Raw genomic sequence first — 57671 nt, forward strand, 5'->3', positions numbered from 1 at the left:
ATTTTCTTTATTTGAACTTTTATAGTATTTTCTTGTGAAATTTGTCTTTTTAACTCAAGAATTATTCTTTCAGCCAAATGTTCAATCAATTTCACCGTTTGTTCCATTTCCTTTTGTACAGCATTATAAATCAACTCATAATTTATAGTATTATTCAAGTTATCTTTGTTATATTCATTTGATTTTGTGCTAATATATACATCTACAATAAAAGTAGTTCCTATCTTTTGCTCTTCAGTATAAAAACCATGATATGCAAAAAATTCCATTCCTTCTAATCCAATAGTTTGTTTTTTTTCCATAATTTGCACACAGCAAATGTACATTAAAAATGAGTAATACTTTTATCAATTCTTACAGAAATTTTGATTATTTACAACTAGATGACTTTTTATCTAATGAACAAATCCTAATAAGAAACAGTGTTCAACAATTTGTAAATAAAGAAATACTACCAATTATTGATGATTGCGCTCAGAATAATATGTTTCCAAAGCAACTACTAACATCATTAAGCGAGCATTTCGCATTTGGTGCTATGATACCAAAAAAATATGGTGGTGCAGAATTAGATGCAATAAGTTATGGAATTATAATGCAAGAATTAGAACGTGGTGATTCAGCAATAAGAAGTTGTGCAAGTGTACAAAGCTCATTAGTCATGTATCCAATCTTTCAATTTGGGTCAGAAGAACAAAAAGAAAAATTTCTACCCAAATTAGCCAAAGCAGAACTAATTGGTTGTTTTGGGCTAACAGAACCAAATCATGGAAGCGATCCAGCAAGCATGGAAACAAGATTAATAAAAAATGGCGATAAATATATTCTAAATGGTACAAAAATGTGGATTACAAATGCACCAATTGCTGATATTGCAATTGTTTGGGCTAAGAATGAAAACAATCATGTGGTTGGTTGTATTGTAGAAAAAGGTATGCAAGGATTTTCAACAAATGAAATAAAAAAAAATGGAGTTTAAGAGCATCAATTACTGGAGAATTAATTTTTGATAATATAGAACTAGATGAAAAAAATATACTACCATTGGCAAAAGGATTAAAAGCACCATTAAGTTGTCTATCATCAGCAAGATATGGAATATCTTGGGGTGCATTAGGTGCTACCATGGATTGTATACACACTGCAATTGAATATAGTAAACAAAGAAAACAATTTGGAAAACCATTAGCAAAATTTCAATTAACACAAAAGAAATTAGCAGAATTATATACTGAATTAGTTAAAGCTCAATTATTAGCATTAAGAGTTGGACAATTGTATAACGAAAAAAAAGTTACACCAGCACAAATATCAATGGCAAAAAGAAACAATGTTGAGTTGGCAATTAGAACAGCAAGAGAATGTAGACAAATTTGTGGAGCAATGGGTATTTTAGGTGATTTTCCATTCATGCGCCATGCTATGAATTTAGAAAGTGTAATTACATATGAAGGCACGCATGAAGTGCATTTACTCATTACTGGAATGGACATTACTGGCGAAAATGCTTTTGAATAACTCATTATCATTAACTGTAATTTGGTATAATTTTAGATATTAACATAGTTACAATAAATTAATTGCAATAATTAAAAAAAACTTTAGATTTTTGTTTCGTATAAATATAATGACGAATATGAAGAATTTAATGAACGTATTTATAATTGCATTTTTTTTCATGCAAATTGCGAATATAAATGCTCAAGTTGTACAAAGAAAATCAGATAAAGAATTCACAATAAGTGGAATTGTAATTGACAAAGAAGCTAATGAAGAACAAATCGGTGTAAATATTTATGTAGAATCTGATAAAATGAAAGGCACAATCTCAGATTTTGATGGCACTTTCTCATTAAAAGCAAACGAAGGTGATATAATCATTTTCAAATATGTAGGATATCAAGATTACAGACACACTGTAACCAAAGATGAAGAAAATCTAAAAGTTATATTACAAACAGAAGCATTACAACTAAATACAGTTGTAATTTCAGCATCACGTAGAAAAGAAAAAATATTGGATGCACCAGCATCAATTACAACAATAGATGCAAGTTCCATTCAGAAAAAACAGGAACTGATATGGGCGATCATCTAAAAAATATTTCTGGTGTATACATGCAAAAAACAGGAATAAATAGTGGTACACCATCTATTCGTGGTTTTAGTGGATACTTTACATCTGATGTACTTTCATTAAGTGACTATAGAGTGGCTAAATTACCAAATACAGGTCTTACACAATATCAAATGCTTACAGGTGGCGATGATGATATAGATAGAATTGAAGTACTAAGAGGACCAGCAGCAGCACTTTATGGACCAAATGCTAATAATGGTGTAATACACTTTATCTCAAAATCTCCGATAGATGCTCAAAAGATGAAAGTCTATACAAGCATTGGATTTAGACAAAAAATCAAAGGACAAATTTATATGCAAGGTGATGATACACCAAGATACGATGAAGACGATTTGTTTAAAAGAGGTATGTACACTGTTGGATTATTTATTGCAGATACAATTGCAAATAAAAATCCAAAAGTAAAATTAGGCTATAAACTATCTACAAAATATTTCAGAGCATTAGATTGGAAATACGACGATCCAGGTGATCCATCAGAAGTTATTCAATTTAGAGCATCTAGTGATAGTGTATATTATTATAGAGCAGATGGAACTATTGACCCAAATGGGAAAGGAGAGAAGGTAAATAATGAGCGTGATGAGCAAATCAATAATGGTTCTGTAGATGGCAGATTTGACATTAGAATAAAAGATGATATTAATATCGTATTTAATGGTGGATTTACAATATCAAATGGATTAATAACAAGTCCAGTTGGTGCATTTCAAAACAAAGGATGGAGATATTACTATGCACAAACACGTTTTAGTTGGAAAGATTTCTTTGCACAATTTTACGTTAATGGAAATAACTCAAATAAAACAATTGTAGTTCCAGCTGGTGGACAATATATTGATAAATCTAAGATGTATGCATTACAACTACAACATGCATCTACATTTTTAAAGAGAATATTTTTAGTATATGGTTTTGATGCATTTTGGACTAGACCAGAAACTGAAGGAACTATAAATGGGAAAAATGAAGACAAAGACAATATAGATGAATATGGTATTTATTTTCAAGGCGATTATAAATTGCACCCACGTTTTAATATAGTTGTAGCATCAAGATTAGATTATAACACAGTCAATAAAAAAGTAATATTTTCACCTAAAGTTGCCATTGCTTACAAACCAGGTACTGGACAAAATTTAAGATTCACATTCAACAGAGCATTCAAAACACCAGCATCAGCAGCATATTTCGTAGATGCAAAACAAGCTGAAATTCCAGTTGGAATTGAAGTAAGAAACGTAGGTACACCAAGAGATGGTTTTCAATACAGTTTTGCAAACAATCCAGCATACAACAATCAATTATTACCACAATTTAGGTCACCTTATGCATCAGACAATAATGCATATTACAATGTTGGTGATGGAAGTATAAACAATGCCGCTTGGACAGGAATAAAAAATGCCATAAAAAGTCAATTCCTAGTACAATTTGGGTTCGATCCAAATAGTCCATTATCTGGCGTTGCAGATTTATTAATCAATGCATTAGCACCAGCTACTATTCCAGATTCTATTGGACACAAAGTTAAATCATTAAATACAACAACTCAAAGATTTGTTGAAAATAACAATTGGGTAAAAACAAAAGATATTCCAGGATTAAAACCTACAATTACACACAGTTATGAGTTAGGTTACAAGGGATTACTATTTAAAATCTTAGGACTTTCATTAGATGTGTATAGAACTGATTATAAAAACTATGTTGCACCAGTTACAATGACAACACCAACAGTACAGTTTAATTCAAATCAATTATTATCAGTTGTTGGTCCACAAATCTTACAAAATTATAATGACCCAGCTAACGAAATTATAAAAGTTGCTCTAGATGCTGTACTAGACAAAGATCCAACACTAGGCGGAAATAACAATGGAACAGGAAGCGATGAATTATTGAGTTTATTCCAAGAAGCATTAGATAACTTACCTATTGGTGTAATTACGCCAATGCAAGCAAACAGACCAGATATGTTATTGATAACTAGAAATATTGGTGATGTAACATTCTATGGTTTAGACTTTGGAGCAAATCTATATTTAGCAAAAAATCTTGTTTTATCTACAAATTATTCTTGGGTAAGTAAAGATTCTATTCCAATTGATGATGCAATTTTCAACTTTATTGCATTAAACGCACCAAAACACAAATTCAATGTAGGAATTAATTACAGTATTGAAAAATTGGATTAAGCTTTGGAACTAGATTTCAGTGGAATTCGGGTTTTCCAGTAAATTCAGGAAACTTCATTGGATATCAGAAAGCCACACATGATATGGATTTAGATATATCTTATACACCTAAATTTTGGAAAGATAAATTCAATGTAACAGTATCAATACAAAATTTATATAGTAATAAACAACAAAGAATGATAGGGTCACCAGTTATTGGAACAACAGGACTGATGCGCTTGTCATACACAATGTAATTATATCAAATTACAAAGACTTTACTTTTGTAATAATTATTAAAATTAGTTAAAATTTATTGCGATTTTATTATAAAAATCGAAGTTATAATATTATTTTCGTCAAAAATTATTTAAAATAATGATAGTTTCAGTTCCTAAAGAAACCAAATTTAAAGAAAATAGAGTTGCAATCACTCCAGCTATTGCCAAAGATTTAATAGCAAAAGGTTTTAAAGTATTAGTAGAAACAGATGCAGGCTTAAAATCATTCTTTTCCAATGAAGCATATAAAGAAGTTGGTGCAGAATTAGTTGACGCAACTGCTTGTTACTCAAGTGCAGATATTGTATTAAAAGTTAATGCACCAATTGCATCAGAAATTGCACAAATGAAAAAAGGTGCAGTACTAATATCTTTTATGTGGGCAGGCACAAATCCAGAATTAGTAGAATCTTGTGTACAAGCAGGCATTTCAGCATTTTCTATGGATGCTGTTCCACGTATTTCAAGAGCTCAAAAAATGGATGCATTATCATCACAAGCAAACTTAGCTGGATATAAAGCAGTTTTACTTTGTGCAAATGAGTTAGGTAAAATATTACCAATGATGACAACAGCAGCTGGTACACTTAAACCATCAAAAGTTGTAATATTTGGCGCTGGTGTTGCTGGTCTACAAGCAATTGCAACTGCAAAAAGATTAGGTGCAATTGTAGAAGTATCAGATATCAGACCAGAAACAAAAGAACAAGTAGAATCATTAGGTGGAAAATTTATCGAAGTAAAAGGAGATGATACCATCAAAATGGAAGGTGGATATGTAAAAGGTGTATCTGAAGAATTTTTGAAAAAACAACAAGAATTAGTTGGGAAACACGTTGCAGAAGCAGATATCGTAATTACTACAGCATTAATACCAGGAAGAAAAGCACCAGTTTTAGTTACTGAAGACATGATTAAATCAATGAAATTTGGTTCTGTAATTTTAGATATGGCAGTTGAACAAGGTGGGAATGTAGTTGGTAGTAAACTAAATGAAAATGTAAATATTAATGGAATAACTATTATTGGAGAAAGCAACATACCATCATTATTACCAATGAATGCAAGTGATTTATATGCGAAAAACATCCAAACATTACTATATCACTTAGCAAGTTCTGAAGGCTTCAAATGGGAAATGGATGAAGAAATCACAAAAGGCTCATTAATTGCTCACGAAGGAAAAAATATGAAATCATAATTAAAGTGATTTAATAATTCATACATTGTTAAATTGCTTCATTAATACATTACTAAATTATAATCAATATGGAATTTTTAGATTTTTTTGTAACCAACCGTGAAATGATATACTTCATTATCTTGGCAGTTTTTGTTGGTGTTGAAGTAATTGGTGGCGTACCAACAGTTTTGCATACACCATTAATGTCTGGAGCCAATGCAATACATGGAGTTGTTATTGTTGGAGCAATAATTGTTATGCTAGATACAGATCCAAATAATATTTTTGGCTTAATTCTAGGTTTTTTAGCAGTAATCTTAGGAACACTAAACGTTGTTGGTGGTTTTGTAGTTACAGATAGAATGCTCGAAATGTTTAAAAAGAAATAAAATAATTTATTATATATAATTATTTATAAAATTACACAATTATTAAATTATATTCATGCAAGGATTATTAGAAATATGTTACTTAATTGGTTCAATTACATTTATTATTGGACTAAAAATGATGGGAAATGCCAAAACAGCAAGAAATGGTAACTTAATTGGTGCTTTTGGAATGGGTATTGCAATACTTGGTACTATATTTTTGTTTAATAGCGAACACACATCACGCGAAGCAATAAAAATTGGATTAATATTTTCTGCAATTGGAATTGGTACTGGTATTGGTTGGATGACAGCTAAAAAAGTAGAAATGACCAAAATGCCAGAGTTAGTTTCTATGTTTAATGGAATGGGTGGTGCGTGTGCAGCACTTATAGGACTTACAGAGTTTGAACATAATATAGGTAATACATCAGCATTAGGTTTTATTATAGCTGGTTTAGTAATTGGAACAGTATCATTTTCAGGTTCAATAATTGCATATTTAAAATTAGCAGGAAAAATGAATAAGCCAATTCGTTTCCCACAATACAATATTTTCAACAATGTACTATTATTCGCAGTAATTATATTTTCAGTATATGTAGTATTGCAAAACCAAGTATTACCAACAAGCATTATTTGGATATTATTTGCAGTAGCCATTGTTTATGGTATATTATTTACAATACCAATTGGTGGTGCAGACATGCCAGTAGTAATTTCTTTATTAAACTCATTTACTGGTTTAGCAGCAGCATTTGGTGGATTTTTATATGACAATAAACCAATGCTTACTGGTGGTATTTTAGTTGGTAGTGCTGGTACCTTACTTACCTTAGCTATGTGCAAAGCAATGAACAGACCATTAAGTAATGTAATATTTGGTGCATTTGGTGGCGGTGGCGGTGGTGGAGCTGCTGCAGATACTGGAGAAAAAGGTACTATCAAAGATGTACAAGTATCAGACTTGGCAGTACAATTAAACTATGCAAAAAAAGTAGTAATTGTACCAGGATATGGCTTAGCAGTTGCACAAGCACAACATGTTATTCATGAATTAGAAAAATTATTAGAAGAAAGAGGCGTAGAAGTAAAATATGCAATTCATCCAGTTGCAGGACGTATGCCAGGACATATGAATGTACTTTTAGCAGAATCAAATGTAGAATATGATAAGTTAGTAGAAATGGAAGATATAAATCCTGAGTTTGCTCAAACTGATGTGGTATTGGTTGTTGGTGCAAATGACGTTGTAAATCCAGCTGCAAAAACTGACCCAAGTTCTCCAATTTATGGCATGCCAATTCTTGAAGTAGAAAATGCAAAAACGGTTGTTATCAACAAACGTTCTATGAATGCTGGCTACGCAGGTATCGATAACTTATTATTCTACAATCCAAAAACTTCTATGTTCTTTGGTGATGCTAAAAAAGCATTAACTGAATTAGTAAGTGAAATCAAACAATTATAATCACACATTAATAATTTCTAGTATTGATGCTTTTTTAATTGAGTGTTAATACTAAAAACTAATACTTTTCTTTATCTTGCAGTTTTGTAAATATTCACTAATATTATATGAATTCACTAACTGCAATCTCACCAATTGATGGACGATATAGAAATAAAATAACTGATTTAGAAAATTACTTTTCTGAATTTGCGCTCATCAAATATCGTATTAAAATTGAAATAGAATATTTTATATTTTTGGCTGATGTAATTGAAAACATCAATACTTTATCTCAAGAACAAATTTTAGAATTAAGAAGTATAAGTGATAATTTTTCTATGGAAGATGCAGAACGTGTAAAAGAAATAGAAAAAACCACAAATCATGATGTAAAAGCTGTTGAATATTTTATCAAAGAGAAAATTAAAGATGCTTCTCTAAAAGAAAAATCTGAGTTTATACATTTTGGACTTACATCACAAGATATTAATAATACTGCAATTCCATTATCATTAAAAGAATTCTTTAATTCAATATATAAAAATAAATTTAATGAATTGATTGAAGTATTGGTGCATAAAGTTGATGAATATGCAGACATTGCTTTGCTTGCACGCACACATGGGCAACCAGCTTCGCCAACAAGATTAGGTAAAGAGTTTGATGTTTTTGTTGAAAGATTAGAAAATCAATATAAATATTTTGCACAAATACCATATAGTGCAAAATTTGGTGGTGCAACAGGAAATTTCAATGCACATAAAGTTGCTTTCTCATCAATAAATTGGAAAGTAGAAGCCAATAAGTTTGTTAGCAAACACTTAGGTTTGGTGCGTTCTCAAACTACAACACAAATCGAACATTACGATAATTTAGCTGCATTGTTTCATAACTATTCAAGAATAAACACCATACTTATTGATTTTTGTAGAGATATATGGACATATATTTCAATGGATTATTTTAAACAAAAAATAAAAGCAGGTGAGGTGGGTAGTAGTGCAATGCCACACAAAGTAAATCCTATTGATTTTGAAAACGCTGAAGGAAATTTAGGAATTGCAAACGCAATTTTTATTCATTTAGCAGAAAAATTACCTATATCAAGACTGCAAAGAGATTTGACAGATAGCACAGTACTAAGAAATATTGGTGTTCCAATAGCACATACTTTAATAGCATTTGATTCTATTCTAAAAGGATTGAATAAATTATTAGTAAATGAGCAAAAAATAAAACAAGATTTAGAAGATAATTGGATAGTTGTAGCTGAGGCAATACAAACTGTACTTAGACGTGAAGGTTATGAACAACCATATGAAAAATTGCGCGACTTAACCAGAACTAATCAAAAAATAAATCAAGAAATAATTCATAATTTTATTGATACATTGAATGTAAGTGATACTATAAAGTTAGAATTAAAACAAATTTCGCCATTCAATTACACAGGAATATAAAAACTTATATCAATGAAAAAAGTTATTATTCCAATTCCTCTAAAAGATTTTGATACAACAGAAGTTGCATTAACTTGGAAAATATTATCTAGTAATAATATACAATGTACTTTTGCAACAGAAAATGGACATGTTGGAGAAACAGATCCATTGCTTTTGACTGGCGTAATTTTTGGTCAATTAGGTGCAAAGAAAAATGCAATTGATGCTTATAATGAACTATTAAATACAACTGAGTTTAAAAATCCGATTACTTTCAAGGCAATAATTCCACAAGATTATGTTATGATATTTTTGCCTGGTGGACATGCAAAAGGTATGAGACCATATTTGGAAAGTAAAATATTACAAGCAATCATTGTTGATTTTTTCAAACTCAACAAACAAGTTGCATCTGTTTGTCATGGCTCATTATTATTAGCACGTTCAGTAAATTCTGAAACAGGTAAAAGCATAGTTTATGATTATAATTTCACAGGCTTACCAAAATCATTAGAAATGTTAGCTTATGGAATTACAAAATGGAAACTAGATGATTATTATAAAACATATGATGCATACTTACAAGACGAAGTAGAATCATTTTTAAAAGATAAAAGTCAATTCAAAACTGGCTTCAGTAGTTTTATACCATTTTGTGTGGAAGATAGAAATTTAACTTCTGCAAGATGGCCAAATGACATTGAGAAATTTGCAAATCTATTAGTAAAAAAACTAAACCAATAGAATTTAATTTTGTGGAGCTGCTGAGAATCGAACTCAGGTCCGGACAAGGCACCAATAAGCTTTCTACATGTGTAGTACAAACTTAATTTTCGACTATAAAAAGGTGTTTATACTTACCAATTTATAGCTTAGTTTCTATTATCTCATTTGTTTTAGAAACATCAACAAACTATCTTATTATAGTGATGCTCGAACGAAACGTAATAAGCAAACGTTTTGTTGAACACTAGCAAAGCTAATATCTAATATTAGGCAGCTAGAGCGAAAGATTCTTCGCCATATAAAAAAGTTGTATGCTTTATGTTTAACGAGTCAAAATTGCACAATACTCGACATGCTTACCTATTCGCACAATTGCCGTCAATACCGAACAGCCCCAATAAATCAAAGAACATTTTATTATTCCTTATAATATCATACAGCAAATACTGTACTAATTATTTGCAAAGTTACTATTTATTCTAGAATAATTGCTTATATTTTGTTAAGCCTTCTTTCAAACATGTACACGCCTTCTTTAAATCGTCCGTATTTAAAACATAAGCTATTCTTACTTCATTTTTTCCTTTTCCAGCAGTAGCATAAAATCCATTTCCTGGCGCCATCATCACTGTACTATTTTCCCATCTAAAATCACTCAACATCCATTTGCAAAAATGTTCTGCATCTTCTACAGGCAGTTGTACCATACAATAAAATGCACCTTTGGGCATATGGCATTTTACACCATCTATTGCATTTAAACCTTCAAAAATTACATCTCTTCTCTTTTTATATTCTGCATTTACTTCCGTAAAATAATTTTGTTCTACATCAAACAAAGAAACTGCAGCTATTTGTTCAATACTTGGTGGACTTAATCTTTGTTGTGCAAATTTCAATACAGTTTCTAATACCTCATGATTTTTAGTTGCTACCATACCAATTCTAGCACCACATGCACTAAATCTTTTAGAAATAGAATCTACTAATATTACATTTTGTTCAATTTCACTAAAATTAAACATACTAATATGTGCTTGGTCGGTATATACAAATTCTCTATATACTTCATCACTAATAATAAATATATCGTGCTTTTGAACTAAGTTCTTTAAGCGTTCAAGTTCTTCACATGTATATGTATATCCAGTCGGATTATTAGGATTGCAAATTAATATTGCTTTTGTCTTAGGTGTTATTACTTTTTCAAACTCATCAATTGTGGGCAAAGCAAATCCATTATCAAATGAAGTTGCGATAGGTACTACTTTAATATTTCCACTTTTAGAAAAACCAATATAGTTTGCATACAAAGGTTCTTGTATTATTACTTCTTCATCTTCATCTAGAATAGATAGTAATGTAAAAAACAATGCTTCAGATGCGCCAGTTGTAATTAGAATATCTTCTACACATAAACTATTCAAACCACATCTTTCTTGAAAATACTTTGCATAGGCAATGCGCAATGCTTCATATCCATTTGATGGGCTATATTCTAATACTTTTTTATCAATCTTTTTTACAGCATCCCAAAATTGTTTTGGAGTTTCAATATCAGGTTGCCCAATATTAAGATGATAAATATGCACACCACTTTTCTTTGCATTTTCTGCATATGGTGCAAGTTTGCGTATTGGCGACGAAGGCATTAATTGCCCTTTTGTAGAAATTGATGGCATATATATACAAAAATAAAAAAACTCCATACTAAAAAGTATGGAGCACGAATTTAAACTAAAACTTAATATTTTTTTATTGTATTGAACTATTTTCCAATCATGCTTGGACTTGAACCATCCACGCCATCTGTTTGTGGCACAGCATTACCAGATACATACAACACTACACTTTCGCCACTTTTAGTAACTACAGTAATTGCTTTTCTGAATGAACCTTCTCTAGCCATATTATATTGAGCTTTTATAGTACCAGTTTTTCCAGGCATTATTGGTTCTTTAGACCATTCTGGTGTAGTACATCCACATGATGCTTTTACACTTTCTAAAATTAATGGATCTGTTCCTGTATTTGTAAATAAGAATTCATGTGTAACAGGTTTTCCTTGTGGTGCATTTCCAAAATTATGCTCAACCTCATTAAATTTAATTTTTAAGTCAGTTTGTGCATTAGCAACAAACGCTGTGAAAACAAAAACCATTAAGTACATTAACTTTCTCATAAAATATTTTTTACTAATTACTACACAAATATCGTACCAAAAAAAAAGAAAATATCAAAACCATAGACCTTATCCATTTTTTGTATATTAGAGTTAATTTTCAGATGACAAATTTTAATAAAAATATTGAAAGCGAACTAACTACTTCATTGTCATATAGTAAATTTTCTTCTGATGTATTAGAAGACTATAGAATATGCTGTTTAAGCAGAGCAATGAGCTTAATGGGCAGAAAAGAAGTGCTTACGGGGAAAGCAAAATTTGGAATTTTTGGTGATGGAAAAGAATTACCACAAGACCCACACACGGCTGGAAGGCAAATGAACAACCATTTTGCCACAAGAAATTTGGAACCTAATGGAAATTGGAAAATATTAAAAAATAAAAAAAATACAGCCGCAGATAATTCACCAACAGCATCACAAATGCCACGTGCTTTAGGTTTGGCATTAGCATCTAAAAAATACAGACAACTCAATGAATCATTAAGAGATAATATTTTTAGTAATAATGGAAATGAAATTTGCTTTGCCACAATAGGTGATGCTTCAACATCTGAAGGTTTATTTTGGGAAACTATCAATGCTGCTGGAGTACAACAAGTACCATTAGTTGTATCTATTTGGGATGATGGTTATGGTATTTCTGTATCAAAGAAATACCAGACAACAAAAGAAAGTATTAGTGATATATTAAAAGGATTTGAATTAGAAAAAAACAAAAATGGTTTTCTTATACTCAAAGCAAAAGCACATGATTATTCAAATTTAGTTGCAACATATCTAAAAGCTAGTCAAGTAGCAAGAACTAAACACATTCCAGTAATTATACATATTGAAGAAGTAACTCAACCACAAGGGCACTCAACGAGTGGTTCACATGAAAGATATAAATCATCTGATAGATTAGAATGGGAGAAAGAATTTGATTGTATATCCAAATTTAAACAATGGATCATTCAATCTAAAATTGCAACAGAACAACACCTTGATAATATTGAAAAATCTGCACATGAATATGTGCTAGAACAAAAGAAAATTGCTTGGAAAAAATTCCATCAACCTATCATAAATGAAATAAATGAAGTAGTTGGAATTATTAAAAATATTGGCTTTGAACATTCAAATAAAAAAGAAAAACTAGATGAAATAATTGATGGACTAAAAACCACATTAGATCCTGTTCGTAAAGATATTTTTGAAACCATTGCTCAAGTTTTTATTTGCCTACAAGCACAAACATCAAATGCTGTACAAAGACTAACGCAGTGGTACAATGAACATTATCTAATAAATAATGAAAGGTACAGTTCTTATCAATTTACAAATTCAAATTTAGCACCACAAAAGAAAGATAAAGTAGATATTATCTATTCAAAAGATTCAAAAATACTTAGTGGTTTTCAAGTTTTGAATGCATGCTTCAAAGCAAATTTTGAAAGAGATGCAAGTATATTAGCATTTGGCGAAGATGTTGGAAAAATAGGTGATGTCAATCAGGCATTTGCAGGTTTGCAAAGTATTTTTGGTGAAGAAAGAATATATGATGTTGGCATCAGAGAAGCAACAATCATTGGCGAAGCTATTGGATTGGCCATGCGCGGATTTAGACCAATTGCAGAAATACAATACTTAGATTATTTACTGTATGGCTTGCAATCATTAGCAGATGATGTTGCATGTCTATCATATAGAACAAAAGGTGGACAGAAAGCACCAATAATTGTGCGCACACGTGGGCATCGTTTGGAAGGAATTTGGCACACAGGTTCTCCAATGCAAATGATTTTAGGAACATTGCGTGGCATGCATGTATGCGTACCTAGAAATATGACACAAGCTGCTGGATTTTACAATTTATTGCTAAGAAGTGATGAGCCAGCATTAGTAATAGAATGTTTGAATGGTTACAGACTAAAAGAAAAAATACCAGAAAATGCTAGCGATTTTACAGTACCATTAGGCGTACCCGAAATATTAATTACAGGAAATGACATCACCATTGTAAGTTATGGTTCATGTATTAGAATTGCACAAAAAGCAATTGAAACGCTAAATGAATTAGACATTTCAGTAGAATTAATTGATGTACAAACATTATTACCATTTGATATTTATGGCGTAATTGGTGAATCTATTAAGAAAACCAATAGAGTAATTTTCTTGGATGAAGATTATCCAGGTGGTGCTACAGCATATATGCTACAAGAAGTTTTGGAAAAGCAACAAATATTTAATTTCCTAGACAGTGCGCCAATAACCATTTCTGCAAAAAATCATAGAGTACCATTTGGCACCGATGGTGATTATTTTTGTAAGCCAAATGCTGAAGATATTATCAGAGCAGTTTGCAAAATAATGTATGAAGTAAATCCGAGTAAGTATCCAATTATTTTCTAAAATAATTATCCTTCAAAATTAATAGAGAATAAAAATGTTCTATTATACAATCTTTGTATAAAACTAGAATTTGAAAATCCATCTGATTTGATATGTGTATTTAAGAATGAATTTGCCATTTTAAATTCTGGACACAAAATAAATAATGGAAAATGTATTTCTAAACCAACACCATATGTCATTGACAAATCATTTGCTTTTTGTTGTGGTACAAATGTTTTTACACGTCCACTTAATTTTGAACCAATATCATAACTGTATTTCATACCAGCCACAACATAAATTTTAAAATCTTTAATTGGATCTGATTTGAATTTTATTTCTATTGGCATATCATATACAATAGTTGGAAGTTTTATTTGCTCAGTAGTATTATTGCTATATGTGAAATTCAAATTCTTATCATTAAACAAAAAAGTAGGTACAACTCTAAGTTCAAAGTTTTTATTTATATGATAGGCAAACAAACCACCAATTTCGTAGCCTAAAGTTAATTTAGATTTTATTGCTAATATGGTATCGCTTAATGCAAAAGTTTCACTATGTCTAATTCTATAATCTGACATGCCAACACCAAGATGAATGCCAAAATGATATTTTTTGCGTTGATATTTTAAATCATTTTCATAAACATTTTTCTGAGCTACTGCGGTACTCATACAGAAAAAAAACATTGTACAAACAATGATTATTTTTTGCCAATATATATGGTACTTATTCCAAATAGTAATGGTGTGCATGAGATGTCTTTAAAACCACATTTATTTAATATTTCTACAAATTTGTTGCCAGATGGAAATTTCTCTACAGATTCTGGTAGATATGAATAAGCTCTAGAATCTTTTGATACAATTTTACCAATAAATGGAAGAATATAGAAGAAGTATAGAAAATATAAATTTTTATAATAAAATTGGTTGGAATTGAAAATTCTAAAATAAAAACTTTTTTTTCAGCTTTCAATACTCTGTGCATTTCTGTTAATCCTATTTCTAAATTTTCAAAATTACGAACACCAAATGCTACACTTACTGCATCAAAAGTGTTGTCTTTAAAATTTAAATTTTCACTATCGCCTTCTTGCAATTCAATATTTTGTATGTTTAATTTTTTTATTTTTTCTCTACCTACTTCCAACATTTTGGTAGATATGTCTACACCTATAATTTTTTCAGCTGATGTTTTGCTTTCTGCAATTGCCAAATCTGCAGTGCCTGTAGCAACATCCAAAATTAAAGTTGGATTTTCTAACTGAATTAACTTTATTAGCTTTTTTCTCCAAAGCTTATCAATTCCTAAAGAAAAAAAGTGATTTAAGAAATCGTAAGTACCAGCAACATTATTAAACATTGTAGCAACTTGATCTTTTTTTGTATCATTAGAGTTGTAAGGTGTTATTGATTTGCTCATGAATGTGCACAAAAATACAAATAATATTACATTTGTGTTTTAATTCTTATTAATAAATCTAAATATAATCCTAGAATATGATACAAAGCGCAACATACATTGGCTCTTTCAATAAAGAAAGTGAATGCCCAAAAGCAGAAATACCAGAATTTGCATTTATTGGAAGAAGTAATGTTGGAAAATCATCATTGATTAATATGGTTACAAACATGAAAGGTTTGGCAAAAACATCACAAACACCTGGAAAAACACAAAAGATAAACATATTTTTGATCGACAAAGCTTGGCATCTTGTAGATTTACCTGGTTATGGTTATGCAAAAGTATCTAAAACAATGCGTTCTGATTTTGATAAAATGATTCGTCATTTTCTTACAAAACGAGAAACGCTATATGCTGTGTTTACACTAGTTGATGCATCAATTCCACCACAAAAATTAGATTTAGAATTTATTAGCTGGCTTGGCGAAAATAGAATTCCATTTATTATTGTATTTACAAAAATTGATAAGGCAAAGTCTATTGAAATTAATAAAAACATCCAGAAATTTAATGAGATAATGATGGAAAGCTGGAATGAATTGCCAATGGAATTTAAAACTTCATCAGAAAAATTTATTGGACAAAGAGAATTGTTTAAATTTATACAAGACACACTAAAACAAGAATCATAGATATAATTTTTTGTATATTTGTAAATAAAAGTAAGACATGCTAAAGAAACTATTATTCCCACTACTTGTTTGTTTTTTCTTCAATTTAAATGCACAAAATATTGATGGTTTGTGGCGTGGTACATTTGTTATGTATTTGCACAATACCTATGAAGTAGAAATGGATTTAAAAAGATTACCATCAAATGTATTTACAGCAAAACTTAGAATTACAAATGGCTATTACAAAGGCGAATACTCAGTAAGTGGAAATATATGTGGCAACAAAAGTTTAGAAATAACTGCTATTTTCTTACTTAAAGAAAATGGTGGCTCAAACTGGGTGGATTGCTTGAATGGCACTTTAGACTTGAGTGATAATGAAACTGTGCTATCTTTTGTTGATACTTGGAAAGAGCAATCAAAAGCTGATGATAATTTTACAAGTTGTAAGGTAAAGTTCTTTCAAAGTGATATGTTTCAATGCTTAAGGTCTGCATATTTGTATAAAGCAAATTATGAACAAATGGTAAATGCATTTGATAATTTATGGACAAAATATGAAAAACTTGAAAAAGAAAAATCTCCAAAAGTTGTAGAAACATATATTGTAGAAAAGAATGAAGAGAAGATGCCTGTTATTGAAAATGCAGATCCATTGAAAGAAAGGGAAGTAGTTGTAAAAAATGAAGTTTATGTATCTAGTAGAAATATAATTATTGAATATTGGGATAAGTACAATTTTGATTACGATTCAATTAGCTTATACCTAAATAACAAACCAGTTTTAGAAAATGCTTTACTAACCAAAACAAAACAAACAATTTCTATACAAGTTGAAAATGGAACAAACTATTTAGTATTACATGCATTAAATCTTGGAGTAGAGCCACCAAATACAGCATCAATTACCATAAAAGATGGAAAGAAAATACAAAATGTAATGTTGTATTCTGACTTAGCAAAAAGTGGTGCATTAAAAATAATACTCAAGGAATAGCTACACAACAATAAATTATTGTAAAAATACAAATATCGCTTTTCCATTTAGAAATAAATTCATATCTTTGCGTACCAAAATATACAAAAATGAAAAAAGACATACATCCACAAACTTATAGAACTGTAGTATTTAAAGATTTTTCGTGCGATTATACATTCTTAGGCAAATCATGTGCAGCTACAAAAGACACTTTTACATGGGAAGATGGTAATGAATATCCATTAGTGAAATTAGAGATTTCTAATATGTCGCATCCATACTATACTGGAAAAGCAAAATTCGTAGATACTGCTGGTCGTATCGACAAATTCAACAAAAAATACGCAAAGAAAAACTAGTATTTATTGTATTAAATTATACATAGCCTCTAATTTATTAGAGGCTTTTTTTATTTTTGTAATATGCATCATCAAAATATAGTCTTATTTGACACTTTTAATAATTGGCAAAATTTACTTCCACTCACAGCAACACGCGCTATTGCAGATATAAAAGTTGGCATATTGACCATTAAAGAAAAATGGCAAAAACTAATTTCTACAAATGATATTAGTATTTTATCTATAGATTATCTGGATGAAAAATACAAATACAAAGCTAATGCAAATGCTGCCATTTTTATCAATTCGAGCTTACTACCAAATATACAATTGTGGTCAGCCATTGAAAAGCTAAATTCTAATGAAGCATTGGTTGCAAACAATCAAATCATTGCATTTATTAATACTTCAGAAATAAACAACATAAATGATATAGAAAAACATGTAAATGAGTTTACTAAAATTATTTATTCAGAAAACACATGTTCTATAAATTATCCATGGAATATTTTTAAAAACAATGGGCAAGAAATTAGAAATGACATCAAATTGATGCAACTAAAACCAAATCCTGATGCATTATCTAAAACTAATATTTTATTAGGTAATGATGTGTATATTATGGAAAATGTAATATGTGAAGCATCAACATTAAATACAAAAGATGGACCAATATTTTTAGATAATCATTCGGAAATTATGGAAGGATGTACAATTAGAGCACCATTTGCACTTGGCGAACATAGTACACTAAAAATGCAAGCAAAAATTTATGGTGACACAAGTATTGGGCAACATTGTAAAATTGGTGGAGAAGTATCTAATAGTGTAATCTTTGGTTATTCCAACAAAGCACATGATGGTTTTCTGGGCAATGCAGTAATAGGTGAGTGGTGCAATCTTGGTGCAGACACCAACAATTCAAATCTTAAAAACAATTATAGTTCCATAAAAGTTTGGAATTATAGTAACGAAGACTACATCGAATCTAATCTTCAGTTTTCTGGATTGATTATGGGCGACCATGCGAAAGCGACTATCAACACACAATTTAATACAGGCACTGTAGTTGGTGTTTGCGCAAATATTTTTGATGCTGGCTTTTCAGCTAAATTTATTCCAGACTTTAGTTGGGGCAGAAATGCTACATTCTCATTAGGTACAGCATTTGAAGTTGCTCAAAGAGTAATGGAACGCAGAAGCATACAACTTACTGAAATTGATAAAAAGATACTTAGTGAAATATTCTATAGAACAGCAAAATTTAGAAAAAATTAAAATGGCAAACCTAAGTAAGAAAATAAATAAACACCTTTGAATGGTCTTTTTTCTCCAAATATAAATGTTTGTACACTTGCACCTAAAATAATTTTATTCTTCACAAAATTTTCTATACTAATTGCAATTGGTTGTGCATATTTGAATACTTTTTGCTCTCTAATTCTCACAGGAACTTTACTACCATCTAATGCTATTAAATCATCAGCTAATGTAAGTATTTGTTCATTTTTGATAGTAAAACCTGGACCAGTACTTATAAAAATTTTATTTGTTTTTTTACTAAAAACAGTAAATGATGCAGTGGCAGCAATAAAATGATTTTGTTGATTCAATTTAAAATCTTCATCTAAAAAAGAAGCTTTGTAATCTATATCTTTATTTTTATAATAATACATATAGTAATGCAAATTCACTGCAAACTTTTTGTTGATATGGTAAGATAATTCTGTACCCAAACCATTGCCTAATGATATTTTTTTATACCCAACTTCGTAATCACTTGTTTGTTTGAAATAGTTTAAACTATTGGCGGCTCCAGCTCTAAATGTAAATTTATATTCTTTTGTGGTTTCTGTTTTTGGTGCTTCTTCTTGTGCTATAATATTTTGTAATATAGAAAATAATACAATTAGTGTTAAGATTTTTTTCATTCTTTTATTTGTTATTTTTAGTGTTTAGTAAATTTGTGTGTATCAATTCTTTTTTCATTTTCTATAGACATAATATAATTACCTTTTTCAAGCATAGAAATATCTACAGTAATATTTTTTTGCAATCCAGATATTGTTTGTTGCAACATAGTTTTCCCATTAATATCAAGTATTTTATATTGTGCATTAAATATACCATTTTCCAATTGAATATTTATAAAATCAGTGCTTGGATTGGGATAAATATTATTTATTAATTTGAAATTATTTTGTTTGATGCTTGTTGTAATACTTTCTTCTAAATACACATCAACGAGCTGAATATAAGCGTCTTCAAAATCTTTGTTTGCAGGAATGACACGCAGTGGTGCAATATTATACCATTTATTCATAGTTTTTAGCGGAAAATTGTAATACATATGTATATGTCCAGAAAGCCATAAAGCTAAATGTTCACTGTGTGGCGCAAGCATTTTAGTTAATTTATCAAACTCATCATATTCAAAAACAAATCCTGAAAGCACAAACAATATATTATCTATTGGTGGATGATGTGATATAACACATATATTCTCATTTCCTTTTTTTGGATTGTTTGCCAATGATGCTTGCAGCCATCTAAATGTACCACCATCATAATCATATAATTGTGCTTCTGGTCCAATGCCTGGCTCTTCTTTTTTTACATGGTACCTTGGATTAAAATCTAATGCATAAAATAAAAAATCATCATACTCAAAATAAAAATTTTGGAAATAATGTGTTCTTTCTGTTTCTGGATTATACGTTTGGGTCAACCTTGTACCATCATCCCAATTAGAAAAAAACATTTTATTTCTTTCAAACACATCAGCAAAAATTACATTCATCAACGAATCAGCAGTTGCATAAGTTTCTTCTTCATTATATTTTACATATTGCCACACATCATGGTTTCCAATCATTGGCACATACGGAATTTCTAAAACACTCATTATTTGTTTAAATTTCATAAACTCTGAGTATTGAGCTTTGGCAGTTAAATCACCCGATACAATTACAAATTTTATATTTTTAGCTTCATGGTTTTCATTGAGCCATTTCACAGCATTTTGCAAAGCTACTGTTGGTTCGCTACTATCTATTTCAGGAAATGTATCATTTACATAACCATAAGTTCCATAATCGCGATATCCTTCTCCAATATGTACATCAGTAATTTGCGCAAAAGTAAATCTATAATTGGCATTTGAGTTTTGTTTATTAAGTTCTAGGACTGGCTTTGTATTTATAGTTTGTCCACTAACCTTATGGATAACAAATAAAAGCATCATAAATAATACAAACTTTATAAACTCTTTAGTTAGAACCATTACATCCATTGCAAAAAAATATGAACAAATATATAGTTAAATTTTCTAAAATGAGTATCAGATTATAGAATTCGTTTATTACATTTGTTAAAAATATTTTTTAATGAACATACTTAATTTTATTCTACAAGTTTCATCTATTATTTCAGATTCATCAACAGTAGGTAGTATTCCTGCAACACCACAAGAAAGCATATCAATTTTTGGATTGCTTACCAAAGGTGGAATTGTAATGATACCATTACTAATACTATCTGTTATTGCTATTGGTTTTATAATAGAACGATACCTATACATCAGCAAGCGATCTAAAATAGATAGTAATTTAGTAAATAATGTACTAGACAAACTTTATTCTGGAAATGTACAAAATGCTGAAACACTTTGTATTCAAAGCAATTCTGCAATAGGCGAAGTATTAAGAGCAGGAATTTCTCAATTAGGCAAACCAATTGACCATATTGAAAAAGCATTAGAAACACAATCTAATATAGAATTGATGGAAATGGAAAAACATACAGGCTATATTAGTTTAATTTCAGGTATAGCACTACGTTTAGGTTTCGTAGGTACAATATTAGGTGTAATCAAAATATTCTATAACATCTCATTATCATCAGATATTTCCATTGGTACTATTTCAAGTGGTTTATATGAAAAGATGATTACATCTGGAACTGGATTAATTATTGGTATTATCGCATTCATGGGCTACAATTTCTTGTATACCAAAATAGATAGCTACAGTTTAAAATTACAGAAAGCTGTGTTTGAATTTACAAAAGGCATTAAAAAACCAAATAAATAATCATACTATGCAATTAAAAAGACGAAGAGCATTCCATGATGAAGACGCCATGTCTGCCATGAATGACATCATGTTTTTTTTGATGTTATTTTTCTTGATTATTTCTACAATGGCTAATCAAAACATCATTAAGTTGTTATTGCCAAAAGCAGAAACTACTGAACAATTAGCAAAGCAACCAATTACACTTTCTGTAACAGATGAATTAAAATACTACATCAACAATACAGAAGTATCTATAATGGATTTAGAGTCTGCACTTCACAGTTCTGTTGAAAACAATGCAGACAATACAGTAGTACTTAGAGTAGCTAAAAATCTATCCGTACAAGATTTGGTAGATGTGATGCAAATAGGTGCTAGACTAAAATTAAAAATGGTGCTCAGCACAGATAAATAATACAATATGAAAAAAAATACAGACTTAGCTTTGCTTATTATTAGACTTACAGTAAGTTTATTAATGCTAACACATGGAATAGCAAAATTGCAACATGGTGTAGATATGATAGGACAAATGCTTACAAGCAAAGGCTTACCAAGTTTTATAGCATATGGTGTAATTGTAGGTGAAGTACTTGCACCAATCTTAATCATTGTTGGCTTTAGAACAAGAATTGCAGCAGGCATATTGTTATTCAATATGATTGTTGCCATAGCAATGGCGCATAGTGGCGATTTATTCAAATTCACAGAACATGGCTCATTAGCATTAGAAATACATTGGTTCTATGTATTTTCTAGCTTAGCATTAATGATTTCTGGTGCAGGCAAATATGCATTATCTACAAGAAACAAATGGGATTAGAACAAAAAATTTGCATAATAACTGGTGCAACTGATGGAATTGGTAAGGAAACTGCTTGCCAATTAGCAAAATTAAATTATGATATATACATTATTGCTAGAAATGAACAAAAATGTATAACCACTATTGGTGAATTAAAATCAATCAACAACAAAAATAAATACGGATATTTTATTGCAGATTTTGAGCATTTAGATGAAGTAAAGAATGTTGCATTAAAAATAAAAAATGAATTACCAATCATAGATGTTTTAATAAATAATGCTGGTGCTGTTTTTGCAAAAAGAGAATTGACTAAAGATGGATTTGAAAAAACTTTTGTTGTCAATCATTTAGCACCATTCTTACTAACTAATATTTTAATAGAAAACATTAAACAAGCTAAACAAGGAAGAATTGTAAATGTAGCATCTGATTCACATTATCCTGGAAAATTAGATTTTGATGATTTACATTACAATAAAAATTATTTTATTTTAAAAGCCTACGAACGTTCAAAATTAGCCAATGTATTATTTAGTAATTATTTGGCGAAAGAACTATCTACAACAAATGTAACAGTAAATAGTTTGCATCCAGGTAGAGTAAAGTCAGATATTGGAAGCAAAAACACCAACAACTTTTTTTCATTTGCATGGAAAGTTATTGATACACTTACTGGAATTCCAACTGCTGATGGCGCAAAAACATCAGTATTTTTAGCAAGTTCAGCTGCTGTAGAAAATATTTCTGGAAAATATTTTGACAAATGTGTTGCCAAGAAACCATCTTCATTAGCTCAAAATGAAGCACTTGCAGAAAAACTTTGGAATATAAGTAAGCAAATGCTTGTTGCTTATCTTTAGTTAATATCTTTTTTCTTATTTTTACACAAATGAACGAAGTAGCACACATTATAGAATGTCCAAGAGATGCCATGCAAGGTATCAAAACATTTATTCCTACAACTAAAAAAATAGAATACTTAAATGCATTACTTAAAGTTGGACTCCATACTTTAGATTGTGGTAGTTTTGTATCCAACAAATCTATACCACAAATGGCAGATACATTTGCTGTTATTCCACAATTAGATTTATCTGACACCAATACCAGACTTTCAGTAATTATTGGCAATACACGTGGTGCTGAAGAAGCTTGCCAATTTGATGAAATTACATATTTAGGTTACCCATTTTCAATATCTGAAACATTTCAATTAAGAAATACAAATTGTACTTTAGAAGAATCATTACAAAGAGTTGAAGAAATAAAAAATATTTCAGATTGCTATGGAAAAAAATTTGTCGCCTATATTTCAATGGCTTTTGGCAATCCATACAATGATTTGTATGATGTTGCGCTTGTAGAACATTGGATTGAAAGATTATTAGAATTAGATATTACAAGATTCTCAATTTCAGATACAATTGGTGTAGCAAAACCTGAAATTATAACAGAACTATTTTCCATCTTAAAAAATGATTTTCCAGAAATTGGTTTTGGCGCACATTTTCATACAACAAAAGACACTTGGCGAGAAAAAGTGGATGCAGCTTGGGACGCAGGTTGCAATAGATTTGATGGCGCAATCAATGGTTTTGGTGGTTGCCCAATGGCAAAAGATGATTTGACTGGAAATATGCCAACAGAAAATCTACTAGCCTATTTTAATGAAAAACATGTAGAGTTAAACTTGAATTTTGATGCATTTGACGAAGCAAAAATAATTGCCAATCAACTATTTACTACTTATAAATAAGTAAATTCTATTACTTTAAAAAAGTTGTCAGAATTATATTAAAAAAGGATACTTTTGTCTCTTAATTTTTTATAAAATAGAGAAATGAACTACAATTTATTATTAAAAGTATCTATAATAAATTTCATTATACTATCTATTCTTGGTGTTTTGCTAAGATTTATTGTTATCTACCCAATTTCATTTATCACTTATAAGAATTTAAAACAAGCACATTCTCATTTAGTATTTAATGCAGTAATTACTCTATTTGGCACTATTTTATTAATTAAAAAATTTGAAATAGAATATTTATATCAAACAAAATTCAAATATTCAATTGTCGTTTTAATATTTACAGCATATGGAATGTTATTTGCATTTTCGTATCAAGGATATAAATTAGTTAGTATAATTTTTCACAAACAACATACAATAATTCTATTAGCTTATAAGTTATTGTTATTCTTCTTGGTAGTTTCAAGTATTGCACCATTTTGTTTAGGTTATTTAATGAAAAGTAATCTTGCATATTCACCAATATATTACAATACAGTTTACTTTTACTTGCATTTTCAGTACAATGGTTTCTTTATTTTCATCATTATTCTATTGGTTTTATTGAACTTAAAAAAAGATAAAGACACGAATAAAATTAAGCTATTTTTGTATACATATGCATCTTCTGTAATTCTAACTTATACTATTTCATTATTATGGCATAATGCAAATCCAATAAAATACACCATATCATTTATTGGTTCTGCACTTCAATGTATATCTATTTATTTTCTATTCCAAACATCAAAGTTTAGTTTTGCGAATACATATAAAAACAAAAATTATTTATTACTATTTATAACTTTATGTTATATTGCAAAATTAGTAATGCAATTAATAATAAGCATTCCACTTTTTTCACATAGTTTTATTACAAACAGAAATATTATTATTGCATTCTTACATTTAACTTTAATTGGTGTGGTATGGCTTAGTTTTTACTATAATGCTACCAAACATATAAAACAATGGAATTATCACATCTTTGTCTTTTGTATTATATTTATCACTACTGAAGTTTTATTATTTATTAGTTCAATTTTACCAATACAAAACATTGCAAACTATCTATTTTACACAAGTATTTTTTTCCCAATTAGTTTAGTTGGCATTTATAAACACTCTACAAAAAATGCATTAGACAAAATATAGTTGAAATATGACATATATCATATTTCAAATAAAAATATTTTTTCAATTTTGTATAGGATAATCGTATCTTTTAATCTTATAAATTATAAATAATATGTTAACTAAATCACAAGCACGACTGTTCTTTATTCTAGGTACAGTTCTGTTTTCAGGTGTATTTTTATTTCTCACAGTAGATTCAATAAAAAAAGTACCAGAGCAAACAAATCAGGAAAAATTATCTGAAGAAGTAAATAATGGAAAGATATTATGGGAAAAGAATAATTGCATGGGATGCCATACCATACTAGGTGAAGGTGCTTACTATGCACCAGAGCTTACAAGAACCGTAGAACGAAGAGGAAAAGAATGGTTAAAAATTTTCTTAAAAGATCCACAAGCAATGTACCCAAATGAAAGAAAAATGGTACAATATAATTTTACAGATAAAGAAATTGATGATATCGTTGCATTTTTAGATTGGATAGGAAAAATTGACTTAAACGGATTTCCTGCAAAACCAGATTTACAAACAAGTAGTACAACAACAAGTTCAAGTTCGAGTACAGTTTCTACAACAGCCCAACCAGAGAAATTCAAACAATTATGCTCTGCTTGTCATTCAATTGGTGGTGTTGGCGGAAAAGTTGGACCAGCTTTAGATGGTGTGGGCAGTAGATTAGACGAAACATATATGCATAATTGGATTAAAGATCCACAAGCAGTAAAACCAGGTACAGCAATGCCTAAGCTACCTTTGTCAGATGAAGAAATAAATGAATTAGTTAGCTTCTTGATTACACTAAAATAAATATTTAACCTATAAATTAATACTTATGAGATATAAATCACAAAAATTAGCATATTGGTATTTTGCAACTTGCATATTATTGCTAAGTCTACAAATTATCTATGGATTTATAATGGGCTTTGCACATGTAGGCTTAGATGTTTTACATGATTTAATACCATTCAATACAGCACGTGCAACACACACAAATTTACTTGTAGTTTGGCTTCTTACAGGGTTTATGGGTGCTGCACATTTCATTATACCAGATGAAGCAGATAGAGAAATTTATTCAGAAAAATTAGCTATTGTACAACTAGTATCATTAATCATAGTTGGTGTTGTAGCAATTATCGGATTTCATCTGAATTGGTGGGAAGGTAGAAAATTCTTAGAAATACCAAGACCATTAGATTACTTAGTAGTTGTAAACGTATTAATGTTTCTTTTTAATATTTGTATGACAGCATTAAAAGGAAAACGTTTTACAACTACTGGTATTGTTTTGATACTAGGTTTATTATCTGCAGCTCTACTATACTTACCAGGAATGATATATTTTGAAAATCAAACTATGGATTCATATTTTAGATGGTGGGTAGTTCATTTATGGGTAGAAGGTGTATGGGAATTAATAATGGGTGCTATACTTGCATTTTTATTAATAAAATTAACAGGAGTTGATAGAGAAGTAATTGAGAAATGGCTTTACATTATTGTAGGACTAACATTCATATCTGGTATTTTAGGAACAGGACACCATTATTACTACATAGGAGTACCGAAATATTGGTTAATGGTAGGCGGAATATTTTCAGCATTAGAACCATTAGCATTTTTAGGTATGGCATTATTTGCAGTAAATATGTATAGAAAGAGTGGAAGGTCACATCCAAATAAAATTGCATTACTTTGGACAATTGGTTGTGCTATAATGTCATTTGTAGGTGCAGGATTTTTAGGATTTGCTCATACATTACCTAGTGTAAATATGTACACACATGGAACTCTTGTAACAGCAATGCATGGACATTTAGCATTTTGGGGCGCATATGCCATGATTGTTTTTGCAATTATCACCTATTCTTTACCACTACTTACTGGAAGAAAAATTTATAATAATCTAAGTGGGTTATTAGCATTTTGGATATCAAATATAGGCATGTTGGGCATGACAGGTGCATTTGCAGTAGCTGGTATCACTCAAGTATATTTAGAAAGGAAAATGGGTATGGACTTTTTAAAAGTACAACATGAAGTTGAAGTTCATTTTTGGGGATTAATATTAGCTGCATCATTATTCACAGTAGGTATTATTTTATTTATATATAATTTCATTAAATATGGTACACCAAATAATGAAGCAATTTTAGATCCACATTTATCTGATGAAGAAATAGTATCAAAAATGGCTTAAACATATCATTATCTAATCTTAACATATCAAACTCAATGACAGTTGCCACAATGCAAAAAATATATTATAGACCAATCAATAAAGAGTGTGATATATTTGAACATACATTCAAGCAAAAACTACCACTACTCTTAAAAGGACCTACTGGCTGTGGTAAGACTAGATTTGTAGAATATATGGCTCAACAATTGAATCAAGAATTGATAACAGTTGCATGTAATGAAGACACATCAGCAGTAGATTTAATTGGTAGGTTTTTAGTAAAAGGATTAGAAACAGTTTGGCAAGATGGTCCAATCACTAAAGCAATAAGAAAAGGTGCAATTGTATATTTGGATGAAATTGCAGAAGCACGACCAGATGTATTAGTTGCTATTCATTCATTAACAGATCATAGACGAGCATTATATATAGATAAACTTGATATAGAACTACATGCACCAGAAAATTTTATGTTGGTCGCATCTTATAATCCTGGATATCAACGTGGGTTTAAAGATTTAAAACCATCAACGAAACAAAGATTTGTTGCTATGCAATTTAGTTATCCTAAACCAAATGTAGAAGCTGAAATCATTTGTAATGAAAGTAACATAGACAAATCAACAGCAGAGAAATTAGTTAAGTTAGGGAATAAAATAAGGAATTTAGTTGATAGTGGATTGGCTGAACCTGCATCTACACGATTGTTGGTAGATGCAGCTAAGCTTATAGTTTCTGGCATACCTTCACGCTTGGCATGTGAAGTGGGTATCGTTCATCCACTTACTGATGACATTGATATTATTAATGCACTTAATGATTTAGTTTCAATGTCTATATAATGGAATTTGATCAAATCATATTTAAAAAAATTCTTCAATTTACTAAAGCACTCAAAAAAAACAATGCACCTGAAAATGAAGAACACACAATATATCTTTCCGATATAAAAAACAAACTTACCATTATTGCAAGATTGCTGAGTGGTGTAGCTATTGAAATATTTCCAGCAGAAAAATATAGTAGTTTAAAAAACAACATCTATTTCCTTCCAGAAAAATATAATAGATTTAACTCAAAGGAAAAAAACTATTTTTTTTATATCTTTAGAATATTCTATTTGTATGCGCAACAAAAACTAGACATCTATATATCAAACATTGAAGCACAAAATATAGAAATTGCACTTCAAAAATCAGTAGAAAATTCGCCAAAAATTTTAGCTGAATTAAATTCAGAATTTCCAATATTAATGCATCAATTTAATGAAATATATAATACAGAATTTATATCAGAAATTGATAAGAATGAATTTCAATACGAATGGTTTGGAAAACTATCAATTGATGAAAATAAGAATAACAATAACGAGCATGTAGATAAAAAAGTGAACCAATGGGAACAACTCAATGAATTAAACAAAAAATCTGTTGAGCTTAATTCTAAAGCAAAAGAAAATATAGAAATACTTGAAGTAGACAAAGAGAAACAAGAACAATACACATTAACACATAACTTTGAAAAAGTTGAAACAATTGACGATTTCAACGGAAGCTGGAGAGACTTTGATGATGATCAAGATTTAGAAGAAAATAGTGAAGCATTAGAAGAATTAGATATGAATCAAATGGTGCGTGTAGATTCACCATCACATTCTGTGTATCATGCTGAGTTTTTTAATTCTAAAGGAATAAAAGAAAGTAAAGCTAAAATCTCTGAGGTTTGCGACAAAATTTGTTGATGAATGGGATTATCAACAAAAAAAATATAAAAAGAATTTTTGCCAAATCTATGAGTCACAACTTAGTGAAACATCAATAGCATATACACAGAAAACATTTGAGGAACAGAATATCGTATTAAGACAACTTGAAAAAAAACTAAACAATTTTTTCAACGAATATCAAAAAATAAAAAAGCAACCAGAAGGAGAAGAAATAGACTTAGAAGCAATAACTGAAAGATTTACAGATATTCAAGCAGGAATAACACCCAAAGACAATATTTTCTTGTCTAAAAGAAAAAATATCAAAGACATAGCAATATTAATTATTACAGATATCAGTTTATCTACAGATGGATATGTAAATGACCATAGAATTATTGACACAGAAAAACAATCATTATTACTTTTTGGCGAAATCTTACATAAATACAACACACAATTTCAAATTGATGTATTTTCTAGCAAAACAAGAAATCATTGCGACTATCATACAATAAAAAAATTTAATGATGATTGGGATAAACAAAAACACCATATTGGAGCAATTCAACCAAAAGGCTATACAAGAATTGGCGCAGCAATACGAAACGCACATGAACAGCTAAAAAATATTAATACAAAAAAGAAATGGCTTTTATTATTAACTGATGGAAAACCAAATGACTACGATAGATACGAAGGGAAATATGGTATAGAAGATATAAAACATGCCATAAAAGAAGTACGAAACAACGATATTCATGTATCAGCATTGGCAATTGACAGTAATGCTAAATTTTATTTACCACAAATGTTAGGCAAAGGCGCATTTCAGATTATACACAAACCAAGTTTTTTACCAGAAGCTTTAACAAATATGTATTTAAAACTCATTGAATAGTTATATTATTTTGATTAATTGAATTATTGTATCTTTAGTAATAATTTTAATCAAATAATACAATTATATGGATGAAATTAAAATTACTAAAGCAACAGTAAATGAATTAATGCTTTTACAAAGTATAGCGAAACAAACCTTCTACGAAACATTTGCATCATATAATTCAGAAGAAAATATGTCAAAATACTTAGCAGAGAATTTTGCAGAAGATAAAATATTATTAGAAATAAATAATACTAATAGTGAGTTCTATTTTGCAATATATCAACACAAAGAAATTGGATATTTAAAAATAAATTTTGGAATAGCACAGACAGAAAAAACAACAAACAATTCACTTGAAATAGAAAGAATATATGTATTGAAAGAATTCCATGGGAGAAATGTTGGTCAATTACTATATGAGAAAGCAATAAAAATTGCCAAAGCTAGAAAAGTAAATTATGTTTGGTTGGGTGTTTGGGAAAATAACAAAAGAGCGATTAATTTTTATAAGAAAAATAATTTTATTGAGTTTGATAAACACATTTTCAAACTAGGAGATGAGTTACAAACAGACATAATGATGAAACTTGAAATCTAAACATTACAAATAGTTTATCAATAGTACATTATCAAAAAAAACAATCATTTTTTTGGTCTTGAATATTTTGTATATTTGCTAAAATTTTTGAAAAGATAATTTATGTTTGAGAATTTACAAGACAAATTAGACGTAGCGTTTAAAAACCTAAAAGGACAAGGCAAAATCACTGACCTTAATATTGCCACAACTGTAAAAGAAATCAGAAGAGCATTGGTAGATGCTGACGTTAATTATAAAATTGCCAAAGATTTTACAGATGTCATCAAAGACAAAGCACTTGGACAAAATGTTTTAACTGCAGTTTCGCCAGGACAATTAATGGTAAAAATTGTAAATGACGAACTAACAACTTTAATGGGCGGTTCTGTTGTAGAATTGAATGTAAAAAACAATCCGACAGTAATTTTAATCGCTGGACTTCAAGGTTCTGGTAAAACAACATTTTCAGGAAAATTATCATATTATCTAAAAAACAAACTAAACAAATCTCCATTATTAGTTGCTTGTGACGTGTACAGACCAGCAGCTATTGAACAATTAAAAGTTTTAGGAGAACAAAATAAAGTAGAAGTTTACGCTGAAATAGAGAATAAAAATCCAGTTGAAATAGCACAAAATGCCATTCAATATGCTAAACAAAAAGGTTACAATGTAATAATAGTAGATACAGCAGGACGTTTAGCAGTTGATGAGCAAATGATGGATGAAATTGCAAATGTAAAACAAGCCATTCAACCACAAGAAACACTGTTTGTTGTAGATTCTATGACTGGACAAGATGCAGTAAATACAGCAAAAGCATTCAACGATAAAATTAATTTTGATGGTGTAGTTTTAACCAAATTAGATGGTGATACACGTGGTGGTGCTGCACTTTCTATTAAATATACAGTAAACAAACCTATAAAATTTGTGAGCCGTGGCGAGAAAATGGATACACTTGATGTATTCTATCCAGATAGAATGGCGAACAGAATCTTAGGTATGGGCGATATCGTATCGTTTGTAGAAAAAGCTCAAGAACAATTTGACGAAAAAGAAGCTCAACTTTTAAATAAAAAAATTGCCAAAAACCAATTTGATTTTAATGATTTCTTACAGCAAATCAATCAAATCAGAAAAATGGGTAACCTAAAAGATTTAATGGCAATGATTCCTGGTGTTGGAAAAGCAATAAAAGATATAGATATTGATGACAATGCTTTCAAAAAAATTGAAGCAATGATATTTTCTATGACACCAGAAGAAAGAACAAATCCAGATGTATTAAATGGTAAGAGGAGAGAACGAATAGCAAAAGGAAGTGGTAGTTCAATACAAGATGTAAATAATTTTGTAAAACAATTTGACCAAATGAAAACTATGATGAAGAAATTTCAAGGCATGGGCATGAAACGCTAATTTTTTCTTCTCAGAAAATAAATTCCTTCTTCAAACTTAAATTCATAGCAAATTAATTTGTAGTTGTTGCCATCAGTGCTTCTACCATTTTTAATTTGAAATTTATAACCATGCAATGGACAACTTATAACATCCAATTTATTACAATGTCCATGATGTAACTGCGCACCAGCGTGTGGGCAACTATTGTTCACACCAAAAATTCCTTCATCTGTTTTTACAACACAAATATCTTTGCCTTGTTCAAATATTTTAATAGGCTTGCGTAATATTGCCTCATTAATTTTCGCCTGATTCTCAATCGAAATTTCTATCCAATTCATACACTAAACAATTGCTGCTTCTATAGATTTTGTAATATTGTTTAGTCCTTGCAACAATTCATCTTGTGTTGGAAATCCAAAACCAATACGCATGTATGTATCATCTTGTTCAAACCAATGTCCTGCGCCAACAATAGTTTTATAATCATTAAATAAAACAGAATAAAATTGATTGGTATCTACTTTGTATTCGTCTTTTATTTTTGGAAAACAAACCACACCAGCATTTGGATCAGTCCAAATCATGTATTGTTGCTGTTCCATCCATGCTTTCATCAAAATAAAATTAGAATTAATGTGTTTATGTACATCATACAATATTTTTTCATGCTGGTAGAATACTTGTAAAGCAATTGCCTCATCAACTACTGAATTACAAATAATAATTTGTTCTTTAGCAGCTAAAAAATCATGCATCAGTTGCTTATTTTTATTAATCAACCAACCAATTCTAATGCCTGGCACACCAAATGCTTTTGATTGAGAACATACGGAAATTACGTTATTAGAAATAGAGGCAAAATAAGGTAATCTTTCAGTTTTAAAATTCAAATATCTATACGTTTCATCTACTAAAACATAGATATTCTTTTGTTTGGCATACAATATAACTTCTTCAATAATATCAGAATCAAACACAATTCCAGTTGGATTGTGTGGCGATGTAAATGATATAAGTTTAGTATTAGGTTTTATTTTGCTAATAATATCACTTACGGAAAACTGAAAATTATTTTCAAGTTTCAAATCAACATATGTTATTTCACAATCTATGGCACGTGGTGTTTCAATATTTGTTGCATAGTTTGGTCTTAATACAATTAGATGATCATTATTTTGTAATAATGTAGTAGAAATAATGAATAATGCAGTAGCAGCACTTGGACAAACTAATACATCATCTTCATCTAAATTAGGTTCATTGTTTATTATTGCTTTCCTTAGTTCAATATTTCCTTTGTGTTCGCCATAGCACAACAATGTATTTTCGATATTAATATTCAAATCTTTCAAATATATATCACGAATAGAACTTTCAGCTAAATTGCAAATAATATTTTCGTAGCCTAACTCTTCAGGAGATTCTACTTCAATGGGCATTCTTTTGTACTTCATATCATCAAAAATATTCTAAAAAGTTAGTGTCTTTTCCTGTTACAATTCTTTTATATCTATCATGCAATAAATGTCCAATGGTATCTTCCCATTCTAATTTCAATTTGTTTTGATTTATATATCTGATACCAGCAACTTCAGCAGCTGTGCCTGTAAAAAACGCTGCATCAGCATTCAAAATTTCATCTATACCAATAAATTTTTCTACCACATCAATGCCCATTTGCTTTGCAATATCTATTAATGTTTGTCTGGTAATGCTTGGAAATATATTAGACAAAGGTGGCACAAATAATTTTCCATTTTTTTCCATAAAAATAGATGCGCCTGCTCCAGATGCAACATAACCTTCAACATCTATAAGCAATGCATCATCATAACCATTTTGAATTGCCTCGCGTGTAGCTAATATTGAGTTGATATAATTTCCAGTTGCTTTTATATCTACTGGCATCGTTTTCGGATGTGGTCTTCGCCAAGATGAAATCATTATTCTCAACTCATTATTTGGATAGTATTTATTCCATTTCCAACATGTCATCAACATATTTGGTCTATCGGCATCTACAGCACGCAAAGTCATATTTTTATCCATAAAAATAAGCGGACGAATATAGGCTTCTTTCAATTTATTTTTTTCAACTAACTCGTAGGCAAAGTTTATCATTTCTTGCACAGTGTATGGCATTTGTATATTTAGCTTATGAGCTGAGTTTTGTAATCGTTCAAAATGTCTTCTTACTTTATAAATATGTGTTCCATTTTCTGTTTGGTATGCTCTGATGCCTTCAAATACACCATATCCATAATGTAATGTTTGATTGAATGTGCTTACCTTAAATTCGTCTACTTTCTTAAAAATTCCATTAAAAAATAGAATTGTCTTTTCATTGTGATACAACATAGTATAAATATATTACAGAAATATCAGAATTCAAAAACAACACTGGTTTTATATTTAGATTAAGCAATATTTTTTTGAATAGAATTTATTTATATTTTTCTTATTTTTAATCCAAAAAAACACAAAATATGGATAGTTTATATTACAAAGCATCTGGCAAAGCGCCAATTTCAGGAATTCTTTTAATGCTAATTGGTGGCACAATTGCAGGCATACTTTTGAGTATTGTATATATTGCATTACAATGGTTTATTCCGTTTATTTATTTAAACTTATTTATTGCTATAGGATTTGGAATTGGAACATATATGGCATTAGTATTTCTTCTCAAAAAAGGAAAAGTTAGAAATCCATCTATTGCTGTAGCAATTGCATTCATTGTAACTATTATTTCATATTATTCACAATGGGCATTGTATTTATCTTTGCTTTTACAATCATCTGGTGGAGGCTCATTTTTTGTAAAAACGTCTTTCAACTTAGATACTTTTTTATATGAATTTATGCATCCATTTGATATTATGAATAACATTAAAACATTAGTTGGAATTGGCACTTTTACATTAAAAGGTTCAGTTGTGAAAGGTGGATTCTTAGTATTTATATGGATAATAGAAGCTTTATTAATTATTGCTATTGCTCCAATTTTTATTTCTGGAAATGCAAAGGAACCATTTTCTGAATTACAAGACAATTGGATGGAAGAAAAAACATTGCCAATTAATTTAAAATTCATAGAAAAAGAAAATTTACAGAATTTTAAAAACGAGTTAGAAAAAGGAAATTATTTACCTTTATTAGAATTAAAAAACAATGATAATCCTAATAAATATGCGGTACTAAAAACATATTCAATTGATGGTGATGACAAGCAATTTTTATCTATAGAAAATGTGGAAATAACTTACAATAGTAAAAATGAAGAAAAGAAAGACGAAACTGATGTCATAAAGTATTTACAGATAGCTACATCAGATTTATCAGCATTAGTTTAATTAAAAAAAATGACAAAAAGAGACATTGAAAATAGAACTGATATTGTTGAAATAATTACATTATTTTATAAGTATAGTTATCAAGATGAAAGACTTGGAGCTATTTTCAAACACATAGCACCATTAGATTTAACGACACATATTCCATTAGTTGCAGATTTTTGGGAAGGCATTTTGTTTGATGTATTTACTTACAAAGGAAATGTTACTGAAAACATTTTTCTGTAAACACCAAAACAAATCTATCAAAAGAAGATTTTGACTTATGGTATAGCTATTGGCAAAAAGCTGTAGATGAATTATTTGCTGGAGAATTAGCAGAGAAAGCAAAATTCCGTGCTCAATCAATTGCAAACATTATGAGCTACAAAATGGACTATATAAATGAGAAAAAATAATTGCTTTAGTAAATATTAGTATTTAATTTTAACATTTATAAACTAAATAATAAATTATTTCTTGTTAAAAAATTAGCATCTTTGTGCAAATAATTTTATAATATATGCTGAGTATTATTTACTTCTATTTAATTTATTACATACTTCATTTCTCATTATTTGGTATATTCAAAAAAGCAGGCAAAAACCCAATGCATGTCTTTATTCCTTTCTTGCAAGATGTAACTTGGTTAGAAATTTTAGGTAAAAATAAAAGGAAAGCAATTTGGGGCTTGATACCATATGTCAATTATCTTTTTGCACTTACTTGGGTTACCGACACATTACATTGCTTTGGCAAAAAATCATTCTTACATCATGCATTTGCATCGTTCTTTGGTTTTATCTCATTTATATATATTGGTTTTTTTGATAAAGATGCAAAATACCTTGGGCCATTATTTGCCAACAACAATAAAATAAAAAGAAGCACTGTAAGAGAATGGTCTGATGCAATTGTTTTTGCCGTTATAGCTGCAACATTTGTACGTATGTTTACCTTAGAAGCATACAAAATTCCGACAACATCAATGGAAGGTTCTTTGCTCGCAGGTGATTTCCTATTTGTATCTAAATTTAACTATGGCGCAAGAATACCTCAAACACCATTAGGTATACCATTTTTCCACCATTCATTACCAAATAATTTAGGGAAAGCATATTCAAAGCTTATTCAATTACCATACAAACGACTACCAGGATTTGAAGATATAAAAAGAGGCGATATTGTAGTATTCAACTATCCAGGTGATGCCATAGAAAACCCTGATCGTCCTGTTGATAAAAGAGAAAACTATGTAAAAAGATGTGTGGCAATATCTGGCGATACATTACAAATAATAGACAGACAATTATACATCGACCATAAAAAACAACCACACTACAAAGAAATGCAGATGATGTATGATGTAATTCTAAACAAAAAACTTGATAGAGCAGCATTGGATAAATTTGGTATGCTTTGGTTTTACGATGTTGCTGGATTTAATTTTGCTGATGGATTTGGGAATCCAGTTGAGCCATTAGATGCTATGCACAATATAATGGACAACTATCTTGCAAATAATGATACAATTACACTTTTACTAACGAACAATCAAATCAGTCAGCTAAAAGAAAATGGTTATATAAAAAATATTATTAGTCATCCAAATTTAGAAAGCGCAGCATGGATTGAAGATATTTTTGTAGCACCTGCAATTTTTAAATGGACAGTAGATAATTTTGGTCCGATTGTAGTACCATACAAAGGAATGTCTATAGAATTAACAACAGAGAATTTTGCAAAATATTATTCTACAATCAAATATTTTGAGAAAAAAACTATTGAAAGAAACAATAATAACCAAATTATTATTGACGGAAATATTGCAACAACATTTACTTTTAGTCAAAATTATTTCTTTATGATGGGCGATAATAGACATAATTCATTAGATTCACGCTATTGGGGATTTGTACCAGAAGACCATGTTGTAGGCAAACCATTGTTTGTATGGTTTTCTATGAACAATTTTGAAGAATTTCCAAAAAATATAAAATGGAATAGAATATTCAAAAGTGTAACTAGTTTATGTAAATAATAACATATATGAAAAATATAATTTTAGCATCGCTATTTATTTTCAATTTTATTGGATGTAATAGCAACAACAATAAACAAAATGATACTGAAGTCATAATAGCAAAAAACGTTGATGTTAATGAATTTGAAAAATTAATTTCATCCAATAATGATGCTCAACTAATTGATGTACGAACTGAAGGTGAATTTATAACAGGTTTTATACCAAAAGCAAAAAATATTAACTTCAACAATCCAAACTTCGCACAAGAAATTTCAAAATTAGATAAAAACAAACCAGTATACGTGTACTGTCTTTCAGGTGGAAGAAGTTCATCAGCTATGAAAGTGATGCAACAACAAGGTTTCAAACAAGTATATAATTTGCAAGGTGGAATTATGTCTTGGAAAGGCAATAGTAAAGCAATAGAATTACCTAAAAACAACAATCCATCAGATGATTCGACAATCACTCTAGATGCTTACAAACAATTGATATCAAAAAACAAACTTGTATTAGTTGATTTTTATGCGCCATGGTGTGCACCATGCAAAATACTTTCTCCAATTGTAGAAAGCGTAGAAAAAGAGATGAATGGTACATTTAAGTTAGAAAAACTAAACTATGATAATTGTAATGAGTTAGTAAAACCATTACAAATTAGTTCAATACCATTAATTATTTTATACAAAAATGGACAAGAAGTTTGGCGTAAAAAAGGCATATCTACAAAAGATGAAATCACCATGATTATTGAACTTAACATGCGTGAAAAATAATCTTTTGTAAAAAGTTAATTAAAAATCTCTTTTTTGTTAATTTTTTATTAATTTAGATATTACAAAATATCTAAATATGTTACAAAATACTATAAAAGCAATATTTACAAGTATCGCACTCTTTTTTATAATTGCAAATAATATTAATGCACAAACATGTAAAGTACCTAAAAAAGAAGTGAAAATCAGAGTTTTTGGCGATAGCTGGGCGCATTTTCCTGTGATTTACAAAGCATACGATTCTGCATTAGTACAATATGGTTTCCCAGAATATATTTCAAATGGAGATTTTACAGTTCTAATTAGTATGAACTCAGAAGCATTTTTATATCCAATTGCAAAAGCACTATGGCAACCACAAATTGAAAAAGATGGAAGAGATGGTACACCATTAATGGTGATATCATTACTAGGCAATGATATTGCATTTAAAATTAGAAAAGACAAGCCATTATCCATTTTAGATGCACCATTAGCAGAAGCGAAAACAAATATGGATACCATCTTTGATTTTATTCATGAGAAATGTCCAAATATGAAAATATTGTGGATGTGTTATGATTTCCCAAACTTTGTAGATCCAATTATTGATTATCCTTGGAATCCATATGCAGAAATGTGGGAAGATAAAGACAGATTTACGCCAGCAGAAGTTAATCCATTTATTAATTATATGGCTCATTTGCAAGATAGTTTAGTTGGTGTTTGGAACAGACCATATCTACATTTTGTAAATAATGTAGGACTAATGCAATACATGTATGGACAGCCAACACCATTGCGTGTTGCACCTTTCGGCACTTATCCAAAATATAGTGTGCCATTTCCTGGTGGTGATGAAAACTATCCAACACCACATGCTGCAATGGGTTTGGGTGGCATAGATACTTATCATTTAAGTCCGCAAGGTTATACATTCTTGGCTTCTTATCAAATGAGAAAGTTTTTTATGGACTATTTAAGAGAAGATAAAGATACCACTATTCAATCTTTAGGTGGAAATTATGATGGCTATGTATCTACAACATCCACAGGAAATCAAAGTATAAAAGTTGGAAAAATAGCAGAACAGGAGACAAGTAAAGGAATTACTACTTTCAATACAGCATTTATTGAAGACGATATTAGAATTAAAAAAGCAAGTTTATTTATTAGAAGAAAAGAAGGAAATTACAAATCATATCCAAATCAATTATATCCAAACAATATAAAATTAGATATTATAAGTGGAACATTTGGTAATGAAACTATTGAACTTTCAGATTTTAATGCCACATCAAGTAAAGAAGACATTGCATGTGCATTTGGAAATACTAGTAGAGATAATTATTCTATTCGATTTGATATACACGAAGAAGCATTGCAATACATCAACAAAAATGGATTAACTCAATTTAGAATAAGTATTGTAGATACAGCACAAGGCGAAAGTATTGTTCATTATTACACAGGCGACACAAGTATGTACGAAGCACCTTATCTAGATTTATATTATGATTCTAATAGAATTGTTTCTTCCATCAAAGAAATTAAAAATCACAATATAACTATTTACCCAAATCCAACTAAAAATATTGTAAATATTGAACGATTAAATTCAAGTGATTTTGGTAATAACTTAAACATTCGTGTGTATTCAACTTCAGGAAATCAATTAATGCATATAGAACATAAAAAATCGGATAAAGTACAAATCAACTTAAAAGATATTGCTAACGGAAATTATATTCTAAGAATTGACGATGGAAATTATTTTATTTCCGAACAAATATTAAAGTATGAATAGGCTACTGAATAATTAATTTTTAGTTGTAACTCTATCTATAATTGTATTGCCAACTTTATTTCCTTGTTCAATACCAAATTCAATAGCTTCTCTGTAATGTATGCCACCATACAATCTAGAAATAGCAGCCTCATCAGCAGCTTGGTTGAATGTTGTGTAAGTACGCTCATTAATACCTAAGAATGTATTGGTATTATCTACAAAAGTAATATCACCAAATAGGTGTTTAAGTACTGTTGCAGAAGCACCAGAGCAAACCGAATGACCAGATGTATATTCAGGAAATGGTGGTGTTGCCCATTTGGGTTCCCAATTAGATTGTCCAGCAATATAATCTCTGATATATGTTTTTGGTCTTAATAAATTCACTCTATACTTAGCTTCCCAACAAGATATAAATGCATCGCCAACAGCTAATCCAACTAAAGCATACATTTCTGCTGCTTGTATTAAATTCAAATTCTCTTGAGTTGCAATTATACTTGCAATATTTAGCCAATGTCCAGCAGGCGAAGGTGTTTGTCCTGGCACATCTGCCCACCACATTGCAATATGCTCTTGTTCTATCGTTAAATTTTCTTTTACAGTTACCACTTCCATTGCTTGATTATAAAAATCTGAACCAATAGTTGTACTAAAAGGTATTTGAGATGCCACATAGCAACTCGTTGATGCAGCCATAGTAAATGGTCTCATTTCGCCCCAAAATGGTTCAACTGGACGTAAACTAACAGCGTCAGTTGGTGCCCAAAACATCTGATTTTCTGAGCGACTAGGTACTGTATATGTATTAGTTCTTATAGTTGAATAATTATCTCCACTTGCCCAAGCAACAATAGTATTTCCAATTGCTCTACCATATTCAATAGAACTATTGAACAATTGCTCATTGATGTTATTTCTTTTTTGGTTCAATATGTGTAATCTAAGTTTTTCAATCGTATCATTAGATGTTGATGAAATATTTCTATTCAATACATTTTTTGCAACAACATACATTGCTTCGTCGCATGCAATTTCATAATCTAAATTTTGGTATCTAAAAGTTGGAATTGAAAGACTACCATTTAATTGATTGGCTAAACTATTGTAATTATTTGCTCCAGTTACTACACTTTCGTACATAGCAACACCAGCATAGGCAAAATATCTTGAAGCAACTGGTGGATTCAAAGCTTCTCTTTTGGCTACATATCTAAATAAGTCTATCCATTTTATAGCAATATCACCTGAATATATTGATGCATCTCCAATTTTTGTTTGTGTTGTTGTTACATCATTATCATCTTTTTTACAAGATTGTATTAATACAGACAAAAAAAAGATTGCGTATAATACTTTTTTCATATTATTATTTTTAATTATTTATGTTAATATTAGAATTAAAAGAATTTATAATTTCTTCCTGGATAGTATGCCTCAGTAGCTAATTCTTCTTCTATTCTTAATAGTTGATTGTATTTTGCCATTCTATCACTTCTAGAAGCAGAACCAGTTTTTATTTGTCCACAGTTTAAAGCAACAGCCAAATCAGCTATGGTACTATCTTCAGTTTCACCACTTCTATGACTCATTATTGATGTATACTTGTTTCTATGCGCTAAATCAACAGCATCAATCGTTTCAGATAAGCTACCTATTTGATTTACTTTTACCAATATTGAGTTGGCAATATTTTTATCAATACCTTCTTTTAATATTTTAGTATTCGTTACAAAAATATCATCACCAACTAATTGACATTTGTTTCCTAATTCTTTGGTTAATAAAGCCCAACCTTTCCAATCTTGCTCTGCCAAACCATCTTCTATAGAAACAATAGGATATTTCTTTACCCAGCTTGCCCAATAATCTACCATTTCTTCAGATGACAATGCTTTATTATCAGATTTTTTAAAGATATATTTTTTCTTCTTTTCATCATAAAATTCTGATGCTGCGGCATCCATAGCTATTTTTACTTGTTCGCCAGCTTTGTATCCAGCACTTTCAATTGCTTTCAAAACTGTTTCAATAGCTTCTTCATTAGATTTTATTTCTGGAGCAAAGCCACCTTCATCGCCAACATTGGTAGAATATCCTTTAGATTTTAAAACTTTTTTTAGATGATGGAAAATTTCAACACCCATTCTCAAACCATCAGAAAAATTTTCTGCACCAACTGGCACCACCATAAATTCTTGAAAATCAATTTTATTATCAGCATGTGCACCACCATTCAAAATATTCATTAAAGGAATAGGTAATGTATATGCATTTGTTCCACCTATATATCTATATAAAGGCATTCTTGCTTCTTGTGCAGACGCTTTTGCAACTGCTAATGATACTGATAAAATTGCATTGGCACCTAATTTCTTTTATTGTCAGTACCATCTAACTCCAACATTATTTTATCTATAACACGTTGCTCATATATATTTTCTCCAATAATAGCTTCTGCAATTAATGTATTTACATTTTTCACAGCTTTTAGAACACCTTTGCCCATATAAATTTTTCCATTATCTCTTAGTTCTACAGCTTCACGTGTTCCTGTAGATGCACCAGAAGGTACAGCTGCTCTACCAAGAATTCCATTTTCTGTTATTACATCAGCTTCTACTGTTGGGTTGCCTCTTGAATCTAAAATTTGACGGGCATGAACGGATACAATATAACTCATAAGTTCTTTATATATTTTTGATTAAGAATTAATTTCACAAAGATAATAGATTTTTGCCAACTAAATAAAATCAAAGAATAATGATTTTTATCATCAGATAATTAATCTAGATAAATTATAGCTAAAAAATATTTTTGGACAAAACCATAACTCGTACATATATATTTTATATTTTTAGAATATGGGAAAAAAGATAAATGCATTTTCGGATGATGCTTTAGGAACTTTGGATGCTATAGGTATTGCAGAAGCAATTGCATCTAAAAAAATATCAGTACAAGAAGCAACAGAAGCAGCAATTGCAAGAGCAGAAAAAGTGAATGAAGAATTGGGCGCAATTATTCTAAAAACATATGATGATGCAAGAAATATTGAAAGACTAAATAGAAATGGTGCGTTGTATGGTGTGCCAACTTTTATAAAAGACAATGATTTTATAAAAAATTACCCAACACAAAAAGGTACAGGCGCATTCAAATCAAAAATTGCAAAAAAGAATAGTAAATATGTCAATCAGTTTTTCTCAACTGGCGTAAATTGCCTAGGCAAAACAAGCTTACCTGAGTTTGGTTTTATTTGTAGTACAGAAAATGATCGTTGGGGAATTACAAAAAATCCATGGGACACAGATTATACTACTGGTGGCTCTTCTTCTGGCTCTGGAGCTATGGTGGCAAGTGGTGTTGTACCTATTGCTACAGCAAATGATGGTGCTGGTTCTACGCGCATACCTGCTGCATGCTGTGGTTTAGTAGGCTTAAAGCCAACACGCAAACGATTATTCTACATGGAAGGAACGGAGACTTTGCCAATAAATATTGTTTATCAGGGTGTGCTTACAAGAAGTGTTCGTGATACTGCATTGTATTATGCTGAAGCTGAGAAATTCTTTCATAATAAAAAACTACCCAAGATTGGTTATGTGAAAACACCAATTCAAAAAAAATTAAGAATTGCATTTTTTGAGAATCTTCCAGAAGGCAAGCAAGGACACATGGATGAAGATACTTTTCGTGTGCAATTAGAAACAGCAAAATTATTGGAAGATCTTGGTCATCATGTAGAAATGATAAAAGTACCATTGGATATTGAATCGCTAACAATACACTACCTTACTTATTATGGTTTTTTATCTTATATGTCAATAAATTTTGGTAGATTAACGCATGGTGCAAAAGTTGATAAATCTGTATTGGAACCATTTACATTAGGTTTGGCTAACACGTTTTCTGGTAGAAAGCTAAAATTATTCAATAGCTTGAGTACCTTGAAAAAATCTGCAGAAAATACTGAGGCTGAACTGAGCCAAAAGTATGATATAATTATGACTGCTACTACTACTAAAACTACACCAAAAATTGGTTATTTCTCGCCAAATTTAGAGTATGATGAAATTGCAAAACGTGGTGCAGATTTTGCAACTTATTTGCCATTATTTAATATTTCTGGATCTCCAGCAATTTCTTTACCGTTAGGCATTGCATCAAATGGAATGCCTGTTGGTGTGCAACTTGTATCACCATTTGGACAAGATGCTTTATTGTTAGAATTGGCTTTGCAACTTGAATCAGCTAAGCCATGGAAATTTATTTATGATTAAAATAAACCGAATAATTCTGCGTTGATTTTATCTACAACTTTTCCAAAATCTTCTGGTTTATCTGCAAAGTTTAAGTTATCAACTGAAATTACTAAGAGTGGACCTTCTTTGTAATTCTCAATCCAATTATCGTAATATTGGTTGAGTTGTTTTAAATAATCTAATCTGATATTATCTTCATAAGCTCTACCTCTTTTTTCAATTTGAGATACAAGTGTACCTAGTGATGCTTTTAGATAGATTAATAAATTGGGTGGCGTAATTTGCTTGTTTATAGTTTTAAACAAGCTGATATAATTTTCAAAATCTCTGGTACTCATCAAACCCATTTCATGTAAGTTTGGTGCAAAAATATGAGCATCTTCGTATATTGTTCTATCTTGAACCACTGTCTTTTTGCCTTGTTGTATTTCTACTAATTGTTGTAATCTACTATTTAAAAAATAGATTTGTAAATTGAATGACCAACGTGGCATATCAGCATAAAAATCATTTAAGTAAGGATTGCTTTCAACATCTTCAAATCTTGCTTCCCAATTATAATGTTTAGCTAATAAATCAGTAAGCGTAGTTTTACCAGAACCTATATTTCCAGCAACTGCAATATGTTTTATTACTTCTTTTTCAATTTCAGGTTGTTGGTTTTTCTTCGCCATGATTTCTTTCTATTGTATAAAAATAAGGTATTCTAATTAATCAAAAAAGTTAATTCCAAAATTTATTCAAGCCCATTAAATCTTTAACATGTTCTATTGTAAATTGTGCACTCTTTTTTGCTAAAGTTGCACCATGTTCTGCAACATCTTTTAAATATTTTGGTTGAGCTTCTATTTCTAAAATTTTTTCTTTAATAGGTGCTGTAAAAAGTACAATATCTTCAGCCAATTGTTTCTTCAAATCACCATATCTTATGGTGCATTGATTGTATTGTTCATCAAAAAATTGTACTGTTTCTTCTTTAGAAACCAATTCCATTAAAGTAAATAAGTTCTGTATTTCAATTGGTTTTTCTTGATTTGGTGTTGTTGGTCCAGCATCAGTTTTTGCACGCATTACTTTTTTTCTCATAGACTGTTCGTCTTCTCGTAAAAATATAGCATTTGCTTCGCCTTCACTTTTGCCCGTTTTTCCACTACCATCTAATCCTGGCACTTTGATTAACTTCCCAGAAAAATCAAATGCTTGTGGCTCTGGAAAAAATTCTTCATTATATCTATGATTAAATCTTTGAGCAAAATTTCTTGCCATTTCCAAATGCTGTTCTTGGTCTTTTCCAACAGGTACTTTATGCGCTCTATGTATTAGAATATCAGCAGCCATCAAAACAGGATAGGTGAGTAGTCCTGCATTTATATTTTCGTGATGTTTCTTTATTTTTTCTTTAAAAGAAGTACATTTTTCTAATTCGCCTTTGTAAGCGAGCATATTAAGCAATGTATATAATTCTGTAATTTCCGGCACATCACTTTGTATGTAAAGCACTGATTTTTCTGGATCTAAACCACATGCAACATATTCTGCTAAAGTTGCTTGTGTAGAAACTTTAAGCATCGCAGGATCTGGATGTGTTGTTAGTGCATGTAAATTTGCAATAAAGAAGTAACAATCATAATTATCTTGCATGAATAAAAAATTCTTTACTGCACCAAAATAATTACCTAAATGAAGATTTCCTGTGCTACGCACACCACTCAATACACGTTCTTTCATACATCAAAAATACGGAAAAATAGATAATTAAAAAAAACATCTTATTATACAATAATTAACTTTGATGTAAAAAAACATTTAATAATAAATTATAAAGTACTTGCGAATTAAATCAAATATGTAATTGCCAATATCATTTAATTATTTTTAACCTATATTTCTCATATTTTTTATTAGTTTAGACAAATATTATACGCAAAAAAATGAAAAAAATACTTTTAAACATCACACTTATTCTTACTGTATTTTATGCTACATCAAACGACAGAAATAAGTATTTTGAAATGGCTAAAAACTTAGAACTATTTACTAATGTATATAAAGAGTTAAATGCATCATACGTAGATGAAATAGATCCAAATCAATTAATGACGGATGGTATTGTAAAAATGCTCGAAGGCTTAGATCCTTTTACAAACTACATTACTGGAGCAGATATTGATGAATACCAAATGCAAACTACTGGAAAATATGGTGGCATTGGTTCTAGAATAGCAAAAATAAATGATAGAATTGTATTAACAGAACCATATCAAGGTTATCCTGCTTACAAAGCTGGTTTAGAACCTGGTGATGTAATTTTAGAAATTGATGGCAAATCATGTACAAAATACAACTCATCTGAAGTGAGTGAGTTACTAAAAGGTGAACCAGGTACAATGATAACTTTGAAAGTACAAAAAGCTGTGAGTAATGAAGAGAAAACATACACTTTTGAGCGTGCAGAAATAAAATTGAATAATGTTGTATTTGCAGAAATGCTAAACAATGAAGTTGGCTATATAAAACTTATTTCATTTACTGATGATGCTGCCAATGAAGTTCAAGAAGCAGTACTTAAGTTTAAGAAAAACCCAAGTTTAAAAGGTATAGTTTTAGACTTAAGAGGCAATGGTGGTGGATTGTTGGGCGAAGCCATAAATATTTGCAATACATTTGTAGATAAAGGCACAACAATAGTAAATACAAAAGGAAAAGCACCTGAAAATAATTATGAATATGCGACTCAATCAAATCCAATAGATATAAATATTCCAATTGCAGTATTGATTGATGGTGGCTCTGCATCTGCATCTGAAATTGTTTCTGGTTCTATACAAGATTTAGACAGAGGCGTAATTATAGGCAATAATTCTTATGGAAAAGGACTTGTACAATCTACCAAACCATTAGGTTACAAATCAAAATTAAAACTTACAATTTCTAAGTATTACATTCCAAGTGGAAGATGCATACAAAGAATAGATTATAGCCATAGAGATGAATCTGGCCATGCAAATACAATTCCTGATTCTTTGCGTACTTCATTTAAAACCAAAAACGGACGTACAGTAAAAGATGGTGCTGGAATAGAACCTGATATTAAAACTACAGAAGCAGAAGTAGCACCAGTAACTATAGCATTATATGTAAACAACCATATATTTGATTATGCAAACTATTACAAATACAATAATAAAACACTTAGAGATAGTGTACAATTTAATATAAACGATGTTGAATACAATAATTTTATCGAATTCTTAAAAGGAAAAGAATATAAATACACATCAAAAACTGAAGAATCAATCAAAGAATTGAATAAATTGATAAAAGATGAAAATTATTCTGATGAAATAAAACATACACTAAGTGATATTGAGAAAAAAATTGAAAATGATAAAACGCAAGATTTAATAAAGTATAAAAAAGAAATATCAGAACTACTAAATCAAGAAATTGTATTCAGATATTACAACGAAAAGGGGAGAATTGCAAATAGCTTAAATTATGATACAGATGTAAATACAGCAAAAAAATTACTAGCAAATCCTACACAATACAAAGAAATTTTAACAGTAAAAAAATAATGTCGGTTTATATTTTATGTATAGACACAGCACTTAGTACTTGTTCTGTAGCAATTTTCAAAGACAAAGCACTAATTGCTTCCGCCAAAGATGAACGAATCAATACAGCATCTGAGCATATAAACATGCTTATTCAAAATGTATGTGAAAAGGCAAATTTAGAGCTAAAAAACATAAATGCAATTGCATTAGCATTTGGGCCAGGCTCATACACTGGTTTAAGAATTGGTGTATCTATAGCAAAAGGCATTTCGTACACATTAGACATTCCAATTATTGCCATATCTACCTTAGAAATAATGAATTATAAAGCATTAGAGTTATATCCTAAAACAGATTTTTACCTACCAAATATTGACGCAAGAAGAGATGAAATCTATTTTTCTTTATATGATGATAAAAAAAACATAGAAATTAATGAGCAGCCAAAGATTTTAGATAAAAGTTTTAAAAAAATATTTGAAACAGAAAAAACTTTTACAATTTTTGGAAATGCCACAGAAAAAATAAAGCTATTTTTAGAAGAAAACAAAAATAGCACATATATCATTGACTTTGAATATAATGCAACAAACATTGGACAATTAGCACATCAATTATTTATAGAAAAAACTTTTGTAGATACTGCATATTTCGAACCAAATTACATAAAACCATTTTTCTTGCATACAAAAAAAGCATAACATGCAACCTTTTAGCATTCATATGCAACTATATCTGTAAAACAATTAATATGACAATGACAGCAGTTGAAAAAACATTATTTGGTTCAGATTACAAATACTTAGAACCAATTCAATTGAAAAAGGCAAACATTACACTTAATGCATTGAATCATAAGCTAAGAAGACAAATGTTAGAACTAATTAACAATAAAGAAAAAATTACAGTTACAGAGTTATTTATTGAAATGAGATTAGAGCAATCCATTGCTTCTCAACACTTAGCAATACTTAGAAGAGCTAGAATTGTAAATACTATTAGAGATGGAAAATTTATCTATTATTCTGTAAATAAGGAAAAAATAGAAGATATCAACAAGATTGTGAAGTCAATTTTGGCCTAATTTTCCCCAAAACAAAACATATTTTAATTACTTAATGTTAAATTTTACAAATTATGTATGAATTAAATTAATTCTTATTATATTTGTACTAACTAAACTATTAATTAAAATATTTTTTATGGAAAAATTAGAATTAAACAACGAACAAATCAGCAAAGCAGCAGATTTGTTGAAGGCAGTTGCGCATCCATTAAGAGCAAAAATCGTTAAGTTAATTAACGAAAAGGGTGAAGTAAACGTGAACATCATTTACAGCACTTTAAAAATCGAACAATCAATTACATCGCAGCATTTAAAGATGTTAAGAGGTGTTGATGCTGTTAATGCTAGAAGAGATGGAAAAAAGATTTTTTATTCATTAAATGCAGAAAAGTTCAAAGTATTGAACAAAGCGGTTTCTATCATTGATGAATACAAACCAAAAGCAGCACCAGCTAAAAAGAAAAAATAAGAATATAATTCTTACAATTATGATGGGTTTTCTTTTGAAAACCCATTTTTTATTAATGTTATTTTCTAATGCCATTTTTTATATCAAAATAAATTCTACAAGTATCCATTATACACAATTTCTTCAACCAACATTAATAGCACCAACTTTTATCCTCAGTAGTTTATCGCTAAAAACCAATGAACGTGGAAAATAGATATAAACTTCACTTGCAAACTTCGTTTGCAGTTCGTAACTTCGCAAATCAGCCGAATATTGGTGGCAACCCAAGAAAGACACACTGTAAATAAGAAAGTATGACAACAAAAGAAGATAAAAAGAAAATTTGCTTTGTTATTTCACCAATTGGAGAAGAAGGCTCTGAAACAAGGGAACGTTCCGACCAAGTTTTAAAACACATAATAACAAGCCCAGCAGAACAAAACGGATATACAGTTGTTAGAGCAGACAAAATTTCTGAACCAGGAATAATCACTACCCAAATAATTGAACATATTGTAGATGCTGAACTTGTAATCGCTGACTTGACAGAAAAAAAACCTAATGTTTTTTATGAATTAGCAATTCGTCATGCTATACGCAAACCTTTAGTTCAAATGATTAGAAAAGGTGACATAATTCCATTTGACGTTGCAGCTACAAGAATTATACAATTTGATCTTCGCAACCTTGACAGTGTTGCTTCTGCGAAAGAAGAAATTACAAATCAAATAAAGTCTTTGGAAGCAGGAAACAGTGATTTTCATAATCCAATTTCTGTTTCATTAGACTTAAAAGTTTTAAAAGAAAGTGGGAATGTTGAAGAACGTTCATTAGCTGACATAGTAGAAGCAGTTTCAGATTTGCGTATTGCAGTAACTTCACAGGACAAAGCAAATATATCACCAAAATATCTTGACGAGTTGAAAATGATGATAGACAGCATACCAAACAAAGTTGAAAGCCGACTTGACGAATTTAGACGAAGACGAAAAAGATTTCATCCAATGATGTTTGACGAAATGATGCATTTTGAAATGAAAATGGAAGACCCAAATATTGGCTTTCTTATGATGGTGAGTTTTTATAGAGATGACTACCCTTGGATTTACGAGTTAGGACTTGAAACATACAGAGCCTTAAAAACAACTAAATCAAAGACAGAAAAAAGAAAAGCAGTTGAAAATTTTGAAAGAGCAATTGAAATGATAGGACACCCGATGTTCAGAGAAATGTATGGAGAATCAAAAGAGTTATATATGTTCAGTAAAGACATACGACATATGATGCACATATTATTAGAAAAACGATTTTTAATTGAAGAAGAAAAACCTGAATAAAATGGGCAGCCACCAACATCGGTGGCAGTTGCACAACGTGGTTTTTTTGGTGTTAGTTTTACATAGCTTATATATCATATATTATTAGTATTAATACATAGTTGTTTGCTTTCGTTTTGTTCTCTGGTATCTTGTGGCACTTCTAATTAAACCTGAATTATTCATTAGCAAATGAATAATTCAGGTTTAAAAACTTTTAGCGAAGACAGAATAACACAGTGCATATACTAAAATCGACAATAAACACCTAATGGTAATTGTTGTTGTTGCGCAGATGGTATATAGATTTCGCCATAATCTATTGTTGATACTGTTAGCTTGTTTTTTGCTAAATTGTCGTTCATCAAATTTCTAATAATTAATGATGAAAAACCTAATGAATAGCTGTTTAATACAAAAAAATGTTGCTCATTGTCTAATAGTTTTAAGACATCAGATAGCATTTCATTTATTTGCTGCTCTAGCTTCCAGCTTTCACCATTTGGACCATGTCCATATGCTGGTGGATCTAAGATAATACCATTGTATTTTTTGCCTCTTTTTACTTCTCTTTTTACAAACTTTAGTGCGTCTTCTACTACCCAACGTATATCTGTAAGTTGCGAACTCAACATATTTCTATTTGCCCAACTTACAACTTGTTTTATAGCATCTACATGTACTACATCTGCGCCTGCTGCTTTTGCAGCAAGGCTTGCGCCACCTGTGTACGCAAATAAATTGAGCACTGTGCATGTTTTATTTTGTGTAATTATCTTTTTGGTTTGATTAAAAATAAAATCCCAATTAACGCATTGTTCTGGAAATACACCTACATGCTTGAACTTTGTTAATGCAAGATTGAATTTTATTGTTTTATGTTTATCTAATTTATATACTATATTCCAAGAGTCAAGCATTGGCTTATGTTTTTTCCAAATACCAGAAGAACTAGATTGTGCAACAAATTCTGCATGTGCTTGTTTTCTCCATTGTTCTAAAGATAGTTTACTATCCCAAACTGCTTGTGGTTCTGGTCTTATCAGAATATATTCGCCAAATTGTTCTAATTTTAAAAAATTACCAGAGTCTAGTAATCTGTAATCCTCAAAATTATCTAATGCTAGTGTAGATATCTGAATCATTAATCTTTATTTTTTCTAAAATACAATGCACCTATTAAATTTCCAATATTACAAGTAATAAGATTGGACAAGAATGTAGAAAGCAATAAGAATGGTACAGTCATGTATTTTTTTCCTGCTTCTATAAATGATTCCATTTTATCTTCACTTATATTTTGTGCTTTCATTTCTTCGCGTGCAAGGTCGTTTATCTTCTCATAAAAGTCTACATCTATCACCTTTACATACAACACCATAAACAAACAAACAATTATTACAAACAATAATGATGAAAAAAAACCAACTTTAAACAATTGACCAAATGTAGCATCTTTGTCATCAAGTGTGTCTGCATATAATTTTATTGAAAATACAATACAAACAAAAGTAATTGCCAACACCAACCATTTTGCCCATTGCTCCATATCGATACCTACGATAAACAAAATTAATGTGAGTAGTATATACACTAAGCTAAGTGTAACGCCATTTTTTATAATTACAAAATTATCCATAATATAATAATTAATTCATTAACTTCCAAAGTTTGTCTTTCAATTCTACCAATCCTTCTTCTGTATGTGATGAAATAAAAACAACATCTAATTTTTTTGGAAATTCTTTTCTAATCCAAGTTTTCAAATCATCATCTAACAAATCTGATTTGCTAATTGCTAATAATCTTTTCTTGTGCATCAATTCAGGATTATAAGCTTTTAGTTCTTTTTCTAATATTTTATATTCTTTTTTATGGTCTGCACAATCTGCTGGAATAAGAAACAATAATACAGCATTACGCTCTATATGTCTAAGGAAACGCAAGCCAATGCCTTTTCCTTTTGATGCGCCTTCAATAATTCCAGGAATATCTGCCATTACAAAAGAATAATTATCTCTATAACTTACTACACCCAAATTTGGCACTAATGTAGTAAATGCATAGTCAGCAACTTCTGGTTTTGCTGCACTCAATACAGACAATAGTGTAGATTTTCCTGCATTTGGGAAGCCCACTAAACCAACATCAGCTAAAACTTTTAGCTCTAATATTTTCCAGCCTTCTATTCCTGGTCTTCCTGGCTGTGCGTAGTGTGGTGCTTGGTTGGTAGATGTTTTAAAATGATTGTTGCCTAAACCACCAATTCCTCCTGCTAACCAAACTACTTCTTGTCCATCTTCCATTATTTCGGCTTCAATTGCTCCTGTTTCAACATCTTTAGCTATAGTACCTAGTGGAACTTCCAAAATAATATCTTCTCCTTGCTTGCCACTACTTAACGCACCTTTGCCACCTTCACCATGTTTCGCTTTAATATGTTTTCTATATTTAAGGTGCAACAATGTCCATAATTGTTTGTTGCCTCTTAAAATAATATGTCCACCACGACCACCATCACCGCCATCTGGGCCACCTTTGGGCACATATTTTTCCCTTCTAAAATGTGCAGAACCTGGACCACCATTGCCTGACTGTACAAATATCTTTACATAATCTATAAAATTACCACCTTCCATTATGTTGCAAAAATAGCTCAAAAAAGCTAATAATTTTTATATTTTTAAGAGATGGAAAAAATTGAGATACAATCAGCATCTAGTACAACAATATTTCTAAACATTAGAAAACCAAATGGCAAGATTAAAGGCGTTGTTTTAATAAACACTGGAACTTGTATTCCACAAAAAATATATTGGAAGTTTGCAGAATTTTTAACCGAAAATGAATATGTTACTATAACTTATGATTATTCTGATGCGCAAAACTATACATCTTCTGTATCACATACAGATTGGATAAAAGATATGCAAGCTGCTTTAGATTATGTGCAAAACAACTATGCTAATGAAAAAAATACATAGTTGGTCATAGTTCTGGTGGACAATTAATTGGATATATGAAAAATGCAAAGGACTTTGATAAGCTATTTTTAGTTGCATCAGCACGCATATTGGAAAAAATCTCCAGCGTGGTATGGATATTCTATGCAAATATTTTGGAAAATATTAGTTCCACTTAATATTGGAATCAATGGATTTTTTAATAATAAAATGTATGGCGTAAGTGGTGGCTTCCCAAAAAATATTATTTTGGAATTAAGAAGCTTTTGTATGAATAAAGATTTTTTCTTTCCATTCTTTAAATCAAAAAATATAGTTAATTATTTTGACACAATTCGATGTAAAGTTAAAGCGTATCATTTAGCTGATGATATTGTTGCCAATTACATTTCGTGTAAAGATATGTTAGATAAATACTCGAATGCAGATAAAACAATAGAAACGCTACACGCAAAAGACTTTGATATGAAAGAATTTGGTCACAGAGGATTTTTCTCATCTAAAGCAGAAAAATTACTTTGGCCAAAGTTTTTGAAAGACTTAGAAGTATAGTAAGTTTCAATTTTTATCATATCTGATGTAATTAATTATATTTGCAATATGTTAGCTATACAGAAAAACATTCAACTGCAACCATATAATACTTTTGGCATTAATGCTATCGCTTCTAATTTTATTGAAGTTTGTGATATTGATACATTAAAAGAAATTATCTTAAACTATAAACAAAATTATGATCAACTTTTTATTTTAGGTGGTGGTAGCAATATATTATTTACAAAAGATGTAGAAGGTCTTACCATAAAAAACAATATAAAAGGAATTAATATTGTACATGTGAATGAAACTGAAATTGAATTAGAAGTAAAATCAGGAACTATTTGGCATGATTTAGTAACTTATGCAGTAAACAATGGATACCAAGGAATAGAGAACTTAGCATTGATTCCAGGAACAGTAGGAGCGGCGCCTATGCAAAATATTGGTGCGTATGGTGTTGAAATTTGTGATGTACTTACAAGTGTACATGCAATAGATTTATCAGATGGCAAAAGTAAAATATTCAACAATAAAGATTGCAAATTTGGATATAGAGAAAGTATTTTCAAAAATATTGAAAAGAATAAATATTTTATATATTCAATAAACATACTATTAAAAAAGAAAGATTACAACATAAATATTGAATATGGTGATATAAAAAATATATTGCTAAAAAATGGAATAACTGATATTGCAATCAAAGATATATATAATGCTGTGATTGAAATAAGAAGTAGCAAACTGCCCAATCCAAAGGAACTTGGCAATGCTGGAAGTTTTTTTAAAAATCCAGAAATAGATAATACTTTATTGCAAAAATTATTATTACAATATCCAAATATGCCTCACTATCTTTTAGAAAATGGAAATTATAAAATTCCTGCTGCTTGGCTTATTGAGCAAAGTGATTTTAAAGGAAAAATTGTTGGAAATACAGGCAATCATTCTAAACAAGCTTTGGTAATTGTAAATTATGGTAATGCAAGTGGTGATGAAATTTTAAATCATGCATATCATGTTATCAATATTGTATTGGATAAATTTAAAATACAACTATCACCTGAAGTAAATATATTGTAATACTTCATTTGTGTAATAAATAAGTCAACTTTTGTGTCAACTTATTTCAGGACTATTCACAACAAGACATAAAAAAAGCCGAAGCAATTGCTTCGGCTTTTTGATGCTTATTTTTCAACCTTACTGTTTCATAAATGGAACAGTACTAAAGTTTGATTTATCGCCAATTTGCAGATAGTATATACCTTTGCTTAATTCATTAACATCAAATTGATAGTTTTTAGTATTGTTTGGTAATTGTTCTTGTATCATAACTCTACCAACCATATCAACAATTCTAATTTGAGTTTCATTATTCAAATACTGCTCAAACTGAATGTTTAATTTACCATTGATAACTGGATTAGGATAAACCTTGAAAGCAGTTTCTTTATTAGATTTTATACCAGTAGAAAAATCTGTAGTTGTAGAATCTCTTTTTACACTTGTTCTTCTAATTTTAATTGTACCACTACATTCGTTGTAAGGGAAAACCCAAAAATGATATTTCGTATTTGCCAATAATCCAGATGCACTAAAAGTTGTATCAGTTGACGATGCAACTTTCAATACAGTTGCTTGTTGAGTTCCAGTACCTAATATCTGACCAGAAGTATACTGAACATTTGTATCTCTTGGGAATGCAATAAATCCATTTGTACTATATACAACAATATAACCAGTAGGAGATGGCGTTACCTTAGAAAAACTACCACTAATGCTACTTGAGGTTACATTTGTAAATGATACTGTTGCAACTGAAGATGCTGGAGCTGCACATGTTGTACCAGTTGTGTAGGTATCACTTTTATTTACATTATTTATAATTAAATTCCTATAGTTATTACCAAATCCTGCACAGTTATTATATGGTATTACTGCAATATAATATCTAGTTGATGAATCTAAGCCTGTGATCGTAAATGTTGTATCATTTCTATTTGTAGATATAAAACCAACTCTTGCAGAATCTGTAGCCAATACTTTTTGACCAACAGTGTATGTTGTAGAATCTTTTAAAAATGGTATATTAAACACTTTACTATAAATTACAACATAACCTGAAACACTACCAAATGATTTGCCAAATGTTCCAGAAATTGAGCTATTTGTGATGGTTCCAAAAATAACTGTATCAGGTAACGAGCTTGGCTCAGCACATGGAGTTGTATTTACTCCTGTTGTAATTGTATCATTTTTATTCACATTCGTAATAATTAAACTTCTATAGCTTCTTCCAAAAGTACAATTGTTGAATGGTATTACGGCAATCCAATAAGTAGATGATGAATCTAATCCACTTATAGTAAATGTTGTATCAGTAGCATTACTAGAAATGTCACCTACTATAGAAGTATCTGTATATGTACCATTTACTTGCGTTATTATATTTCCAATTACATATGCTTGTGAATCTCTTGGAATAGCCATATTGAAATTATTCTTTCTATATAATACTAAATAACCATCAGCACCACCAGCAGATTGATTAAATGTACCAGATATAGAATTATTTGTAACTGATGTAAAAACTAAATTTGTTGGTAATTGAGTTGGGTCGCCACATGGTGTAGCAATTATACCTGCTGTAACAGTGTCATTTTTATTTACATTATTTGTAAATGATGTTAAATAGTTTTTACCATAATCACATTGATTAAATGGAACTACTGCAACATAATATGTAGATGATGAATCTAATCCTGTTATTGTAAATGTAGTATCATTAGCATTTATTGATGTGTCTGCTACTATTGCAACATTTGAATTTGAGTCTGAAATTGTTTGACCAACACTGTATGTAACAGAATCTTTAGGTACTGGAAGGAATGAATTCGTTTTTCTATATATTACAATATATCCACTTGCACCACCAACTGGCTTATTGAATTTTCCTGAAATTGAATTTTTAGTAACTGATGTAAATGTAAGATTTGTAGGTACTGCAGTTGGTTGGTTACAATCAGCATACAATCCACATGCATCTCCGTTTGTGCCAAATACTTTTCTACCCAATTTGGATAATCAATGTATGGATTTCTATTTCCTTGTATTCTATATACAGAATCATTTCTAAAAATCTCTAATGAACTTGGTGGGTCTTGTTTATGCCATTGTACTAATATTTTTAAAATCCATTTATCTAATCCCGTGTAGTTTGCACTGTTAAATGGACTTGAAGGAAATCTAGTCTCAAAATTTGCAATACTATCTTGATAC

56 protein-coding genes, 1 other RNA gene and 3 pseudogenes (1 of these 60 only partly in view) are annotated in these 57671 nt (G+C 29.9%); 41 read left to right on the forward strand and 19 right to left on the reverse strand.

Features of this window, described 5'->3' with window-relative positions:
* Positions 1 to 302: the 5' portion of a dihydroneopterin aldolase gene (folB, locus tag IPK18_13990; protein QQR97910.1), read on the reverse strand. The gene continues 55 nt to the left of window position 1, outside the view; the window shows 302 of its 357 coding nt (coding positions 1-302); its start codon is at positions 300 to 302; the stop codon falls past the left edge of the window.
* A 29-nt stretch (positions 303 to 331) separates the two neighbouring features.
* On the opposite strand from folB, the pseudogene IPK18_13995 reads away from it, so the two are divergent.
* The 9 genes and pseudogenes from IPK18_13995 (at position 332) to IPK18_14035 (ending at position 9797) form a co-directional block, all read left to right on the forward strand.
* Positions 332 to 1518, forward strand: a pseudogene (locus IPK18_13995) (acyl-CoA dehydrogenase family protein).
* Between the two features lie 160 nt (positions 1519 to 1678).
* Positions 1679 to 2098 carry a carboxypeptidase-like regulatory domain-containing protein gene (locus IPK18_14000; GenBank protein ID QQR97911.1) on the forward strand — a complete coding sequence of 140 codons (420 nt, stop codon included), beginning with the start codon at positions 1679 to 1681 and terminating at the stop codon, positions 2096 to 2098.
* Positions 2083 to 4341 carry a TonB-dependent receptor gene (locus IPK18_14005; GenBank protein QQR97912.1) on the forward strand — a complete coding sequence of 753 codons (2259 nt, stop codon included), beginning with the start codon at positions 2083 to 2085 and terminating at the stop codon, positions 4339 to 4341. The genes IPK18_14000 and IPK18_14005 overlap by 16 nt, the downstream gene beginning before the upstream one ends.
* 83 nt (positions 4342 to 4424) lie before the next feature.
* The gene (locus IPK18_14010; protein ID QQR97913.1) at positions 4425 to 4580 is read left to right on the forward strand and encodes a hypothetical protein; all 156 of its coding nucleotides are present in this window, start codon (positions 4425 to 4427) and stop codon (positions 4578 to 4580) included.
* A 121-nt stretch (positions 4581 to 4701) separates the two neighbouring features.
* Complete coding sequence (locus tag IPK18_14015; protein QQR97914.1) at positions 4702 to 5805, forward strand: Re/Si-specific NAD(P)(+) transhydrogenase subunit alpha; 1104 nt, start codon at positions 4702 to 4704, stop codon at positions 5803 to 5805.
* A 68-nt stretch (positions 5806 to 5873) separates the two neighbouring features.
* Positions 5874 to 6176 (forward strand): NAD(P) transhydrogenase subunit alpha, encoded by a 303-nt coding sequence (locus IPK18_14020; protein ID QQR97915.1) that lies wholly within the window; start codon positions 5874 to 5876, stop codon positions 6174 to 6176.
* A gap of 55 nt (positions 6177 to 6231) precedes the next feature.
* Entirely contained in the window at positions 6232 to 7629 is a 1398-nt protein-coding gene (locus tag IPK18_14025; GenBank protein ID QQR97916.1) for an NAD(P)(+) transhydrogenase (Re/Si-specific) subunit beta, read from the forward strand.
* Positions 7630 to 7736: 107 nt separating this feature from the next.
* Positions 7737 to 9071 carry an adenylosuccinate lyase gene (gene purB, locus IPK18_14030; protein ID QQR97917.1) on the forward strand — a complete coding sequence of 445 codons (1335 nt, stop codon included), beginning with the start codon at positions 7737 to 7739 and terminating at the stop codon, positions 9069 to 9071.
* Between the two features lie 12 nt (positions 9072 to 9083).
* Complete coding sequence (locus IPK18_14035; protein ID QQR97918.1) at positions 9084 to 9797, forward strand: DJ-1/PfpI family protein; 714 nt, start codon at positions 9084 to 9086, stop codon at positions 9795 to 9797.
* 9 nt (positions 9798 to 9806) lie between these two features.
* Here the strand turns inward: IPK18_14035 and ssrA are convergent.
* The 3 genes from ssrA to IPK18_14050 all read right to left on the reverse strand — a co-directional run bounded on the left by ssrA (position 9807) and on the right by IPK18_14050 (position 11961).
* Positions 9807 to 10175: a transfer-messenger RNA gene (ssrA, locus tag IPK18_14040) on the reverse strand.
* An 83-nt stretch (positions 10176 to 10258) separates the two neighbouring features.
* Positions 10259 to 11461: a pyridoxal phosphate-dependent aminotransferase gene (locus tag IPK18_14045; protein QQR97919.1), complete on the reverse strand. Its 1203-nt coding sequence runs from the start codon at positions 11459 to 11461 to the stop codon at positions 10259 to 10261.
* A gap of 86 nt (positions 11462 to 11547) precedes the next feature.
* On the reverse strand, positions 11548 to 11961 hold the full coding sequence (locus IPK18_14050) for a DUF1573 domain-containing protein (protein ID QQR97920.1): 414 nt from the start codon (positions 11959 to 11961) through the stop codon (positions 11548 to 11550).
* 104 nt (positions 11962 to 12065) lie between these two features.
* Between IPK18_14050 and IPK18_14055 the strand changes: the two genes are divergently transcribed.
* A complete protein-coding gene (locus IPK18_14055) occupies positions 12066 to 14360 on the forward strand; it encodes a transketolase (protein ID QQR97921.1) in 2295 nt (764 codons plus the stop codon).
* Between the two features lie 5 nt (positions 14361 to 14365).
* Here IPK18_14055 and IPK18_14060 read toward each other — a convergent pair whose 3' ends face one another.
* Positions 14366 to 15019 (reverse strand): outer membrane beta-barrel protein, encoded by a 654-nt coding sequence (locus IPK18_14060; protein QQR97922.1) that lies wholly within the window; start codon positions 15017 to 15019, stop codon positions 14366 to 14368.
* A gap of 29 nt (positions 15020 to 15048) precedes the next feature.
* A pseudogene (gene ubiE / locus IPK18_14065) lies at positions 15049 to 15770 on the reverse strand (bifunctional demethylmenaquinone methyltransferase/2-methoxy-6-polyprenyl-1,4-benzoquinol methylase UbiE).
* 77 nt (positions 15771 to 15847) lie between these two features.
* On the opposite strand from ubiE, the gene IPK18_14070 reads away from it, so the two are divergent.
* The 4 genes from IPK18_14070 (at position 15848) to IPK18_14085 (ending at position 19024) form a co-directional block, all read left to right on the forward strand.
* Positions 15848 to 16444: a YihA family ribosome biogenesis GTP-binding protein gene (locus tag IPK18_14070; protein ID QQR97923.1), complete on the forward strand. Its 597-nt coding sequence runs from the start codon at positions 15848 to 15850 to the stop codon at positions 16442 to 16444.
* Between the two features lie 37 nt (positions 16445 to 16481).
* Positions 16482 to 17423 (forward strand): hypothetical protein, encoded by a 942-nt coding sequence (locus IPK18_14075; GenBank protein ID QQR97924.1) that lies wholly within the window; start codon positions 16482 to 16484, stop codon positions 17421 to 17423.
* A gap of 89 nt (positions 17424 to 17512) precedes the next feature.
* Positions 17513 to 17764, forward strand: a complete 252-nt coding sequence (locus IPK18_14080) for a type B 50S ribosomal protein L31 (protein ID QQR97925.1) — start codon at positions 17513 to 17515, stop codon at positions 17762 to 17764.
* A gap of 63 nt (positions 17765 to 17827) precedes the next feature.
* On the forward strand, positions 17828 to 19024 hold the full coding sequence (locus IPK18_14085; protein ID QQR97926.1) for a glucose-1-phosphate thymidylyltransferase: 1197 nt from the start codon (positions 17828 to 17830) through the stop codon (positions 19022 to 19024).
* On the opposite strand, the gene IPK18_14090 is transcribed toward IPK18_14085, so the two are convergent.
* Positions 19021 to 19677, reverse strand: coding sequence for a hypothetical protein (locus IPK18_14090; GenBank protein QQR97927.1), 657 nt, complete (start codon positions 19675 to 19677; stop codon positions 19021 to 19023). The genes IPK18_14085 and IPK18_14090 overlap by 4 nt on opposite strands.
* 17 nt (positions 19678 to 19694) lie before the next feature.
* Positions 19695 to 21029, reverse strand: a complete 1335-nt coding sequence (locus IPK18_14095; GenBank protein ID QQR97928.1) for a metallophosphoesterase — start codon at positions 21027 to 21029, stop codon at positions 19695 to 19697.
* Positions 21030 to 21132: 103 nt separating this feature from the next.
* Between IPK18_14095 and IPK18_14100 the strand changes: the two genes are divergently transcribed.
* From IPK18_14100 to ffh, 13 genes are all read left to right on the forward strand, one after another.
* Complete coding sequence (locus tag IPK18_14100; GenBank protein ID QQR97929.1) at positions 21133 to 21837, forward strand: MotA/TolQ/ExbB proton channel family protein; 705 nt, start codon at positions 21133 to 21135, stop codon at positions 21835 to 21837.
* Between the two features lie 7 nt (positions 21838 to 21844).
* Positions 21845 to 22237, forward strand: coding sequence for a biopolymer transporter ExbD (locus IPK18_14105; GenBank protein ID QQR99364.1), 393 nt, complete (start codon positions 21845 to 21847; stop codon positions 22235 to 22237).
* A gap of 6 nt (positions 22238 to 22243) precedes the next feature.
* Positions 22244 to 22645, forward strand: coding sequence for a DoxX family protein (locus IPK18_14110; protein ID QQR97930.1), 402 nt, complete (start codon positions 22244 to 22246; stop codon positions 22643 to 22645).
* A complete protein-coding gene (locus IPK18_14115; GenBank protein QQR97931.1) occupies positions 22636 to 23490 on the forward strand; it encodes an SDR family oxidoreductase in 855 nt (284 codons plus the stop codon). Before IPK18_14110 ends, IPK18_14115 begins: the two co-directional genes overlap by 10 nt.
* Before the next feature lie 29 nt (positions 23491 to 23519).
* Positions 23520 to 24386: a hydroxymethylglutaryl-CoA lyase gene (locus IPK18_14120; protein ID QQR97932.1), complete on the forward strand. Its 867-nt coding sequence runs from the start codon at positions 23520 to 23522 to the stop codon at positions 24384 to 24386.
* A gap of 84 nt (positions 24387 to 24470) precedes the next feature.
* Positions 24471 to 25577, forward strand: a complete 1107-nt coding sequence (locus IPK18_14125; GenBank protein QQR97933.1) for a hypothetical protein — start codon at positions 24471 to 24473, stop codon at positions 25575 to 25577.
* A 94-nt stretch (positions 25578 to 25671) separates the two neighbouring features.
* Complete coding sequence (locus IPK18_14130; GenBank protein QQR97934.1) at positions 25672 to 26367, forward strand: c-type cytochrome; 696 nt, start codon at positions 25672 to 25674, stop codon at positions 26365 to 26367.
* Positions 26368 to 26392: 25 nt separating this feature from the next.
* Entirely contained in the window at positions 26393 to 27763 is a 1371-nt protein-coding gene (locus tag IPK18_14135) for a cbb3-type cytochrome c oxidase subunit I (GenBank protein QQR97935.1), read from the forward strand.
* Positions 27764 to 27813: 50 nt separating this feature from the next.
* Positions 27814 to 28587: a CbbQ/NirQ/NorQ/GpvN family protein gene (locus tag IPK18_14140; protein ID QQR99365.1), complete on the forward strand. Its 774-nt coding sequence runs from the start codon at positions 27814 to 27816 to the stop codon at positions 28585 to 28587.
* Positions 28587 to 29486, forward strand: coding sequence for a hypothetical protein (locus IPK18_14145; protein QQR97936.1), 900 nt, complete (start codon positions 28587 to 28589; stop codon positions 29484 to 29486). The genes IPK18_14140 and IPK18_14145 overlap by 1 nt, the downstream gene beginning before the upstream one ends.
* Before the next feature lie 268 nt (positions 29487 to 29754).
* Positions 29755 to 30351: a VWA domain-containing protein gene (locus IPK18_14150; GenBank protein ID QQR97937.1), complete on the forward strand. Its 597-nt coding sequence runs from the start codon at positions 29755 to 29757 to the stop codon at positions 30349 to 30351.
* Between the two features lie 67 nt (positions 30352 to 30418).
* Complete coding sequence (locus IPK18_14155; protein ID QQR97938.1) at positions 30419 to 30937, forward strand: GNAT family N-acetyltransferase; 519 nt, start codon at positions 30419 to 30421, stop codon at positions 30935 to 30937.
* Between the two features lie 102 nt (positions 30938 to 31039).
* Positions 31040 to 32341, forward strand: a complete 1302-nt coding sequence (gene ffh / locus IPK18_14160) for a signal recognition particle protein (protein ID QQR97939.1) — start codon at positions 31040 to 31042, stop codon at positions 32339 to 32341.
* Here ffh and IPK18_14165 read toward each other — a convergent pair.
* From IPK18_14165 to IPK18_14175, 3 genes are read right to left on the reverse strand one after another with little or no spacing between them, the layout of a single operon-like run.
* On the reverse strand, positions 32338 to 32664 hold the full coding sequence (locus IPK18_14165) for a Rieske 2Fe-2S domain-containing protein (GenBank protein ID QQR97940.1): 327 nt from the start codon (positions 32662 to 32664) through the stop codon (positions 32338 to 32340). The genes ffh and IPK18_14165 overlap by 4 nt on opposite strands.
* A 3-nt stretch (positions 32665 to 32667) precedes the next feature.
* Positions 32668 to 33780 carry a pyridoxal phosphate-dependent aminotransferase gene (locus tag IPK18_14170; protein ID QQR97941.1) on the reverse strand — a complete coding sequence of 371 codons (1113 nt, stop codon included), beginning with the start codon at positions 33778 to 33780 and terminating at the stop codon, positions 32668 to 32670.
* A gap of 4 nt (positions 33781 to 33784) precedes the next feature.
* Complete coding sequence (locus IPK18_14175; GenBank protein ID QQR99366.1) at positions 33785 to 34681, reverse strand: branched-chain amino acid transaminase; 897 nt, start codon at positions 34679 to 34681, stop codon at positions 33785 to 33787.
* A gap of 131 nt (positions 34682 to 34812) precedes the next feature.
* On the opposite strand from IPK18_14175, the gene IPK18_14180 reads away from it, so the two are divergent.
* From IPK18_14180 to IPK18_14200, 5 genes are all read left to right on the forward strand, one after another.
* Positions 34813 to 35679 (forward strand): hypothetical protein, encoded by an 867-nt coding sequence (locus IPK18_14180; GenBank protein ID QQR97942.1) that lies wholly within the window; start codon positions 34813 to 34815, stop codon positions 35677 to 35679.
* Positions 35680 to 35688: 9 nt separating this feature from the next.
* The gene (locus IPK18_14185; protein QQR97943.1) at positions 35689 to 35907 is read left to right on the forward strand and encodes a hypothetical protein; all 219 of its coding nucleotides are present in this window, start codon (positions 35689 to 35691) and stop codon (positions 35905 to 35907) included.
* 361 nt (positions 35908 to 36268) lie between these two features.
* Positions 36269 to 37699, forward strand: coding sequence for a signal peptidase I (lepB, locus tag IPK18_14190; protein QQR97944.1), 1431 nt, complete (start codon positions 36269 to 36271; stop codon positions 37697 to 37699).
* Between the two features lie 8 nt (positions 37700 to 37707).
* Positions 37708 to 38460 carry a thioredoxin gene (locus IPK18_14195; GenBank protein ID QQR97945.1) on the forward strand — a complete coding sequence of 251 codons (753 nt, stop codon included), beginning with the start codon at positions 37708 to 37710 and terminating at the stop codon, positions 38458 to 38460.
* A 76-nt stretch (positions 38461 to 38536) separates the two neighbouring features.
* Entirely contained in the window at positions 38537 to 40246 is a 1710-nt protein-coding gene (locus IPK18_14200; GenBank protein QQR97946.1) for a T9SS type A sorting domain-containing protein, read from the forward strand.
* 12 nt (positions 40247 to 40258) lie between these two features.
* Here the strand turns inward: IPK18_14200 and IPK18_14205 are convergent, their stop codons facing one another.
* Both IPK18_14205 and eno read right to left on the reverse strand, forming a co-directional pair.
* Positions 40259 to 41593 (reverse strand): vanadium-dependent haloperoxidase, encoded by a 1335-nt coding sequence (locus tag IPK18_14205; protein ID QQR97947.1) that lies wholly within the window; start codon positions 41591 to 41593, stop codon positions 40259 to 40261.
* A gap of 35 nt (positions 41594 to 41628) precedes the next feature.
* Positions 41629 to 42911: pseudogene (gene eno, locus IPK18_14210) on the reverse strand (phosphopyruvate hydratase).
* A 181-nt stretch (positions 42912 to 43092) separates the two neighbouring features.
* Between eno and IPK18_14215 the strand changes: the two are divergent.
* Positions 43093 to 44511, forward strand: coding sequence for an amidase (locus IPK18_14215; protein ID QQR97948.1), 1419 nt, complete (start codon positions 43093 to 43095; stop codon positions 44509 to 44511).
* On the opposite strand, the gene IPK18_14220 is transcribed toward IPK18_14215, so the two are convergent.
* Together IPK18_14220 and trpS are read right to left on the reverse strand one after the other, a co-directional pair.
* Entirely contained in the window at positions 44508 to 45167 is a 660-nt protein-coding gene (locus tag IPK18_14220; protein QQR97949.1) for a deoxynucleoside kinase, read from the reverse strand. The genes IPK18_14215 and IPK18_14220 overlap by 4 nt on opposite strands.
* Before the next feature lie 49 nt (positions 45168 to 45216).
* Positions 45217 to 46221, reverse strand: a complete 1005-nt coding sequence (gene trpS / locus IPK18_14225; protein QQR97950.1) for a tryptophan--tRNA ligase — start codon at positions 46219 to 46221, stop codon at positions 45217 to 45219.
* A 203-nt stretch (positions 46222 to 46424) separates the two neighbouring features.
* Here trpS and IPK18_14230 point away from each other — a divergent pair, with 203 nt between their 5' ends.
* The 5 genes from IPK18_14230 (at position 46425) to IPK18_14250 (ending at position 50907) form a co-directional block, all read left to right on the forward strand.
* Complete coding sequence (locus IPK18_14230; GenBank protein QQR97951.1) at positions 46425 to 48071, forward strand: PDZ domain-containing protein; 1647 nt, start codon at positions 46425 to 46427, stop codon at positions 48069 to 48071.
* Positions 48071 to 48754 (forward strand): tRNA (adenosine(37)-N6)-threonylcarbamoyltransferase complex dimerization subunit type 1 TsaB, encoded by a 684-nt coding sequence (gene tsaB, locus IPK18_14235; GenBank protein QQR97952.1) that lies wholly within the window; start codon positions 48071 to 48073, stop codon positions 48752 to 48754. Before IPK18_14230 ends, tsaB begins: the two co-directional genes overlap by 1 nt.
* 50 nt (positions 48755 to 48804) lie before the next feature.
* Positions 48805 to 49137 (forward strand): helix-turn-helix transcriptional regulator, encoded by a 333-nt coding sequence (locus tag IPK18_14240; protein QQR97953.1) that lies wholly within the window; start codon positions 48805 to 48807, stop codon positions 49135 to 49137.
* 118 nt (positions 49138 to 49255) lie between these two features.
* The gene (locus tag IPK18_14245; GenBank protein QQR97954.1) at positions 49256 to 49588 is read left to right on the forward strand and encodes a helix-turn-helix transcriptional regulator; all 333 of its coding nucleotides are present in this window, start codon (positions 49256 to 49258) and stop codon (positions 49586 to 49588) included.
* A 296-nt stretch (positions 49589 to 49884) separates the two neighbouring features.
* Positions 49885 to 50907, forward strand: coding sequence for a hypothetical protein (locus IPK18_14250; GenBank protein QQR97955.1), 1023 nt, complete (start codon positions 49885 to 49887; stop codon positions 50905 to 50907).
* A 227-nt stretch (positions 50908 to 51134) separates the two neighbouring features.
* Here IPK18_14250 and IPK18_14255 read toward each other — a convergent pair whose 3' ends face one another.
* The 3 genes from IPK18_14255 to obgE are packed head-to-tail and all read right to left on the reverse strand — an operon-like array spanning position 51135 to position 53525.
* Positions 51135 to 52031: a class I SAM-dependent methyltransferase gene (locus tag IPK18_14255; GenBank protein ID QQR97956.1), complete on the reverse strand. Its 897-nt coding sequence runs from the start codon at positions 52029 to 52031 to the stop codon at positions 51135 to 51137.
* Positions 52031 to 52525, reverse strand: coding sequence for a DUF4199 domain-containing protein (locus IPK18_14260; protein ID QQR97957.1), 495 nt, complete (start codon positions 52523 to 52525; stop codon positions 52031 to 52033). The genes IPK18_14255 and IPK18_14260 overlap by 1 nt, the downstream gene beginning before the upstream one ends.
* Before the next feature lie 10 nt (positions 52526 to 52535).
* Entirely contained in the window at positions 52536 to 53525 is a 990-nt protein-coding gene (gene obgE, locus IPK18_14265) for a GTPase ObgE (GenBank protein QQR97958.1), read from the reverse strand.
* Positions 53526 to 53576: 51 nt separating this feature from the next.
* Between obgE and IPK18_14270 the strand changes: the two genes are divergently transcribed.
* From IPK18_14270 to murB, 3 genes are all read left to right on the forward strand, one after another.
* The gene (locus IPK18_14270) at positions 53577 to 53870 is read left to right on the forward strand and encodes a hypothetical protein (protein QQR97959.1); all 294 of its coding nucleotides are present in this window, start codon (positions 53577 to 53579) and stop codon (positions 53868 to 53870) included.
* 72 nt (positions 53871 to 53942) lie between these two features.
* Entirely contained in the window at positions 53943 to 54401 is a 459-nt protein-coding gene (locus tag IPK18_14275; protein QQR97960.1) for a hypothetical protein, read from the forward strand.
* Positions 54402 to 54449: 48 nt separating this feature from the next.
* A complete protein-coding gene (murB, locus tag IPK18_14280) occupies positions 54450 to 55472 on the forward strand; it encodes a UDP-N-acetylmuramate dehydrogenase (GenBank protein ID QQR97961.1) in 1023 nt (340 codons plus the stop codon).
* Between the two features lie 120 nt (positions 55473 to 55592).
* On the opposite strand, the gene IPK18_14285 is transcribed toward murB, so the two are convergent.
* Entirely contained in the window at positions 55593 to 57467 is a 1875-nt protein-coding gene (locus IPK18_14285; protein ID QQR97962.1) for a T9SS type A sorting domain-containing protein, read from the reverse strand.
* Positions 57468 to 57671 lie beyond the last annotated feature (204 nt).

This window comes from Sphingobacteriales bacterium (assembly GCA_016699615.1).
GTDB lineage: Bacteria > Bacteroidota > Bacteroidia > Chitinophagales > JADIYW01 > JADJSS01.

Bases quoted from the DNA above. Each gene is read 5' to 3' on its own strand.
- IPK18_14000 (QQR97911.1), top strand. From the start codon at position 1,679: ATGCAAATTGCGAATATAAATGCTCAAGTTGTACAAAGAAAATCAGAT.
- IPK18_14005 (QQR97912.1), top strand. From the start codon at position 2,083: ATGGGCGATCATCTAAAAAATATTTCTGGTGTATACATGCAAAAAACA.
- IPK18_14010 (QQR97913.1), top strand. From the start codon at position 4,425: ATGGATTTAGATATATCTTATACACCTAAATTTTGGAAAGATAAATTC.
- IPK18_14015 (QQR97914.1), top strand. From the start codon at position 4,702: ATGATAGTTTCAGTTCCTAAAGAAACCAAATTTAAAGAAAATAGAGTT.
- IPK18_14020 (QQR97915.1), top strand. From the start codon at position 5,874: ATGGAATTTTTAGATTTTTTTGTAACCAACCGTGAAATGATATACTTC.
- IPK18_14025 (QQR97916.1), top strand. From the start codon at position 6,232: ATGCAAGGATTATTAGAAATATGTTACTTAATTGGTTCAATTACATTT.
- purB (QQR97917.1), top strand. From the start codon at position 7,737: ATGAATTCACTAACTGCAATCTCACCAATTGATGGACGATATAGAAAT.
- IPK18_14035 (QQR97918.1), top strand. From the start codon at position 9,084: ATGAAAAAAGTTATTATTCCAATTCCTCTAAAAGATTTTGATACAACA.
- IPK18_14045 (QQR97919.1), bottom strand. From the start codon at position 11,461: ATGCCATCAATTTCTACAAAAGGGCAATTAATGCCTTCGTCGCCAATA.
- IPK18_14050 (QQR97920.1), bottom strand. From the start codon at position 11,961: ATGAGAAAGTTAATGTACTTAATGGTTTTTGTTTTCACAGCGTTTGTT.
- IPK18_14055 (QQR97921.1), top strand. From the start codon at position 12,066: ATGACAAATTTTAATAAAAATATTGAAAGCGAACTAACTACTTCATTG.
- IPK18_14060 (QQR97922.1), bottom strand. From the start codon at position 15,019: ATGAGTACCGCAGTAGCTCAGAAAAATGTTTATGAAAATGATTTAAAA.
- IPK18_14070 (QQR97923.1), top strand. From the start codon at position 15,848: ATGATACAAAGCGCAACATACATTGGCTCTTTCAATAAAGAAAGTGAA.
- IPK18_14075 (QQR97924.1), top strand. From the start codon at position 16,482: ATGCTAAAGAAACTATTATTCCCACTACTTGTTTGTTTTTTCTTCAAT.
- IPK18_14080 (QQR97925.1), top strand. From the start codon at position 17,513: ATGAAAAAAGACATACATCCACAAACTTATAGAACTGTAGTATTTAAA.
- IPK18_14085 (QQR97926.1), top strand. From the start codon at position 17,828: ATGCATCATCAAAATATAGTCTTATTTGACACTTTTAATAATTGGCAA.
- IPK18_14090 (QQR97927.1), bottom strand. From the start codon at position 19,677: ATGAAAAAAATCTTAACACTAATTGTATTATTTTCTATATTACAAAAT.
- IPK18_14095 (QQR97928.1), bottom strand. From the start codon at position 21,029: ATGGTTCTAACTAAAGAGTTTATAAAGTTTGTATTATTTATGATGCTT.
- IPK18_14100 (QQR97929.1), top strand. From the start codon at position 21,133: ATGAACATACTTAATTTTATTCTACAAGTTTCATCTATTATTTCAGAT.
- IPK18_14105 (QQR99364.1), top strand. From the start codon at position 21,845: ATGCAATTAAAAAGACGAAGAGCATTCCATGATGAAGACGCCATGTCT.
- IPK18_14110 (QQR97930.1), top strand. From the start codon at position 22,244: ATGAAAAAAAATACAGACTTAGCTTTGCTTATTATTAGACTTACAGTA.
- IPK18_14115 (QQR97931.1), top strand. From the start codon at position 22,636: ATGGGATTAGAACAAAAAATTTGCATAATAACTGGTGCAACTGATGGA.
- IPK18_14120 (QQR97932.1), top strand. From the start codon at position 23,520: ATGAACGAAGTAGCACACATTATAGAATGTCCAAGAGATGCCATGCAA.
- IPK18_14125 (QQR97933.1), top strand. From the start codon at position 24,471: ATGAACTACAATTTATTATTAAAAGTATCTATAATAAATTTCATTATA.
- IPK18_14130 (QQR97934.1), top strand. From the start codon at position 25,672: ATGTTAACTAAATCACAAGCACGACTGTTCTTTATTCTAGGTACAGTT.
- IPK18_14135 (QQR97935.1), top strand. From the start codon at position 26,393: ATGAGATATAAATCACAAAAATTAGCATATTGGTATTTTGCAACTTGC.
- IPK18_14140 (QQR99365.1), top strand. From the start codon at position 27,814: ATGCAAAAAATATATTATAGACCAATCAATAAAGAGTGTGATATATTT.
- IPK18_14145 (QQR97936.1), top strand. From the start codon at position 28,587: ATGGAATTTGATCAAATCATATTTAAAAAAATTCTTCAATTTACTAAA.
- IPK18_14155 (QQR97938.1), top strand. From the start codon at position 30,419: ATGGATGAAATTAAAATTACTAAAGCAACAGTAAATGAATTAATGCTT.
- ffh (QQR97939.1), top strand. From the start codon at position 31,040: ATGTTTGAGAATTTACAAGACAAATTAGACGTAGCGTTTAAAAACCTA.
- IPK18_14165 (QQR97940.1), bottom strand. From the start codon at position 32,664: ATGAATTGGATAGAAATTTCGATTGAGAATCAGGCGAAAATTAATGAG.
- IPK18_14170 (QQR97941.1), bottom strand. From the start codon at position 33,780: ATGAAGTACAAAAGAATGCCCATTGAAGTAGAATCTCCTGAAGAGTTA.
- IPK18_14180 (QQR97942.1), top strand. From the start codon at position 34,813: ATGGATAGTTTATATTACAAAGCATCTGGCAAAGCGCCAATTTCAGGA.
- IPK18_14185 (QQR97943.1), top strand. From the start codon at position 35,689: ATGACAAAAAGAGACATTGAAAATAGAACTGATATTGTTGAAATAATT.
- lepB (QQR97944.1), top strand. From the start codon at position 36,269: ATGCATGTCTTTATTCCTTTCTTGCAAGATGTAACTTGGTTAGAAATT.
- IPK18_14195 (QQR97945.1), top strand. From the start codon at position 37,708: ATGAAAAATATAATTTTAGCATCGCTATTTATTTTCAATTTTATTGGA.
- IPK18_14200 (QQR97946.1), top strand. From the start codon at position 38,537: ATGTTACAAAATACTATAAAAGCAATATTTACAAGTATCGCACTCTTT.
- IPK18_14205 (QQR97947.1), bottom strand. From the start codon at position 41,593: ATGAAAAAAGTATTATACGCAATCTTTTTTTTGTCTGTATTAATACAA.
- IPK18_14215 (QQR97948.1), top strand. From the start codon at position 43,093: ATGGGAAAAAAGATAAATGCATTTTCGGATGATGCTTTAGGAACTTTG.
- IPK18_14220 (QQR97949.1), bottom strand. From the start codon at position 45,167: ATGGCGAAGAAAAACCAACAACCTGAAATTGAAAAAGAAGTAATAAAA.
- trpS (QQR97950.1), bottom strand. From the start codon at position 46,221: ATGAAAGAACGTGTATTGAGTGGTGTGCGTAGCACAGGAAATCTTCAT.
- IPK18_14230 (QQR97951.1), top strand. From the start codon at position 46,425: ATGAAAAAAATACTTTTAAACATCACACTTATTCTTACTGTATTTTAT.
- tsaB (QQR97952.1), top strand. From the start codon at position 48,071: ATGTCGGTTTATATTTTATGTATAGACACAGCACTTAGTACTTGTTCT.
- IPK18_14240 (QQR97953.1), top strand. From the start codon at position 48,805: ATGACAATGACAGCAGTTGAAAAAACATTATTTGGTTCAGATTACAAA.
- IPK18_14245 (QQR97954.1), top strand. From the start codon at position 49,256: ATGGAAAAATTAGAATTAAACAACGAACAAATCAGCAAAGCAGCAGAT.
- IPK18_14250 (QQR97955.1), top strand. From the start codon at position 49,885: ATGACAACAAAAGAAGATAAAAAGAAAATTTGCTTTGTTATTTCACCA.
- IPK18_14255 (QQR97956.1), bottom strand. From the start codon at position 52,031: ATGATTCAGATATCTACACTAGCATTAGATAATTTTGAGGATTACAGA.
- IPK18_14260 (QQR97957.1), bottom strand. From the start codon at position 52,525: ATGGATAATTTTGTAATTATAAAAAATGGCGTTACACTTAGCTTAGTG.
- obgE (QQR97958.1), bottom strand. From the start codon at position 53,525: ATGGAAGGTGGTAATTTTATAGATTATGTAAAGATATTTGTACAGTCA.
- IPK18_14270 (QQR97959.1), top strand. From the start codon at position 53,577: ATGGAAAAAATTGAGATACAATCAGCATCTAGTACAACAATATTTCTA.
- murB (QQR97961.1), top strand. From the start codon at position 54,450: ATGTTAGCTATACAGAAAAACATTCAACTGCAACCATATAATACTTTT.